Origin of the sequence: Cerasicoccus sp. TK19100 (assembly GCF_027257155.1) — a bacterium.
GTDB lineage: Bacteria > Verrucomicrobiota > Verrucomicrobiia > Opitutales > Cerasicoccaceae > Cerasicoccus > Cerasicoccus fimbriatus.
Genome location: NZ_JAPWDU010000005.1, coordinates 343,987 through 401,657, shown reverse-complemented (window position 1 = coordinate 401,657; position 57,671 = coordinate 343,987). Strand labels below are relative to the sequence as shown.

Genomic DNA, 57,671 nt, shown 5'->3' with positions numbered 1-57,671 from the left:
GCGGTTCGAGAGCAGGCTGTCCATATTTGCCTGCACGCCGATAGCGACGAGCAGCGATTCGGCTTCGAGCTTCTCAGTCTTGTCCCCCTTGACGGCGTCGAGTGTGACCTTGCCGTCGGCGACTTCGATATTCTCGGCCTTGGTGCCGGTGAGGACCTTGAGGCCCTGCTTTACAAATTGCTTCTCGACGAACTTCGAGACGTCGTCGTCTTCGACGGGCAGCACGCGGTCCATCATTTCGACCACGGTCACTTCGCAGCCGAATGCATTGAGGAAGTAGGCGAACTCCATGCCGATTGCGCCAGCACCGAGCACCACGCAGCTCTTTGGAAGATCGCGGCGGTCCAGGATTTCGCGGGCGGTCATCACCTGCTTGCCGTCCTTCTTCAGGCCCGGGAGCATGCGTGCGCGGCAACCAGTGGCAATGAGGATGTTTTTCGCCGAGAGGAACTCACCCTTGCGGTCGCCGGAGATCAGCTCGACCATACCGGGCACGTTGATCTGCGCCTGGCCAACGATGTAGTCGACCTTGTTCTTTTTAAAGAGGAACTCGATGCCCTTGGCCATCTGGTCGGCCACGCCACGGGAGCGCTCAACCACCTTGGGGAAGTCCACATCGATCTTACCCACCGTGAAACCAAATACGTCGGCGTGCAGCATTTTCTGGTAGAGCTCGGCGCTCTTGAGCAATGCCTTCGACGGAATGCAGCCCCAGTTAAGGCACGTGCCACCGGCGCGTTCCATTTCTACGCAGGCAACTTTCTTGCCGAGCTGTCCGGCGCGAATCGCGCCGGCATAGCCGGCCGGGCCGCCGCCAATTACTACTAAATCATAGCTGCTTGTATCTGCCATAGCTGGTGTTCTCCAATAAAGGGATCAGTCGAAAAGGCAGCATTAATGCCCCTGTGTCGCCCTTCGTCAACCCTACGACGCAAGGATCGGAAAGAATCGTTACTTTAACTGAAAATAACCCAACATTTTGAAAACGCGGCAAAAAGTCCTTGAAATGTCAGGACGGTCCCTCAGGTTGTTTCGCGTATGCTCCGACTGACGACTCTTTTTGCATCACTCCTGATTTGCGCATCCGTAAGCGCGGACACCCTTGTCCTGAAGAATGGCGACCGCATTTCCGGCACGCTCACCAGTAAGGAAAACGGTGTCATTACCTTTCAATCCGACCTGCTCGGCCAACTGACCATCCCGGAAAGTGACGCCACGGTAGAGATGCCCGCGCCGCCCGCGCCATCCCCGGCCGAAGCTGCCGCGGTCGCCAACGCCACTACTGCGGCCGCCGTCACCGAAGAAGCCACCGACAAAGAGTCGATCTCCAAGCAAAAGCAGGAGGAAGTGGACGCCGTCACCAAGTCCATCAAGGACACCCAAAATTGGATCCACGAAAACATCATCCCTGAAGGCTGGTCCGGTAAGCTCTCCTTTGGCTTCCGCTACCTGGAATCCAACACCGAAACCACCGGCGTGAACTTCGACCTCAATGGTAAGAAGGACGCGGCACCCCACCACTACGCCTACGACATTTACTACCAATACAGCCGCCAGACGCAGACCAACGGCGGAGTTAACAAGAACCAGGACCAATACGGTGCCGAGTTCGACTACGATTACGACATCAACGACTGGATGTTCTTCAACGCCAGTGCAAGCTACCTGCGCAACCAGGTCAAAGACATCCGCCACCAGGCTGATCTCGACCTTGGCCTCGGTTTCCACGTCATCGAAACCGACGACATGACCCTCGATCTGATTCCGGCCTACACCCTTCAATACAAGGACGCCGAAGGCATTTCGCAAAAATGGTATAACCTCGCCACGCTTAAGGAAGAGTTCGTTTATCACTTCAGCGAAATCGTCCGCTTCGAGCAAACCGCATTCGGTAGCGTCGAGCCGAGCGACACCCAAAACTACCAGTACGGCTTCACCGCCGCGCTGATCAGCAAACTGGCTGAATGGGTGGAAGCCAGCATCGCTTACGAACTGACCTATGACAACACCGTCGGCACTGGCGGCGTTAAACGCGAGCAGCAGATCATCGTCGGCATCGGCGTCCCCTACTAATCTGCAGCGCACGATAGCAAAATCATTTCCAAGAAGGCGTTCCCATTGCGGGAGCGCCTTTTTGCTTTCATCTTTTTCCTGAAATCTGTTTCCTGCGCATATGTCCGAAAACCTCCGTCTGGATGGTCGCCAAGTCGACCAGCTCCGCCCGATTTCCTTTGAACCCGGCATTGCGCCAAACGCCACCGGCTCTGTCCTCGTCAGCTTCGGCAATACACGCGTCATCTGTAGCGCCACGATCGAGAAGCGCGTTCCTGGCTGGATGAACGCCCAGGGCGTCGAGGGAGGCTGGATCACCGCCGAATACTCGATGCTGCCCTACTCCACGCTCGATCGCAAACCGCGCGACTCCTCCAAGGGCCGCGTCGACGGGCGCACCGTGGAAATCCAGCGCCTCATCGGCCGCTCCATGCGCGCCGTGGTCGACCTCAAGAAAATGCCAGGTATGACGCTCTGGATCGACTGCGACGTCCTCCAGGCCGACGGCGGCACCCGCACCGCGTCGATCACTGGAGCCTGCGTCGCCGCCAAGATGGCCTTTAAGCGCCTGATGAATGACGGCGTCCTCGCCGAGAATCCGATGGAAAACTCCGTCGCCGCCGTCAGTGTAGGCGTGTGGCAGGACCTCGAAGTTCTCGATCTGCCCTATGTGGAAGACCGCGACGCCGACGTCGATTTCAACGTCGTCATGACCAGCGCCGGCGAATTCGTCGAGGTCCAAGGCACCGGCGAAGAGGCCACGTTTACCCAGGAGCAGCTCGACCGGCTACTCTCCCTGGCCAAGAAAGGCATCGCTGAAATTAGCGATATGCAGTCCGCTGCATTAGCTTGATTAATCACGTTGGACATTTTTTAGCCACCCCGGCGTTTTATGTTAATTACGACATAAAAAACCGCGCATCATTGACCAATAAAGGCAAAATAATAGATGGGCGGAGCAAATTAAGCGTTGCCAAAACCCTGATGTGGCAAACATCCTGCCAACCCAGCCCACTTCCTGAAACCCATGAATATTCACGAATACCAAGCCAAGGAATTGTTCTCCGAATTCGGCATCGCGGTGCCCGCCGGCAAGGCGGCCCAGAACGCATCCGAATTTGACGCGGCGCTTAGCGCTATCGAAGGCGACACCGTTGTGGTGAAGTCCCAAATCCACGCCGGTGGTCGCGGCAAAGGAACCTTTACCGACGGCTTCAAGGGAGGCGTCAAGGTCCTGCCCCGCTCCGAAGCAGCCGAGGTTGCGGGTAAGATGCTCGGCAACACGCTGGTCACCCACCAAACCGGCCCGGAAGGCCGCGTCGTTAAGACCGTCTATTTCACCGAAGCCAGCGACATCCAAAAGGAATATTATCTGGCCATCCTGCTGGACCGCGCCACGAGCAAGCCCGTCATCATCGCATCGACCGAGGGCGGCGTGGACATCGAAACCGTTGCCGAAGAAACGCCGGAGAAGATCATCCGCGTCATTATCGACACCGCGACCGGCCTCATGCCTTTCCACAAGCGCCAGATCGCCTTCGGCCTTGGCTTCTCCGAAAAGGAGCAGCTCAAGCAGCTCGATAAGCTCCTGACCGGCCTTTACAATATGTTCTGGGACAAGGACTGCTCGATGGTGGAAATTAACCCGCTCATCACCACGCCTGCGGGTGACATCCTGGCCCTCGACGCCAAGGTAAATTTCGACAGCAATGCCCTGTTCCGCCACCCGGAAATCGTCGCCCTGCGCGACCTCGGCGAAGAAGACCCCAAGGAAGTCAAAGCCTCCGATGCCGGTCTTAGCTACATCGCACTCGACGGCAACATTGCATGCCTCGTCAACGGTGCCGGTCTGGCCATGGCAACCATGGACATCATCAAGCACTTCGGCGGCAACCCGGCAAACTTCCTCGACGTGGGCGGTGGTGCCAATGCCGACCAAGTCACCGAGGCCTTTAAGATCATCCTCAGCGACCCGAACGTGAAGGGTATTTTGGTCAACATCTTTGGCGGCATCATGAGCTGCAAGACCATTGCTGACGGCATCATCGAAGCCGCTAAGAACGTCGACATCACCGTGCCGCTCGTCGTGCGCCTCGAAGGTAACTCCGTCGCCGAAGGTAAGCAGGCGCTGGCTGACAGTGGCCTGGCCCTGACTCCTGCCGACTCGCTCTCCGACGCAGCTCAAAAAATCGTCAAGCTCGTCTCCGAAGGCGCGTAAACATCCAATTTAAAACCACGAAACCATACCGATCATGAGTGTCCTCGTTGGCAAAAACACCCGCGTCGTCGGACAAGGAATTACCGGCAAGGCCGGCACCAAGCACGCCTTGAATAACATCGCCTACGGCACCAATTACGTTGCTGCCGTCACGCCCGGCAAGGGCGGCCAAACCTGGGAAGAAAAGACTCCCATCTTCAACTCCGTGCACGAAGCGGTCGAAAAAGAAGGCGCCAATGCGTCCGTCATTTTCGTCCCGCCTCCCTTTGCGGCTGACGGCATCCTTGAAGCCATCGACGCCGGCATCGAGCTGATCATCTGCATCACCGAAGGCATTCCGGTCCGCGACATGACTGCCGTAAAGGATGCGCTGATCAAAACCGGCGGCAAGACCCGTCTAATTGGCCCCAACTGCCCGGGCATTATGACTCCCGGCGAGTGCAACATCGGCATCATGCCTGGCTACATTGCGCAGCCCGGCAAGGTAGGCGTGGTCAGCCGCTCCGGCACCCTCACCTACGAGGCTTGCTATCAGCTGACCGTTCGCGGCCACGGCCAAAGCACCTGCATCGGCATCGGCGGTGACCCCATCAATGGCACCAGCCACCTCGATGCGGTAAAGCTCTTTAATGATGATCCGGAAACTGAAGCCATCATTCTGATTGGCGAGATCGGCGGCAGCGCCGAGGAAGAAGCCGCAGCCTACATCAAGGAGCACGTCAAGAAGCCGGTCGCAGCGTTCATCGCTGGCACGACCGCGCCTCCCGGACGCCGCATGGGCCACGCAGGTGCCATCGTATCCGGCTCCAGTGGCAGCGCGGAAACCAAGATCGCCGCGCTCAAGGATGCCGGTATCGCGGTTGCCCCGACGCCATCCGAGATCGGTGAGACACTGCTCTCAATTTACGGCTAAGCAAATACGCCAGACAGTCGCATTGCATAATGTTCATGCCAGCTTGCATGAAACATTTTCGCAATTATTGTTAAAGACATATACAATAATTCCGTTAAATGTTTATCAGTATGTTGAGTGTTACTCCCAGCCAATCACGTTTAAGTGCCTGATACAAAAATATCGTGCTTAATGTGTTGCCAAAGGGTCTACAGTTAATTACCGATAAAGGATTCTTGATAAGCAAGGAAGATTATGGCTAAAAAACAAACTCATGGGCGTGCGCCCGGAAAAACCCAAATCTCAATCAGCCTGCCGCAGGATCTGGTTGAAAAAATCGATCGTCTGGCGGCTACTGAAAACCGCAACCGATCCAACTTCATCGCCACGCATCTAGAATCGTTGGCCGGTGAACTTGAGGCATCGGAGCCTCCCAAGAAGTTCAAAAAGAAAGCAACAAAGTAACCCTCTGCGTTTGCTTTCATAGATTCACCCCGAAAACTGAATCCCGCTCTGTTCCAGAGCGGGATTCAACTTTTACGGCAATCCTTGCTATTTGCGCACGCCCGCATTTGATTGCACATCGTGAATATCTACGCCGACTGGTTACCTGACAACGCCTACTACGCCTTCCACCTGCTGGCTTGGCTGGGCGGCGTCATCGTGCTGCAATGGCTGGGATTCCACCGACTGCTTTGGCGCAACCGGCGCGCAATATTCTGGCCCACCGCCTTACTAGGCACCTACCTGATTTTAACGGATATCGTCGCCGTGCATTTTGAGGTCTGGCACTTCGACGCCAACTTCATCCTGGCTGGCGCGGTTGCCTCACCGCTTGCGCAGTTCGCGTTAAAGCCATTTGGCGTCCCCATCGAGGAGTGGCTTTTCTTTTACCTCACGGCTATGCTCGTGGCGCAGAGCTTCATTCTGTTTCTGCCGAGAAAGCTGCGGCACGAAGCGCCCAGCCCATAGCCTCGCTTATGCGGCACGAAGCGCCCTACTCTAGTCAGGCTTTTGCGCAGTGATCAAGTGGTAGTAGCCGAAGAGTGGCTGGCTCTCAAAATTGATAAAACCAGCCGTTTCCAGCATCGCTGCAAATTCGCTGATGGCATACTGCTTGCCCTTCTCACGGATCAGCATTGCTACGGTATAACAAGCGGCAAACAACGGGCCATCGCGATTTTCATTGATCGGCACTTCGCTGATCAAAATACGGCCTCCCGGCGGCAAGGCTGCGAATGATTGCTGGGCCAGTTGCAGGCAGGAATCCCAGTCCCAATCGTGGAAAATGTTGCTGAACAGATGCGCGTCAAAGCCGGTTGGCAATTCGCGGAACATATCACCGATCATGAGCTTCACCCGATCCTCCAGGCCAAACTGCGCCAGCGTATCACGGGCCAGCTCGCAAACAACTGGGACATCGAACGCCGTTACCGCTAGCTTCGGCAGCTTGCTGGCAATCGCACAGGTAATCGAGCACGAACCAGCGCCAACATCCAGCAGGCGCTGCGCCTCAGCAAGATATCGATGCTCAGCCAGGGCAGCCCCCGTCGGTAGCGTGTGCGCGTGCAACAGCTTAAACAACGGCTTCAGCTCTGCGGCATCAAGATCGGAGGCAGCAATCACCTTGGCATCAGCGGGTTTCGAGCCGTCAACGATCGCCGTGCGAATCGACTCCAGCGCGTAGCTACCGGTGTTCACAACAGAGCCGTAGCCAAGCACCTCACCATAGCTATAAGGACTGTCCGGCAGCAGGTAAGTACACGCCATTTCCGTTAGCGAGAAACATCCATCAGCCCCGCGTTGCAGGAACCCTGACGCCGCCCCAACGCTGATCATTGCCTCGGCCGCACGCTCTGTGAGCGACAACGCCTTCGCCGTGGATGCAATCGTCATTGGCTGCTTGGACAGCGTCGTAAAAAGCCCCAACTCACTGGCGACCGCCAAGGTCGGCAACGCCAGGCAATGATAGATCAGATCGTAGATTGGCTGGTCTGACACCGCGGGAGCCGCGAGGTGTTCGGCAGAGTATGGCATGATAAAACAGGGAGGATTGCGTTGCTGCTGCGTGGAAATTCATGGCAAGCATCTGCTCCTATTGCCAATCCAAAATTCACCCCGGCAAGAGACGCGCTGACCGATGGTCAGTTTTAAAGACCGACCAGGACCTCAGCGCCCCCACTTCATATTCTTGCCTTTTTTGGCGCGCTTGCGGCGGCGGGTCGTGTGTCCGCCATCGGAACCGCTCTTGCTCGTGGCAGCGCCGTTCTTCAAGGCGTCAATCTGGTCGCGAAGCACGGCGGCGCGCTCAAACTGCAAGTCATTAGCGGCTTCCAGCATTTCGGCCTCCAGCTCAGCAAGCACGGCGGCCACGTCCTCATCGCCACCCGAGGCCTTGAAGTCCACCGGATTCTCGGCCGCCTCCTGCGAATGCAGGCTGGCCTGAACCGCACGCCGAACACTGCGCGGCGTGATGCCGTTTTCCGCGTTGAAAGCGATCTGCTTGGCGCGGCGGTCTTCGGTGACCTGGATCGTGCGCTTGAGCGAGTCGTTCATCACGTCGGCGTACAGGATCACCCGGCCCTTCTCGTGGCGCGCGGCGCGGCCCGCGGTTTGGATAAGACTCGTCTCGCTACGCAAGAAACCCTCCTTGTCGGCATCGAGGATCGCGACCAGCGCCACCTCGGGCAGATCCAACCCTTCTCGCAGCAAGTTGACGCCAACTAACACGTCGAATTCACCACGGCGCAGATTACGCAGAATCTCCACACGCTCGATCGCATCGATGTCGCTGTGCAGGTATTCCACGCGTATCCCCGCATCGCGCATGTAGCTGGTCAGGTCTTCGCTCATGCGCTTGGTGAGCGTAGTCACGAGCACACGTTCCTCCTGTTCGATGGCGTTCTTCACCTCGCCAATCAAGTCCTCCACCTGGCCCTTGATCGGGCGCACCTCCATCAGCGGATCGAGCAAGCCCGTGGGCCGTACGACCTGATGCGCGATGACCGCGGACTTCTCAATCTCCAGCTTTGCGGGCGTAGCCGAAACGAAAACGCACTGCCCCGTCACGTCCCAGAATTCGTCCGGCTTGAGCGGGCGATTGTCCAATGCCGACGGCAGGCGGAACCCGAAGTTAACCAACCGCTCCTTGCGCGAACGGTCGCCATGATACATCGCGCCGATCTGCGGGACTGTCACGTGGCTCTCGTCGATGATGAGCAGGAAGTCCTTCGGAAAAAAGTCGATCAGGCACCAAGGGCGCTCACCGGGCTCACGGCCGGAGAGGTGGCGCGAATAGTTCTCGATGCCGTTGCAAAAGCCCATCTCCTGAAGCAACTCCAAGTCGTAATCCGTGCGCATTTTGATGCGCTGCGCCTCGATCAGGCGGCGGTCTTTTTCAAATGTTTTCACCTGCTGATCGCACTCGGAGCGGATAGCCTGCACCGCCGTTTCCAACTTGCGGCGCGGGGTAATGTATTGGTTGGCCGGATAGAGCTGGAAGTGGTTCAGCCGCTCGCCCATCTCACCAGTCAGCGGATTCAGCTCGGTGATGGCCTCGATTTCGTCGCCCCAGAACTCAATGCGTATCGCGCTCTCCATGTAGGCGGGGAACACGTCGACCACCTCACCGCGCACCCGGAATTTACCGCGCGTCAATTGGATGTCGTTGCGCTCGTAAAGGTTCTCCACGAGCCGTTCTAGAAACTTGTCGCGGCCGTATTCTTCCCCCACGCGCAGGGGAATCATCATTTCGCGAAAATCCTCCGGCGAGCCCAAACCATAAATGCAACTCACGCTCGCCACCACGAGCACATCGCGGCGGCTGATCAGCGAGCTCGTCGCGGCGATGCGCAGGCGCTCGATCTCGTCGTTAATGCTGGAGTCTTTCTCGATGTAGGTGTCCGTCTGCGGCACGTAGGCCTCGGGCTGATAGTAGTCGTAATAGCTCACGAAATACTCCACCGCATTGTTTGGAAAAAAGCTCTTAAACTCCGAGTAAAGCTGCGCCGCCAGCGTCTTGTTGTGCGAGATAACCAGCGTTGGCCGCTGCAGCTCCTGCACGACATTGGCCATGGTGAAGGTTTTACCCGACCCGGTCACCCCGAGCAGCGTCTGAAACTGATTGCCTGCACGAATCGAGCGCGTCAGCGCATCAATCGCACCCGGCTGATCGCCCTGCGGGCCATACTCTGACTGTAGCTTAAAATCCACAGACAGACATTACCAAGCGATCGACGAAAAGCAACCAACAGAATTCTGTTCGTAAGTTCACCCCCTAAAAACCAAAAACTGCCCGCGAGCACCTACGTCCCCAATGGTGTTGGCAACTGGTTCTGCCGATTTATCTGGAGCCAGCCTGAGTAAGGTCAGTCCAGCAACACTGCCGCATTGGCCGCACCATAGAGCGAAATGCTGTATTCGCGGATAATGTAGACCGGGAAGCGCTTCAGGATCTCCTGGATGTTCGGGCGGAAATTCTGCTCGAAGTAATACATGAACTGCCGACCATCGATGAAGAAATCTTCGTTTTTCTCCACAATGCCACCCGCCAGGTAAATCCCATTGGACGGCAGGAGCACGGTCGCGAAGTCTGCCGTAATACGACCATACACCTTGATGAACAAGCGTAGCACGTCGCGGCAGACTGGGTTGTTGGCCGCGTGGGCACCGATCATTGCCGGTTTATCCATGTCCGGAGCCTCGTCGATGTCCTTGAGGATGCCGAGCATCGTGACCTTGCGCACGTCGCGGTAGAAATTGAAAATATTCGTCAGCCCGCGGCCGGAGACCAGCATTTCCACCTCGGAGGCGTAGTTGGTGTTTCGCGTCACGTAGTGCTTCAGCTCGCTGGTTTCGGCGTCGAAATTGGCGAAGCTTGCGTGGCCGCCCTCGGAGGGATAGGCCACCATTTTGCCGCCGTGGTCGATCACAAAGCCCACGCCGAGGCCGGTCCCCGCGCCAATGACCAGCGACACATCACCCGAGCGCTCGGACAGGCTGCCATCGGAGTGCGCGAGCTGGGTGATCTGCTCAGGGTTGTTTACGTCGAGTAGCGGCACGCCATAGCTGATCGCCAAAAAGTCGTTGATGACGATCGTGGGAATGCCGATGGCCTCGGCAATCTCGTCGCCATCGATGTTCCAACGCAGGTTAGAAAGCTTGCAGTAGTTGTTTGCCACCGGCCCGGCACCGCTGATGCAGCAGCGCTCGATCTGGATGTCCCTCAGGCGCTTGGCAGATTCAGCCAAGGTTTGCTTGATCGGCTCCACCAGCCCGTTGATTTCCGCACTGGGGAAGACGCATTCGACGAGCAGCGTGAAGTCGCCGTCGGTCTCGCCAACGACGGCCAAATTACTATTGGTGCCGCCAATATCGCCCGCCAGCAGGTAGCGGTTAAAGGAAGTTTCGGTGGAATGCCAGGTTGTGCGCATAAATGTGGGATTATAATCTAACGAATTTAATGTAATAGTATGGTAGTGCTTGCTTCGACTATACTGGACAAATCAAAGTTAAAACGACAAACACAATCTGCCCCCCTGACATGGAACTGCTACAGCAAATTTACGACGAAGCCCTGCGCTGGTATAACCTGCCGTTCACTGCGCTTTTCGGGCTCGTTTTGCTGTATTGGGCCTTTCAGATCATTGGCGGGCTCTTCGGTGCCGCTTTCGACTTTGATTTCGATTTCGATGCCGATGGCGAGATTGACCCCAGCGAAGTTGGCCTGATGGGCCGCTTTTCCTACGCCCTGAGCGATGGCGAAGCCCCTTTCATGTGGTCCCTCAGCGTCTTCATCGCCCTCATGTGGGGCACGATGATGCTACTGAACCACTTCTTCAACCCGGTCAGCGTCTGGGGTATCGGCATCGCGATTATGGCTGGCTCCATGGCCATCGCACTCTACATTACGCGCATGTTCATGCGATTCTGTGCCCGTGTATTCCGTAAGCTCTTTGGCGTCACCTCACAGAATGAATCCTTCATCGGCGCTGTCGGCATCGTGCTGACCGCCGAAGTTACGGAAAAATACGGGCAACTGGAAATCGACCATAACGGCGTCCCTTGCCGGTTTAATGTCGTGCTCGACGACGGTGCCGAAGTGCTGGTCAAGGGCGACCACGCCAAAATCGTGGGCAAAGACTCCTCCGGCAAGTCATACCGGATCACCAAGACCAGCGAAGCCCCTCACTTAGTAGAAGCGAAGGGTGCCCAATGAAGTATCAAATGGCAGCCTCGGGAAAAGCCCTGCTCCGTGAAGGACTCGGCGGCCAACGTGTGTCCTTCGATGGCATGTTTGCCATGCCGGTCGTTCACCAGACGCACCGCGTCGATATCAGTATTTCCACGCTTTCGTTGAACTTCGCCGGTCCGGATACCCCTCTCATCTCCAAGGATCAGCAACTCTTCGACCTGAGCATCGTCTTCCATTTGCGCGTCAATGACACCCAACAGGACGTGCTCGATGCCGCTGCCCACTTTGGCGTCGAAAACCTGAACAATTTCGATGAGCGCATCCCCGAACTGATCAACGACGCCGAGCAACTCGTCCGCACGGCCGCCGGCGAGCTTTCCTGGGCGGAAATCAATGACTCACCAACATTTATCGAGGCCATTCTCCGCCGCACCCCGAATGGCTACTTTAAGCCAGGCCTGATCGTCGACAACATCGCCATTGATCATGCCGACAAATTCCCACCCGAGTTCAACGAGAGCCAAGGCGCGATAAACTGATTCTTAAACCGCATTACAATAAAACAACCATAGCCACCAACCACAAGTTATCATGATGATATACCGCAAAACCCCGCAAGGTCAGGCACTCGTCCGGACCGGCTTCGGAGGCATCAAAGTCTCCTTCTCAGGCATCTGGCAAATCCTGGTGTTCCACATGCTGGAAGACATGGATATCTCAGTAAAACGAGTCCGTGTCGATCGCCGTGGCAAGCAGGGACTCATCTGTAAAGACAACATCCGTGCGGATATCACCGTCGACTTCTTCGTGCGTATCAACGACACCATCGAAGACGTCAAAAAGGTCGCGACAACAATCGGATGTAAGCGAGCCAGCGACATTGATAAAATCAAGGAGCTTTTCGATGCCAAATTTTCGGAAGCGCTCAAAACGGTCGGTAAGCAATTTGATTTTGAAGAGCTTTACGTTGAACGTGAAAAGTTCCGCGATGAAATCATCAAGGTTATTGGTGTCGACTTAAACGGCTACATTCTCGACGACGTCGCCATTGATGATCTCGAGCAAACGTCCCTAACCGAGCTCAACCCGGACAACATCCTCGACGCCGAGGGTATTAAGAAGATCACCGACCGCACCTCGCGCGAAAAGATCCTCGCCAACCAGATCGACCAGGATCGCATCAAGACGATCACCAAGCAAAACGTCGAAGCCCGCGAAGCCGTCCTTGAACTGGAGAAGCAACAGGCTGAGGCCGAGCAAAAGCAGAAGCGCGAGATCGCCGTCATCACTTCCCGCGAAGAAGCCGAAGCCGCCCGGGTGCACGAGGAACAGCGCCTCCGCGCCGAAACCGCCCGCATCGCGACCGAGGAAGAACTCGCCATCGCCGAGGAGAACAAGCTGCGCCAGATCATCGTTGCTGAAAAGAATAAGCAGCGCACCGACGCCATTGAAACCGAACGCGTCGAGCGCGACCGCCAGTTGGAAGTCGTCGAGCGCAACAAGGTTACCCAGCTCGCCGACATCGAGAAGGACAAGGCCGTTGAAAAGGAAAAGCGCGAGATTCAGGAAGTCATTAAGGAACGCGTAATGGTCGAGAAGACCGTCGTCGTAGAGCAGGAAAAGATCAAGGATACCGAGGCCTTTGCCGGTGCTGATCGTGCGAAGAAAGTCGCCATTACCCAGGCCGAACAACGCGCCGAAGAACAGCTTGTTGAAAAGGTTAAGACCGCTCAGGCCAGCAAAGAAGCCGAGCAGCTCAAGGCCGATGAACTTTATTACCATGAGGTCCGCAAGGCCGAGTCCTCCAAGAAGGCCGTCGAACTAAAGGCCGAGGAAACAGTCATCTCCGCCGAGGCCCACGAGACCGCTGCCGGCCGCGAATCCGCCGCCAAGAAAACCCTCGCCGAAGGTCGCAGCGCCGAAGCTGCCGCCGTCGGATTGGGCGAAGCCAGCGTTATGGAAGCCAAGGCTGCCGCCTTCCAAAAACAAGGCGAAGCCGAGGCCACCGTTGCCGAAAAGAAATACCTGGCCGAAGCCAAGGGCATTGGCGAAAAGGGAGCCGCCTCTGCGAGCGCCGACGAGAAAAAGTATCTCGCCGAAGCCGAGGGCATCCACAAGAAGGCCGAGGCCATGAAGGTCTTCAACGAAGCCGGCAAGGAACACGAGGAATTCAAGCTGCGCCTGCAAAAGGACAAGGAAGTCGAACTCGCCGAAATCGAGGTCAACGAGAAGATCGCCGAGCATCAGGCTAAGGTCCTGGGCGAAGCGCTCAAGAACACCAAGGTCGACATCGTCGGCGGCAGCACGGACTTCTACGACCGCGTCGTGGGTGCCGTGACCCGAGGCAAATCCATCGACCGCCTCATGGACAACTCCCGCGCCCTCACCGACGTAAAGGACACGTTCTTCAACGGCAACAGCGACTACTTCAAGACCAAGCTCAAGGAGTGGACCGAGCAGTTCAACATCAGCTCAGAGGACATTAAAAACCTGTCCATCGCCGCCCTGCTCACCCGCATCGGCGACCAGGCTGAAGGCCAGGATAAAAAGGAAGCCAACGACCTCCTCTCCCTCGCCGACAAATACGGCATCAGCGGCAAAAAAGCCGGTGAGTTCTTGGATCAACTGATTAGAAACTAATCAGTTGATCGTGCCCTGGTGCTTAGTTCTTGGTGCTTGGTTGCTGACACAACGTTAGCAGCGACTCCCATCACTGAAACCAAGAACTAAGCACCAAGAACCAAAACACAAAAGCAGCCTCACCCAATGGCAGACACCGCCACAGAAACTGAAAACAAAGCCGCGCCCTCGCCCAAGCTCGAAGGCGGAGCCTACGAAGTCATCCGGCAGCGGCTGGACACCCAGTCCGCCGCCTTGCTGGAGCGCCTGCAAACGCTCAATAAAAACCGGCAGGACGTTTTCGGTGCCATCGAAAACAAGCTCATCGGCACCGACCGCATCACCACCGAGCACAACTGCACGGCGCGCGACATGATCGCTCTGCCCGGCGGGCGTTTCCTCTTTGGCTACAACGTCAAGCTCGGCCTGAAGTCACAAATGGAGGTCGGCGATGTGTTTTCGGTTTATCGCTTTGAGCCAAGCGACAAGACCTTCCATGCCGAGCCCCTGGACCTGATCAACAACCGCGATTTCCAGGACGACTTTGCCTACCTCTACAAGTATTATAAGGCCACGTCTTTCGTGAAGTTCCTGCGGCGCGGTGCCGAGCTGTTCATGGCGTTTCGCATCAGTGAGGACATCCGCGACATCAAGGTCTTTAAGTGGATCATCACCGACGACGGGCTGGAGTATCTGGGCAATCGCTTTGACCCGGAGTATACGTTTCCCGAACAGCATTCCTTCAAGTGGACCCGCGCCCATCGCGACATGCAGCGCGGCGGATTGCACCCACATATCTCTATCGAGGACAAAATCTTCGTCGAATGCGTCGGCGGTGACCTCACAATTAAGGTCGAGGACAACACCACCTCAGGCGAAGGCATCTACGCCGAGCCCGTTGACCAGGCCGACCAAACCCTCGACGACGCCGACATCTTTTTCGCCGTCGTCGGCGACCTGATTCTGCTGCGCATCCTCCCCTATCAGGAGAAGCAGACGCGCTATTTCATCTACAATCACAAGGTCAAAGAAGTTCGCCGCACCGACGCCATTGGCACGAGCTGCGTCGCGCTGCCCGAAGACCAGGGCGTCATTTTTGCCAACGGTTATTACCTCCACAGCGGCGAGTGCAAACTGTTCGACAGCGAGTTGAGCAACATGTGGTTCGAGCGTCTCGTCAAGTCGCCCAACGGTGAGGATTTCCTCTATTCATTTTACGAGCGTGTCAGCGGTCAATACGTGCTCATGAGCTACAACCTCATTGAGCAAACCGTCGCCACACCGATCATTTGCAATGGCTTCACCTTCTTCGATAATGGCGAGCTGATCTACTTCCGCGGCGACGGCGAAGCGCAAAAGCACCACTCGCTGCAAATCTGGCAGACCCCCTTCACCAGCGACGACTTACCCCCCACGGGCAACGACGACAGCTACCTGTTCAAGGTCGGCAACAAGGAAGTCGTCCGCTGCATGAGCGAGTGCTACGAGGTCTACAACCTCCTGCAAAAAGAGGAAAGCTACACCGGGCTTTACGTCGATCTCGTCAAGCTCAGCAGCGACATCCTCGACACCTATTTCTGGCTCAATAGTGAAGAGGCCGCCAACATCCAAGAGACGCTCCAGACGATCAATAAGACTGCGCAAAGTGCGATCGACGAGTTCGACAAAGTCCAGCGTATCCGCAAGTCCACCAACGAGCAAACAACCAACGTCAGCGTGCGTGTCCGCAAGCTCACGACCGAGGTCAGCTCCACACGACCGGACGACATCATGGGCTTCGTCCGCAGCCTCGCCGACCTGCGCACCATTCGCGGCGAGATCATTGGGTTGCGCGACCTGCGATATGCCGATGTTCCGCTTTCCGAAAAGCTCGAATCGCAGGTCAAGGAGCTCTCCGACCAAGTCGCGCTGCAGGCCGTCGAATTCCTCTTGCTCGATGAAGCGCTCGACCCGTATCGCAACGCCGTTGAAGAGCAAGCAGCCGCGATCGAAGCCATCGAGAAAGTCACCGAGGCCAACGAGATCAACGAGCGCCTCGACGAAGCTGGCGCCGAGCTGGAGCTGTTGATCGAAATCGTAGGTAACCTGAAGATCGACGACGCGACGCAGACCACGCGCATCATCGATTCGATTTCCAATATTTACTCGCGCCTCAACCAGGTGCGCAACGACCTGAAGAGTCGCCGCAAAGAGCTGATGCTCGTCGAGGGTGCCGCTCAGTTCAATGCTCAGCTCAAGCTGCTCAATCAAGCCGTCACGAACTACCTGGACCTTTGCGAGACGCCCAAGCAGTGCGACGACTACCTGACCAAACTCATGGTGCAGCTCGAGGAGCTGGAGGGGCGTTACGCGGACTTCGATGAATACCTCGACCAGCTCGCTACCAAACGCGACGAGCTCTACAACGCGTTTGAGACGAAAAAGATGTCGCTGCAGGAGGCCCGCAACCGGCAGACCACACGCCTGCTTGCCAGCGCCAAGCGAATACTGACCGGTATTGAAAACCGCGCCAAAGGCTTTAAGGAACTCACCGATATCAACGGCTACTTCGCCAGCGACCTCATGGTCGAAAAGGTGCGCGACATCGCAGACGAACTTGGCGAAATCGGCGAAAACCTGAAGGGCGACGACATCCTCGGCCAGCTCAAGACTGTCCAAAGCGACGCCATCCGCCAGCTCAAAGACAAACAAGAGCTCTTTGCCGATGGCGACGATATCATCAAGTTCGGTCGCCACCACTTCAGCGTCAACACGCAAGAGCTTGCGCTGACCACCGTCCAGCGCGAAGGCCAGATTTATTTTCACCTTTCCGGCACGCAGTTTTTCGATCCGATCAAGGACGAACAACTCAACGCCACCAAGCCGGTGTGGGACATGCAAACCGTTAGTGAGAGTGACGCCGTTTACCGCGGTGAGTATCTCGCCTACAAACTGCTGCGCCACTTCGAAACGGTTAAGCCAGACGCCAAGTCCGAGCTGGCGATCACCGCGGCGGACTACCAAGCTTTGGATGACAAAGCTCGCCTGGCTTTCGTCCAAAAATTCATGGCTCCACGTTACGAGGAAGCCTACATCAAGGGCGTTCACGATGAAGACGCGCAAAAGTTAATCGACGCGCTGCTGACGATTCATCAAGCCGCCGGCCTGCTACGCTACTCGCCCGAGGCCCGCGCCTGCGGTTTGGTCTATTGGCAGCATTTTCTTGGCCGCACACCGGACGATGATTTGCTCGAAGCTAAGGTCGACGCCTTCGGCGAAATGCTCCGCCTGTTCCCGCAGCATAAAACGCAGACAGGCTACATCCGCGAGCTCACCAAGCGCATCGCGGTATTCTGCGAGGAGTCGGAGCTGTTCCATCAAGAGATATTTCGCCAGCAGGATGCGGCGATGACGAAGCATCGCCCTCCAATAAAGTCGCGACAACTGGAGGGCGATGCTTCGTCATCGCCGCCATCCGCTCAAGCAAATCGCGTCATCCTTTCGCTGGCCGAAGAAGCCGCCGATTATCTGTTCCATGAACTCGTCGACACCGACTCCTTCGCCGTCTCCTACGAGGCTGCAACGCTCGCGGATGGCTTTCATCACGAGCTCGTCGCCAAGCGCTTCACGGACAAGTTCGAAAAAGCGCGTGCGGGCATGCGCGGCAACGCAGCCGGAGAGTTCCAAGTGCTCCGCGATTGGATACGCGGTTATATGTTGGCGCAGAACTCACCGGAAAATCAGTTTGATTACCTCGACGAAGCCGCCGCGCATTTGTTGCGAGGTCCCATTGAAAAACGCCACGTCGTGGAAGTTCCCATCGAGACCGACATCGACGGCCTGCGCGGCGACCACCAAGTCATCGCAGCCAAGCAGCTACACCTGCACTATAATAAATTCCTCGCCAAGCTCCGCGAGCACGAACGCAACATTGTCCCGATGTACCGCCGCTTCCAGGAGCGCAAGGGTGAGTTGGTGGACTTCTTCCGCGAAGACCTCCGTCTCGACGAGCTTAAGCCGCGCGTCATGTCCGCCTTTGTCCGCAACCAACTGCTCGATAAAGTTTACTTGCCGATGATCGGCGACAACCTGGCTAAACAGATCGGCACGGCCGGCGAAGACGCGCGCACCGACCGCATGGGCATGCTGCTGCTCATCTCGCCGCCGGGCTACGGTAAGACAACGTTGATGGAATACATCGCCAACCGCCTGGGCATCACCTTCGTGAAGATCAACGGCCCGGCGATCGGTCATCACGTCACCAGCATCGATCCTGAAGAAGCGCCGAACAAGGCTGCCGCTGAGGAAATCGATAAGCTAAATCTCGCCTTCGAAATGGGCGACAACGTGATGATCTACCTCGACGACATCCAACACTGCAATCCCGAGCTTTTGCAGAAGTTCATTTCCCTCTGCGACGCCCAGCGCAAAATCGAAGGCGTGTGGAAGGGCAAGGCGCGCACCTACGATCTCAAGGGGCGGAAGGTAGCCGTCGTCATGGCCGGTAATCCCTACACCGAGACCGGCGGCAAATTCCAGATACCGGACATGCTCGCGAACCGCGCCGACACCTACAACCTCGGCGACATCATTGGTGGACACAGCAGCGCATTCGAAGATAGTTACCTCGAAAACTCACTCACGTCCAACGCCGCCCTGCGCCCGCTGTCCAACCGCAGCCGGAAGGATGTTTACGCGGTCATCAAGATCGCCAAGACCGGCATCCGCGAAGGCGTAGATTTCGAAGCCAGCTACTCGGGCGAAGAGGTCGAGGAAATGGTCGGCGTCATGAAGAAGATGATGCGCGTCCGCGACACCATCTTACGCGTCAATATGGAATACATTCGCAGCGCCGCGCAAGCTGACGAATACCGGACCGAGCCGCCCTTTAAGCTGCAAGGCTCCTATCGTAATATGAACCGCATTGCCGAAAAGCTCTTGCCAATCATGTCGGACGACGAAGTGGAGTCCCTGATCGACGACCACTACGAAAACGAAGCCCAAACCCTCACCGACGGCGCGGAGGCCAACTTACTCAAGTTCCGCCAACTCGAAGGCAAGATCACGCCGCCCGAAGAAGAGCGCTGGAACGAGATCAAAAAACGCTTCACAAAAAACAAGATCATGGGCGGTGGCGACCAAGATCCAGTCAACAAAGTCGTGTCCCAACTCGCGGACAACAACATGGCCCTCAGCGACGGCCTTGCGCTCCTCGGCGAACGCCTTACCGCGATGCGTCAGCCAATATCGTTCGACGACGCCACGCTGGATAAACTCCGCGCCCTGCTCCCCGCTCCGCCCGAACCCAAGCCATTGCAAATCGACGAAACCACCTTAGCCCAACTCGGCGCACTGTTGCCCAAGCCACAACCACAGCAGCCCATCCAACTCGACGAAGAAACCATTGCACAATTGGCGTCGATTTTACCCAAACCACCAGCTCCCACGCTTGGCCTTTCCGACGAAGCGTCCGCCCTACTTCAACAGTTAGCAACCAGCTTGGAAAAGTCCACTAAGCCCAAGCCCGCCTCCAAGCCACAAGGCGCTGCCAACGCCGAACTCGCCGCCGCCATTGAGCAGCTCGGCGAAAAGCTGGCCAACCGCCAGAGCGTCGTCTTGCCCAAGCTCTCCCTCGACGAAAAGACCGACCACACGCTCGACCAAATCCTGGAGGCTTTCCACCTTCTCTTCCGCCATACGGGGATTGATACGCCGACTCCGAAGGCTAATCCAGAAAGTGACAAAGAACAACAATAGTTCAGAAATCTATCTCCACAGCTCTCCCCACAACAGCTCTCCGGTTTTCGCCGGATGTCGGCGGACGACGCGCAGCTTGCACTGGCCGCTAACATCATCCGGGATGCGGACCAGTAATTCCTGCTGCGTGATGCGGAGGGCTTCCGTGAGGCGACGCGGCTTCTGCTTACCTTTAATGATAAAGACGCCCTCGTCCTCGGCGGCGGGGTTGAACTTCAAGCGGGCGCCGTAAATGCGGATGAACTGACCCGGCACGTATATATCCGCTGCTGGGTGGAGTTGGCCGTTGGCCTCGACGGCCTTGATTTGCTGGACCAGAGGTTCTTTGACTACGGGGGCGACTCGCTTGCGGACGAGCTTCGCGCCAGCGTTGGCGACCCGCTCTTTTAACTTCCGGGGAAAAATCCATGCAAGCGTCAGCGTGACCTGTTTATCCAGGATGCGTTTGGGCGAGCCGGTAAACGAACCTTTCATGCCAAGGCGCGAACGTCCCAGCGGACCAAGGTCAACCTCCTGCCCTTTGGCGGCGTTGAGGGCTATCCAGTCGTGCATCAGTTGTGTGGCGCTCAGGGCGCTCTTGGCCTCGCGGTAGTCTTGAAATTCCTCGAAGCCTACGGTAGCACCGGTGTGCCATACCACACGTTAAGTCCCTGGCTTAAGGGAGTTTTCCTGAATGCTGACTTTGACGCTTATGCTTGGGCAAAGGAATGGTTAAAGGCCGGAAAAATTGATTCGGAGACCTACCTTAACTTTGGTGGATGACAGTAGGCAAATAAATTTAATGACATCGTCATTTTTTTTGACAATCTGACCAAGTCATTTACTAAATACGACCATGTCAGTTGATCAAGTTACCTATCCCAATCGCGGTACAATAGCATAGTGTACTAAGCACCGCTCGCCACCCTATTGACTTAGAGGGCCTATAGTAAGGTGCACGGGATATCGACTGATCAATTAATAATCATTTTTAGGTGATCGATCACTCAAATAGCATTCATTCATCCGAAACCACTGTCAGAATGGTAGATTGATGAGCAGTTTCTCATCCAATCTGCAGTAGCTAAGACGCCTCAAACGGCTATCTTGTAAAACCTCACAGTCACGACATGAAACAGCCTTATACTGTTACTAACCAAAAATTATAAAAGCCGTCAGCTTAGTTATCTAGCTCAGTGTGTGGCACAACATCAAATACAATGTGTCTTTGGCTACCATCGCAGAGTTTTTTACTTGGCGCCAACTAGAGTAGTGCTGATATTAGTTCATACGATTTTTAAAAAATGTATAATAAGCACTCTTTTACCTTTCTAATACTGCTAGCGACCCTGAGCCTGCTGGGCAGTAATTCAATTATTGAGATACCGCTTCAACGCGATGTTGTGGATATTGGTGGTGAAAATACGAAACAGACCTACGGCATTTATCTGAAGATTGGTGGCGGGGAACCGCGTTTATTTCAATTAGACACCGGCACTGGAGGTCTATTCGCAGGATATTCCAGTTATGCCAATCCGAGCGAGCCATCTCCTGAATACCCAGATGCACCCTATCGGCCAGATCGGCAATACTGGGGTGACTTTCAAAGTATCAGCGGAGCGGTAAATCAAAGTACATCAATTGACAACGGCGTAAACTTTAGCACGATCATACCAGTAACCACTTCTGTCACATTAAGCAATGCATCCGGTAATGATTACCTGACAATTCCCAGTATGACAGTAGGCCAAGTCACTGAGGCGACAGCTAACAACCTGCCAACATCCACAACTTGGAACGAAAAATTCTCAGTAGATCAACCTGGACTCCACGAAACTTATTATGGCCTTTTCGGAACAGGGTTATTCTCAAATTCCAACTCTGGAGTTCCTACATCAAGCCAATTCTTTTCCGCTCTGGGACAGATAAGCAATGCCAAGGGTTTCACCATCCACTTGGATTCGGAAAATCCGGTGCTGCGCATTATTATGGATGATTCAGGTGGCAATGATTTTGCAGATCTATTTCCCTACGCGACAACGCTTGAACCAGGTGATGGTCGGATCTTTCCCACGACAGGATTCAACACCTTCAGCAAATACCCACTTTCAATTAATGGAGCTACCGTTGGTTATCCCAACAACCTAGTGGCGGTTGGAGCCGCAACCGGAGTGCCGGATATCGGTGGTAGTGATTTTAACCTCCCAGCAAACAGCCTCAGTAGTTTGAGCAATGCTGGCTTAGTTGATTCCACTAATATTCTTATTGAGGACGTTAGGTTAACATTAGATATCGATGGCGCGGGAAGCATTGGTGACAAAGTATATGATGCCTTCAACTTAGAATTTCTGAGCGTCAACGATGGTGGCAAAAACCAGGTAACTGTCGACGATAACAAGAGTAGTGATCTAAATTGGGGCCAAGTGCTATATCAAGACCATGAAGTGATGTATGACTTCAAGGATGGCGTGATTCGTTTTCGCCCCTACAAGCAGCTGTCTGATGAGCCAGAAGTTCAAATTATTTCTGCCGCTATGCGGGAAGGCACTACGTATCTGGATGTTATATTCCGTATTTCTGATTTAAACGATGAGACCGTCAGAGCCTATCCACTGGTGTTCGTTGGCCATGGACGCGACTTCGATAACGTCATCCGCCCAATGACTTTTATTGATGGCACAGAAGCTAACATCGGCGAAGATATTCCAACAAATACGGAGCTAATCTTAACGTGGGACGTAGCAGCAGACTTGGACGTTGAATTAATCAATATTAAATTTGAGATTTTATGCCAAGATAGTCGGGAGCTTCTAGGCTTTAGTTGGACCACCATACCTGCTGCTGGAGAGCATGAAGAACTTACCTACGGCAGTATTTCAGCAAATATCCAAGACCTCTTATTTTGGCAAATCGCCCGCTTGGACCCGGGATTGGACTTAATTGATGGAGCTATCATTGCGAATGAGAATAGTGGAGTGTTTGAGGGTTTCGAACTCACTAGCTCTTATTCGATTAGCGCCTATGCGGTGCCGTACTTCATGAGGTTAGCAAATAAGGCTCTGGCAACATCTGAAGAAATTAATTTTGCAGAAATTGCCCGGACGGGTATACGCGGCGCACCGCTCCCTTGGGGTGGTTATATTAACTCGCATCGATACGGATGGTATGCAATCGATCAGCCTTATGATGGCGTAGCCTTTATTTATGCTTGGGGAGATAATGAATACCGCCAAACCGCATCCATTCCGAAGAATACACAGGATCTAAGAAAAATTTCCGCTGGCGAAACACACGTGACCGCGCTCAGGGATAGTGGAACTTATAGCTCATGGGGAGGTTATAGCGATTTTCGCGGTATTGATTACATTTATGACGATGCAGAGTTTGATCCGAAAATAACGTTATTTGATTGTGGTGGCTCCTATATAATCTATCAACAGGAAGGTGGCTACGTCAATGTAATTAACTATGATGGAGGGTCCTACGTAACCACTCCCGACGAAGTTGATAACAGCATTGCCCTTGCCACAAGCGGAAGACATATGTTGGCTCTAAAATCTGATGGCACGATCATCGGATGGGGAAATGATTCCTCAGGCGAAACGACGCCACCGGAAGGCTTGAATGACGCAATTGCTATTTCTGCTGGCTACCGTTTCTCTCTGGCATTGCGCGAAGACAAAACAGTCGTTGCCTGGGGTTATAACAGTTCCGGCCAATGCGATGTACCGGAAGGCTTAGACAACGTCAAAGCCATTGACGCGGGCTATAACTTCGCCATGGCGCTTCAAGAGGATGGCTCCGTTGTCACTTGGGGCAATAATAGCGATGGGCAATGCGATGTGCCCGCTGGCCTAACTAACGTCATAGCCATATCCGCAGGCCGAGAACATGCATTGGCTCTTAAAGCGGACGGCTCAGTAGTCGCGTGGGGCAATAATGACTATGGGCAGACCAATGTACCGGCAAATCTCACTAATGTGCGATTAATTGCTGCTGGGGACAAGAATTCTTACGCGGTCACAGAAAAGCTCCAGTAAATTGACGTCCAGTCCCATGCTTCTTGGAAATTTCCAAACACTGAGTTCAATAAAGGCCTCTTATTCACTTAGAGCAGCCCTTACTTTGGTGATCGTAACATTGGCATTGAACACCAGCCAAGCTGCCATCGTTGCATTAACAAAGGAGTCAGTGAATGATGCTGATGCTTCAGTCATCAATGCTATCTACCCGTCAATGTCGTATCGGGAAACTGGTAAAATTTACAAAACTGACACGGCTCCAAATAGCTATGAAGGCTATCGCTTTACCCATTGGTCCATTGATTCACATCCTCTTGAATCATACAGGGATGCGTGGGGGCGCTCGATCAATCCAGTTTCCTTCGTATTACTCGAAGAAACGACCACCACTGCACATTATTTACCAAATGACTTTGACTCAGACAATGACTTGGTGCCCGACTGGTTCGAGATTGAATACTTTGGCGATCTGAGTAAATCTGCGATTAGTGACGACGACGGCGATGGAACGATATTGAGAGAAGAGTTTCTTACCGGAGCTCACCCATTGTTTGCCCAGACGAAAACCAAAGGTGGCCTTTTCTGGGCAGACTCTAATTCCATCACCATCGATTTTAAGGATGGTATAACCTTTTTACTTCGCTCCGAACCAGAAGGCCTTTATGAGTATACCAAAGAAGTAGATTCCGGCTATACCGTCACCTCGAAAGACTTCGCATTCGAAGAAGGATTTGGCTATTGGACACTCGATGGCGTGAGACAGGAAGACGCTTGGGGCGTTGCGATTACCAGACTGGTTTTTCAAATGGTAAATGCTGACCGGGAAGGCATTGCCTTTGTATTTGCTGGAGACAGCGATAGTGACGGTTTACCAGATTACTACGAATATTATTATTTTGGCGACCTCGCCTATTCACGATCATCTGATCCCAATAGCGACGGCGTAACCATCGGCGAAGATTATGATTCAGGCGCTCCCCCGGTTTTCTCAAGCTATAAGACCAAAGGTGGTATTTTTTGGGCTGATTCAAATTCGATAAGTATTAACTTCGGTAACTTCCACGAGTATAAAATAGCTAGCAATCCTGAAGGAATCATTCCGACAGTAGTCCGCACTGTCGTTAATGGACATATGCAAACAACTGCGAATATTGATGACCCCGATTTCGCATACTGGAGTATTAATGGAGCGCGTATCACTGATAATTGGGGAGTCTCCGAAAAACAGGTCAGTTTTGAAGTAGATGGCGAAGATATTGAAGCAATAGCTCATTATGCTGAAGGCGACTCAGATAATGACTTTATCCGGGATGCCTATGAATTATACTATTATGGGACCTTGGACCATAGCTCCGATTCGGATACCGATGGAGATGGCTACACCTTGTTGGAAGAATTTGAAGATACCAGCAGTCCAATTTTCTACACTCGCACCACGCCAGGGGGGGTATTTTGGGGCGATTCCGAATCAGTAATTGTCGATCTCCAATTCTATGAAAACGTTTCTTTAGCATTAGTCGACGGCGTCCTCACTCCATTTTTTTCAACCAATTCAGAAAGTCAGGATGGTGTAATAACTGACGGTCAATCATCGGTTGCGGTCGCGGATTGGGACGGAGATGAGGACTTCGATCTATTTGTCGCTCACGCGGGAGGCTTGTGGATATATGAAAACATTGGCAACACGAGGTTTTTAAATTTCCGCAAGGTGGAAGCCACACAGACATTAAATGATCTGATCTCTAATCTGCAAAATCCGGTCATAGCCGGTGGGGATTGGAATGGCGACGGTCTGGATGACCTCGTGGTTGGTGGCGATACAAACATTCTCTATCTAATACCTTCCATGGATAACATCAACGATAGCGGAACCATTCTCGAGCTAACAATGGATACAAGCATGCTGATCCCGTCTTTGGCAGATTTCAACAATGATGGTTACGCGGATCTATTTGCGATGTTATCCGATGGCACTGTGCGCTACTTCGAAAACACCCAAAGCACCCCCTACTTCGGCGCTTACAATCATGACTTTCTCAGTCAACCCGTCACCAATGGTGTCAGTCTAAGCGTGAGTGACATTAATCAGGATAACTCGCTAGATGTGCTGGCGTCCGACCAACAAGGTCGAATCTGGGAGTTCTATAATGATGGTTCTAATAACTTCACATTAAGGAGCAAGGTTTGGGGCGGCACGCATTCTGGCTTTGCCCAAGGCCTAAAAATAGCAGCCGTCGACTTGGAAAACGACGGGGATGTCGACTTGATTGCCGGACTAGAGAACGGAAGTTTAATTAGCTTATCTGATCCTCATGTTGGACGGCCATCCGGCTTGAAAGCCACCACTGGCGCTGATAGCATTCTATTAAGTTGGGATCCAAGCTGGCAATCGCGCATAGCCGGATACTTTATCTATAGGGCAGAAGAACTTGTCGATCCGTTCGAGAGTCTGCTGGATGAAGCTCAGCCCCTCCCTGAATACCTTGACCAGACGGCCGGCATTGGAGAGCTCTTGCATTATCAGGTAACTTCTATCACTAGCTACCTGCAACCTGGCAATACGGAACCAATCATCTTGGAAAGTACGCCTTCTCAATTGGTATCAGCTGGTGCCGGCGAAGTCAGTCTATCTCTACGATCAATTCGTGGCCAACCCGCAAAAAAAGTGAAGGTGCAATTGTCGATCGATAATTCGTTAGGATTAACAGGCGAGGGATTAAAAATCGACATAAACTATGATCCCGCCGTAATTACACCTCGAACACAAATTGATGGCCAACCAAGTGTGCTTAAGACTTCGCTCAGCCAAGAACTGAATTTCAATGATGATGGAGCGACTGCGAATGGGCTGTTATCTATCAACGGCTTGAGCGGTTCTATCCAAGGCGGATCAGGAAAGCTATTTGTCTTGGAATTCTACGTGGATGATTCCTCAACACTTGGCCTACAAACCACCATTTATGTCCAGTCCGCCGAACTTCATGCTGAATCAGGATACTCGGTTAACGTCAATATCGGTGAACCTGCAAGCATGGAAGTTGCAAATACCTTCCTTCCTGGAGACTTAAATGGCGATGGTCAGGTAACTTCAACTGATGAGGACATTCTCAAAGCATTGTCTAAATCCAATTCGCCAGACCCAACTGATACAGAAATCATTGCTGGAGACTTAAATGGCGATGGTGAATTATCCGCTGGGGACGTTGTCCTTATTAAAAGAATGTTAAGGGGGCTTTCCATCGAATGATCAGAAATAATATAATTCGGCTTATTGGTTTTTCATTAGCGCTAGCGGCTTTTAACCTGCCTTATGCTCATGCGTATCAAGTTTCCATACCAGATTATGAGGTGAGTCCTGGTTCAATTGTCCATACGCCAGTAATCATTGACGATACTGCAGGCATTGCCTCCATCGAGATTCAGGTTAACTTCGATTCATCGGTGCTTAAGTTGAGCAAAGTAACTCCTGGCCAATTAGGCATAAATTTCGACCTAGAGCACGAACTAAGCAATGGCGTGCTAAACCTCTCATTCATTCGATCAGAGAACATGTCCGGCGGTGGAGGACAGTTAGCGATATTGGAATTCACCGCAAATTCAGGAGCGACAACTGATCTGTATTCGGATCTGGCGATCGCTTCATTTAAGGTCGGCGATGACCGCGCTTTGAAAAACTTGGCGTTGACCAACGCCGTTACAGTAAACAGTGGCTCCATTCGTATTACCAATAACCACAACTTTGATAATGCTCGTAACGGATTACCCGATTGGTGGGAGGCTCAATATGGATTAAATCCGTTAAATAATGATCCAAAATCTGACCCGGATGGCGACTCGATCAACCAAATTTTCGAACTAGCGTTTGGAGGAAATCCTAATAAGCGGGATGATCTGTCTATCATGCCTCAGTATAAGCAAGTCGAAGTCGATGACTCTAAATATATTTCGCTTGAATTTCGTCGGCGGATCGACGAAACCGACGGGCTCATCTTTAGAGTTTATGAATCATATGATCTAAACGCCTGGACACCTATTCCCATTGCAAGTGTCACTGTTGCTGAAGACATAATCGACGAAGAGATGAAACTCATCACTGTTCGGAGTAGCCAATCCTTAGAAGACCGTGAAAGTGAACGTTCGATCTTTCTAATGCTGTCGGTTCAGTAGCAATTACTGGAACCATCTACTAGGTGAACACTTGCCACCTAATTTCAGCTTCGATTTCTGAGATGCCAACGAAAGCATTCAGTCTGGCCATTAAAGCCAATATTCTACGTTATCAGGATCAAGGTTACTCCAGTGACATTTTGCTTTAGTCAGCAATTTTTAGCGCGTAACCAATGACTCCCCTTCGATCCACTCACCTTTAATTAAGGTGGTATTACTGGACTGGGGGACGCCGACGACGCCTTGGTGGATTTGGTTCACCACCATTTCAACGATCGTCCGCCCGAGCTGATAGCCAGACTGCCGAACTCCGGAATACCTCTCCGGGATGTCACGCGTGAGGTCGATCAAGCCGACCTCCTTAGGAATAGAAAACTCCTGACTGATGATGGCTTCAACCTCAGTGGGTTGCACGACGAGCAATACATCAGGCCGGTATTGGCGAAACCACGGGAGCACTTCAGCCGCATCGACTTCATAGTTTTCAGTCAGGCATGCTGGTATCGCTTCCACCTCTTGATTCAGTAATTGTATGGATAGATAGCAGCCGAGAATGGCCGAGCCAGTATGCGAATTAAATGGTTTGGGGACCACAAGTCCCGGCCGACGGTAGCCGTATTGGAGGAGTTTTTCGAAGGCGAGCTCCATACTGTAGGCGTAGTCCGTCGTCACTCGGTGGAGCTCTGGTTTACGCAAAGAAACGCCGGTGCTAGCACAAGCGAAATTCTCAAAGGGAAAGTCCAGCTTGGCCGCGCCTTGTAAATACGGCGCGACGAGGATGCCGCGAATGCCCCGGGTAACCAGCGAAGTGACCATGCTCTTGGCCGGCAGCGTATCCGGCTCCCAAATAAAGCGGTCAATTTTATAGCCCAATTCATTGGCCCGGTCATGCATGCCCTGATGCCAGTCCCGATGATACGGAACGATGTCCAGCAAATCAATGATGCCTTGCTCAACCAATAGGCCCAAGACTGCTTGTTCCGATTTTAGGCGCTTGTTGTGCAGCCGCGCCATCAAGGTGGACACATAGGCGTCCGGCTTGTAGCCAATTTGCTTTGCAACCGTTTGTATTCGCTCACGGGTAGCGGCCGGTATCTTTGGATTGTTCTTCAGCGCATAGCTGACCGTGCTGACAGCGACGCCCGCCGCTTTGGCAACGTCCTTCATGGTCACCGGAGGTGTGTGGTCATTCATGTCCGCAAATGCAGTTCGGTTTCATCGGCCAAAGCCGGGAATGGGTAACGACAGTGTAGATAAAACAATTATTCATTCCGGCTCTTTAAATCCAGCCAATAATCGATCTGCGGGCCTCATACCGGTCTGTGAACGATATCACTTGGGCCTGAATTGCTTGTTCTCATTGGCAGTCTAATATAATACGTTTTTACCCAATTTAGCCCCTATGATAAGACTGCATTACCGCCGCATGCGGCAAGTTTTTCAAACCATTGCACTTCAACTTGGACTCGTTCTTTTTGCTTTGCCGGCAAGCGCCCAGGAGACTGTCACCGAAGAGTCGGATTGGGCCACGATTGAGTATCCGTCAAGCGTACACGTGGGGGAACCCTTTGATGTCCGTTTAACCATTCTCAAGCCCGTGCCAGTGGGCACAAAGCTGGCGGCGGATTTGTATTGGATGAAGGCTGATGGCGGCTTTGGCGGCATGCTTTCCTACGGGAGCCGCAAAGACGCCGTCGTGGGCGAAGCACAAACCGTTCGCCTGAACGTTAGCCCAAAACCCGATATGGCTGCGGTGCAAGTAACGGCATTCCTGAGCCCGGATGGCGATTGGGAATCACGACAGGAAGTGTTGCGCGGGCCGGTCGTGCCGGTTGTCAGCGGAGGTTCGGGGAAGAACGATTCCCTGCGCCCGGAGGGAGTTGATTTCAAGAAAAGCTGGCTATCCATTCAATCGCCGGCGGGCTCGTATACCGAAGGCGACGATTTCACGGTTACGGTTGATTACTATTTGGACCCTTCGGAAAGCTGGGGCGGTGGCACGGAGCTCTATCTAAGCGCGCTGGGCCCATGGATCGATAATCCGGACGGCCAATACACCACGAGCCGGACGCATATCGACATCCCCGGTTTAACTGGCTCGAAAAGCGTACGTATTGAGCCTGGCCTGGGCAGTAAACAGTTTCACTACACCGTGCCCAAGCTACATGCTTTTAACGACCTGCTCTTTATCGGTGGCTTTAAGATGGATGGCGGCAAGCAGAACTGGCCATGGTACCTACGCGCCTCCGGGCCGACGCTCATGAAGACTCATGACTTCTACGACCTGACCACCAGCAAGGCAGGGAATCTTTTCACCTACGATGAGCCGGTCATCATTGAAGTCCAATCTCGAAAGGGCACCACGACAGAGAAAGACCGCCGCTTAAGCTATACCATCACCAATGTGGATGGGCGCACCCAGTCTGGCGTCGTAGAGTTCCGTCCGGCGCCGATCGGGCAATCGACTTCAATCACTTTGCCGATTGAAGAACGCGGCACGTTTGTCTTGAAGACCATGATCGAAGATTGGGGTGAGCGTGAGATGGTTTTTGCGCGCATTCCAGATTTGGTAAAAGAAATTGCGGATACCCAGACAAAGTTCGGCGTAACCAATGTGCGGACCGATGCGGAAAACGAAATCGCGCGTCGCTTGGGCTTTAGCTGGGTGCGGCATTTCTTTTCCTGGAGCGAGGTGCGCCCGGGTCGCGATCGCTGGAACACTGATGGTTGGGATGCAATCCTCCGAACGAATGTCGAGCATGACATCACGCCATGGCTTTGCCTGGTGTATCCGCCTGCCTGGGTGCAGACTGGCGACGCGCGTAACGTGCCCTATGTCCCCTATGGCTTCGACCATGAAGGTTTGACTACAACCGTGCAAACGCTCAGCCAACGCTGGGGCGGACAAATTTGGGGCTGGGAATGGCAGAACGAAATTGTTCCGGGTGACTTGGTCGAAGACCCTGTCGGCAACTATATTGACTTCGTTCGGACGGGCTCCAATGCCGTGCACGCCGTGGATCCTAAATTGAAGATACAGCTCGCGGGTGGGCTCTGGCCGCGCAATTTTCGCAATGACCTACTCAACCAAGGCGTGGCGGAATACATTGATGTGTTGCCCGTGCACTATGGGAATTACGATGCCGTTCGCGATGCGCAGAGCGATCTATCCGCAGTCGGTGAAAAGGACCGCGTCGCAGTCTGGGATAATGAAACCAGCTTCGGCTACTCCGTTTGGCAAATGCCATTAACTGAGATGATTCAACACGACGGCCAGTCGCAGTGGATCATGGACCGCTGGACTGCCGAACTGAGCGCCGGGGCCGAACAAATTACTTTGTTTGGCGGACATGCGGATCCCGCAGGCAATTGGAGCTATCTGTTGGACTCGGCAACGGTGCGCCCCTATGCCACGACTGCAGCTGTCTTTATTTCCAAGATGGCTCAGTCGAAACCACTGGGTCAGTTCTTTTTCGGTCAAGGCGCGGTTGCCCACCTGTTTGATCAGGATGGAGAGGCGGTTCTGGTGCTGTCTGCGCCCGGAATTCCGGGGCAATACCAATTACCGGTCGGCGCGCCGGTCGTCACAGTGACCGACGATCAAGGCAGGGATCGGAAAATAAACACAACGAAAGGCGTCTTGTCCCTGGCGCTGGGTGACATGCCGGTATTCGTCGAAGGCGGAAATTTAAATACTCTTAAAGCAAACATCGTGCTGGAAGTGGGCAGCGGTGATCGTCCCCAGCCTTTGCCTCAGCTAACGGCTGTAACGCAAAGCGATTTATTAGTCCCCTTGCGGATCTACAATCCCTATGACCGATCAATCACGATTGAGCTCGTCCTTCAAGCACACGATGCACCAAAGGAGACTGTGGCAAAGAAGCTAAACCTGACAGCGGGCGAGCAACAAATATTGGAACTGAAAGTGGCGGCTTCCAATAAGCGTCCAAAGAGCGGCTCGGAAGCGTGGAAAGCAATGATCCGTTTTCCAGGCGCCCAGCTACCGACAGTTGAGAAGCCCTTTATCGTATCGTGGATTGAACCGGAATCGCTCGACAACCTGCTATCGGATTCAGGCTTCGAATCTGCTGAAGTCGGCCGCGCGGGGTGGTCGGTATTGGGCGAAGGCGGCAAGGCGCCATCCAACGATTCATTGGGGACTGGTAAGCAGTGGTTAAATTTACAATCAGCTAACGAAGGCTGGCTTACGGCAAGCCAAAGCATCGATCTGCCGTCGGGGCGTCCATTCCTCTATACGATGTGGGCGCACCCGAAAAATGTTCAACAAGGCGGGTCGAATATCACCTACCACCTGGCAGACGGAAAACAGAAGACGCTATACATACCGCATGTTTTCCAGACGCCATCCGACTCAGATTCCTGGCTGTTGCTAAGCTATCAGGGCGAGGCGCCTGCGGATACGCTCAAGGTTGATTTTAGCCCTGTCGTGAATCCGAGCAAAGAAGGAGGCTCCATGCTCGTTGATAATGTTCGGGTAACGCTGTATGAAGGCTCGGACTACGCAACCGAAGCTCATGAAGCCAGCAGCGCGCCACAGGTGGATGGAAAATTGAATGACTGGCCGCAGGGTAACCCTATCCCTTTGCTCGCAGTGAACCAACTCAAGGTCGATGCGGACGATTATCAATGGACCCCGGAAAACTTGAGCGGGGTGGCGTATTTCCAGTGGGATAATGAGGCGCTGTATTTTGCGGCTGATATTGTGGATGATCAGTCTGTGGTTCCGAACACTGGCAATGAAACCATCAATAGCGATTCCCTGACTTTAGCGTTTCAGCCTTCTCGTCTGGGCGTCAAAAGCAACGACCGCGCCTTTGCTTATTATTTGAGCGCGGCATCGCCCGGCGGCGGCAGCGGTAAGTTCACTCTTTATCGGCCAGAGCAATTTTCCGGTGGGCTTATGAGCGGTCATCTGGCAAAAGATTCTTCGGCCTACGAAGTCGCCATCAAGCGGGAAGGAAATCGCACCACATACGAGGCTAAATTCCCGTGGACCGAATTAGGCGGACTGACGCCACAGCTTGGCGCGCGCATGGGATTAAGCATATCCTTAGCCGATAATGACGGCGACGGCCGCACTGCGCGAATACTCTGGGGCCGAGGCCTTGATCCCGTCTGGGAGCCTTCTCAGTTCGGGGTTCTAACGCTGGTTGGGCCAATCGCGCAATAAGAAGTTACGACTTCTCCGCTCATACGTCACGCAGCGATAGCTGCCACTTGTTGGTGAACGATTACACCACTGGCATGCTTGTTGAATGAGGCCCTAAAATATAGGTTTCAATTCATACATATGATGCTCAGCTCTAATTTGAAGCGCCATATTCACCTCATACTCAACAGACCCCCTAACATGAAAACGATGCTACAAAAGATACCATCCCTCGCGATCCTTGGCGTAGTGGCAAGCAGCTTCCCTTCCGCCAATGCCGTTGATTACTTTCTGCAGCAAAACCAGTTTAGTCCTAATAATTGGGAGACAGTAAACAGCACCAACAGCTGGTATGACAGCCCTGCAGGCGGCAGCCAGCTTACCAGCTTTGATGTTAACGGTGATTACTTTAACAACGGCTTCACTCTGCGCACGCCTTCGACGCAAGATACCTTTGGCGGCAATTCCCTGAATCTATCCGGCGGCTCCCTCCTCCTTGCATTTCACGACGCCTCCATCGATTCAACCGTAGGCACGCTCAATGTCGAGGCCGGCGGTTCTTCGCTGAGCACCAATAATTTCGATAACACCCTGGGTGGTGGTCTGAATGTAACGGCCTTGACGCTCAACGGAGCGCTCGATTTGGGCACTAATGATTTCCGTCGTGTGCGCCTGAATGTGGACACACTTTTGGGCTCCTCCGACATTATCGTGGGCGCTGGCAGCGCCGGCAGCGGCAGTCGGGCAAACTTAAGCGCACTGGATGCAAGCTCGTATACTGGAAACGTGAATCTAAATCTGGGCCGCTTGAACTTCGATAATGATTTCACCTCCGCGGGTGGACTGAATATCGCCTCTGGCACGACTTTTGTTCTGGATCAAAGCCTGACCTTCTCAGCCTTAACGATTGCGGGTGATACGTTGAGCGAAGGCACGTATTCTTATGCAACGCTCAACTCGACCTACGATTCGATCTTCCAGGATGGCGGATCGGGCTCCATTACGGTAGCTGCTGTTCCAGAGCCGTCCACGACTGCGATGGCGCTCGGAGCCGTATCCCTTGGCTTAATGATGCTGCGCCGTCGCAAACGCCAAGCGTAATAGAAACTTTGCCTGAACAATGAAGGTCGGTCCTGCTTAGGGCCGACCTTTTTATGTTATCTTCTATGGCGTAAGTGAAGTTCGCTTATCCCACACTTTACGCTCAAAGATCGACGGTTTTTAGCTCAACGGAATGATGCTCTAGCTCAACCAAACCTAAAGCGGATTCCAGTATTTTATATAATTTTGTCGCAATAAAAAGAGTCCCAGTCGAATTCGGATGGACCGCGTCTTCCGCCAAGTAACAAGGCTTATAGTATTTCGAAAGCGTGAGGAAGGCCGCATTCAAATTTAAGTACTCTGTGTGAAATTTTTTCGCCGCAACTTCATTGGCTTCAATGTACGCGTCTAACGTTTTTCGAATTCTCGCCCGGTATGATCCCGGTAAATCCATGTCCTGACTGATGTAGAATGGAGAAACGATCAGCACCTTGGCATCGGGTAGCGCCTGGCGCGTATACCCCATCAAATGATCCAGGATTTCGGCGTATTGCTCCGGGCTTTGCAGTGGATTAGCCGCTGAGTCCGTCACATGGCGGTTGCAGTCATTGATGCCAACCTTCAACACAATCCAATCCGGCTCTTCGCACAACACATGGTCAGTCCAGCGTGATCGCAAGTCGTCCATGGTGTTGCCGCCCAAGCCACGATTGATGATCTTAACCTGGCATTCCGGGTGATGGACTTTGAACATGTCATCGATTAATTTCACATATCCATTGCCCAATGGCTGGTGCTGCGTCCGCCGATCGCAATCAGTGATGCTGTCGCCAATGAATAGAATGCTTATTGGGTGCTGGCTTTGCTTGGTCATAAAGTATTCGGGCATATGTCCACTGCCGTGAAAGCGACATTGAAGTATGGCCATGATTAGACCTGAGCATAGGCCACCCGCATACCTGTTCAACGGATAGTGGAGACGATGTTAGTGAAATCGTTCGACAAGAATCGCCCGAACCAAGCCTGCTTTTGTCGGTCAAGAAATGGGAATCGATTCCTTATCCGAACAGCGAACCAACGCTCATGCCGCGTTCAATCAGCGATCGAAGCCATGAGGTTGCCCCGCGGGTAAAGTGGCACCCCTGGTCTAAATCAGCGCCTCGACCGAATGGTATTCCAGGAAGCTGCGGAGGCCTTCGGGGGTGAGATAGTTCTTGAGGAGGCGCTGGTCGGACTTGGTGAAGTCGACCAGGATCAGACCGTCCAGGCAGTTGCCGAAGTCGGGGTCGACGTTAAAGGATAGCAGCGTGCCGTTGAGCTTCAGATAGTGCTTGAGCAGAACGGGGACGCCCTTCTGGTCAATTTCGATTTCGGAGATTAGCGCGGAGACGTCGTCGATGCTGCGCACTGAGGAAAGCATGGCCTGATTCTCGCTGGCACCGAGTTTTTTACCCCGCGGCGGATGCTTGGCGGATACGTAGTTGGCCAGCTCGTGGTGGAGTTTGTTCTTCTTGAGAAACTTCACCATCAGGTCCTTGGAAACAGCGTTGTATTCCTGGCTGATACTCACCGGGCCAAAGAGTGTCCGATATTGCGGGTGGCGAACCACAAACAGGCCCAGACCGCGCCAAATCATGGAGAGCGAGGCGTGCTTTTTCTGGTAGTCCACCGCAATGAACGAGCGGCCCACCTCCAGCGCCGGGCCCAGCTTTTCGAAGAACTCCTGCTTGAAGTTAAACAGCGATGCTGTGTAAAGCCCCTGTCGGCCACGGGTGAGCAATATCTCGTCGACCAAACCGATGCGGTAAGAACCAACGATGGCCTGCGCCTTGGCGTCCCACATAAAAAGGTGACGGTAATGCAGATCGTAGCGGTCGAGGTCAGTAGACTCACCAGTCCCCTCGCCCACCACACGGAAGGTGCGTTCGCGCAGACGGCCGAGCTCTTCGAGCACTTCAGGGATTTCCTCGGCGTGCGCCCAATAAACTTTGAAATCGCCGTGCTCGGTGAGCAAGCGATCTTCGGGCAGGCCGTCAATCTCCGCCGCCAGCACTTCGGGTGCAGTGGATGGGTCGACCTCCTTCATTGGCGTCTCGCGCTTGGGCAAACGCGGGAAGGAGAAGCGGCGCGGCTTTTCTTCACCCTCGCGCTTGGCCAGTAAATAGGTTTTTAAGCGCAGGAAATCCATCAGCGCTTGATGCGAGGGGAAGTCCTTGAGCTGCCGGTAGGTCAGCGGCTGGCCAATACGCAGGCGCACGACGCTGTTGGCCTGGCGGGACAACTCACGCGTGAGTGAAGCGGTGCGCAGCAGCGGGTGGACCATGCCGGCGATTTGAAATGCGAGGCTGTTTCGCCCCTCAAAGTAAAGCGGCACCACGGTCGGCTGCGACTTGTGGATGATGCGCGCGGTATTGTCCAGCCAGAGCGGGTCGGTGATCTGCCGTGTTTTCCACTGCCAGTGCGACACCGTGCCCGAGGGGAACGTGCCAATGCAGCCGCCGTCCTTGATGTGACGCATCGTCTCCTTAAGCGCGGCAAAATTACTACGCGCCGCCTCCGGACCACCAAAGGGGTCCACGGCGATCATCCACGGCTGGATCTCGCTCATCTTGGTGAGCAGGTAATTCGCGAGCAGCTTGGCGTCGTCACGCAGGCTCGTCAGCAGCGCGCCAAAAACGACGCCATCAACCATGCCGAAGGGATGGTTACTCACGACGAGCGTGGGGCCCTCGCGGGGGATTTTGGCCAAGTCTTCCTCGCTGACTTCATAGGCGACATTCAGCGACCGCAGGGCGCGCTCGTAGAAGTTGATCGTCGAGTGGTCATCCACCACCCGCTGGTAATACATATTGAGCGCGGAAATGCCCAGAAAGTCGTTCAGCGGTTTGCCACCCAGCTCATACAGCTTGAGCTGCCAGCCCGAAAGAGACTCCCGGACATCAATCAGCGGTTTAGGCGATTCGGACGGCATAAACCATTAAACACTACTAATCCCCCATGCTGCCACAAGCAAGAAAAGCACGGTGGGAAGTCTCACTCAGACGTGGAGAACCACCCCGTCTCGGCTAGCGCCGAAAGTGTTTTAAAGCGGGTAGATTAAAAACCCGATGAGTTCCACTATGGCTTAAATCGCTCATCCTGAGGCGGCTCCTGATCCACGATGACTTCAGCTGGCGTGACCTCGCCGAGGTCTTCCGGCTGATGGGTCGCCATGAAGGCCGCCACGGCGTCACTGCGGCCAGCGACCAGCAGGATATCCCCCAGTTGGATCAGCTCGTCGGCTGGCGGTGAGACAATTCGCTTTTTGCCACGCTGAATGCCGAGCACCGTGATGCTGTATTCTTTGCGTAATTGAGCGGTGGCGAGTGTCCGGCCGACCAGGTCGGAATGCCCGCCGATGTAGGTCTTTTCAATACGGAATTCGTGCGGGTCGGTGCTGGCGGGATCGACCTTGCGCTTTGCTTCAAGCATGCGGATGGCCGCGCTTACCTGTTCACTCTCGCCGTAGAGAATCACATGGTCGCCGGGAAAGAGCGGGATGTGTGGTGACGGGTCAAAGCGGGTCATCCCGCCGCGCGAAATGGCAATTACCTGAGCACCGGTTTCGGATCGCAGTTTGAGCTGCTTGAGCTCTTTGCCGCAGGCGACGGAGTCGATGGACAACTCGTGCTCGGTGATCTGCGCCTCCCATGGGTTGCGCCCGGCGATTTCTTTGAGCGCGGTCTCGCGGGCCTGCTCATCACTCTCGCGCGAGTGCTGCTGGAAGCTTTGGTAGAAGAGGAACTCGATGCGGCTGTTTACCTGGTTGATTGATCGCCAGAACAGGACCAGAGCCACTCCGCACAACAACAGGAAGATAATCAGCGTAATGCCGGAGGGGAAAAAGTAAGACGCCGCCGATAAATAGAGCCCCCCGAAGAGCACCAGCACCACGCAAAGCAGCAGCGTGTGGAACAGGTTTTTCATGCCGCCGAGCAAGGTCTGGCGGTCGCGGGATTCGCCAATCACCGCATCGGTCACGAGCAGGATCAGCACGTCTAAATTGCGTAGAATCGCGGTCAAAAACGGCAAACAAAGCCCCGCAGCCACAATCCACACGCCGAGCTGCGTGATGTCCTCGAAGCCGCGAATCTCGGCCCAATTTTCCAGCAAATGCGAGCCAATGTAGGCGCTGGCGATGATGGAATTGAGCACCAAAAAGTAGAAGACCACCTGCAGCAATGGGCGCCGGGCCAGGCGGGCAAATGCGCTGCGTCCAATGTAGCGCCCCACCGCGTCGAGCATGCTCGCATAGATGCGCGTCGCGCGCTTGAGCACGTCGGGACAGCGGTTGGCGAGCGCATGGAAAAGCTTGTCGGGCTTGGCATTGACCACTGGCATGATCAGGTAAGTCGTGATCGCCAGCCCAACAGTCATGCTAGTCAGGCCGTCACCCGTGATGCCCTGGCTAAAGCCCATTGCCGCGAGGATGAAGCCGAATTCCCCGACGCTAGCCTTGGGCAGCGAGGCGCGGAAACCGACCTCGGGCTGAGCGCCTCCCAGGAAAAAGCCCAGCCAGCACGCCAGTAATTTTCCCACCACGACCAGCAGCGCAATGCCGATCACGGCAAAAAGGTTGTTCCAGATCCACGTGGGGTTGATCAGCATACCGATCGCCACGAAGAAGACGGCGCAGAAGAGATCACGCAGCGGCTCGGTGACACGCTCGATCTCCTTGGAGAGATTACTCTGCGCGAGGATTGCCCCCGCCAAAAACGCCCCCAGCGCCACGGAGAGCTTGAGCTCGCTTGCCAGCCAGCCGACGGCCAACACCAGCGCTACGGAGACCAGCGTGATTAACTCCACGCTGCCCGCCCGCTTGAGCACCGTGGTCAGCTTGGCCGCCGCCATACGCCCAAAGAAATACACCGCGACCACGAAGATCGCCACGCCAATGATCACAAACGGTGCCTGCCCGAAATCGATGTGCCCGGATACGGAGACCCCGCCCAGAATCACCAGCAGCAGCACGGCCACGATGTCTTCAAAGACGAGCAAGCCGATCGCGAGCTGCGCCTCCACGCTGTTAAGGCGGTTTTGGTCACGCAGCAGCCGCAGGCAGACCATGGAAGCGGAATTGGTCAACACTGCGCCCAGGAAAATGCCTTCAATCTGCGTATAGCCGACCAGCGGCGCACAAAGCATTCCGATGAAGAACGCGAGCGCCGTTTGCAGGGACACCGCCAGCAAAGCCGGCCAAAAGACCCGTTGCACACGCCCCAAATCGAAGCCGAGGCCGATGGTAAACATCAGGAAGACTACGCCCAGCTCACTGAGCTGGTTGATGACTGAGGCGTCCTTGAGATTTGGCAGCTCAGGCAAGCTCGGCCCGATGATCAAGCCCGCCAGCAGGTAGCCCAGGATGACCGGTAGCCGCAGTAAATGAAATACAACGGTTACGACTGCAGCAACGCCGACGACCAGAGTCAAATCGCGCAATATGGTAGCTTCTTCCACTGCCCGATACGATGTAGGCTCAGCTTTCGCCGATCAATGACGAATTATGCAATCGTAAGGGACGGCTTCGCACAACTTAACGGGCAAAGAGGGCCTCACTTGCCCACGCCGACTTCTTCGCGCTTTTCGGCCTTCTTCTGGGACCTTTTCTTGGCGTAGAATTTCTTCTCCCACTCCTTCTGATTCTTATTCGCTTCCTTGAGGTAAGGCGTGTGCTTGGCGAGGTTGATCACCATGCTGTTGAGCCAGTTGCCAAAGCCGCGCATCGGGCGCTGGAAATCCACGAAAAGCACCACACGAACGCCATCGGTGTCGTTCCAAACCTCATGGTCGAAAGAGTCGTCGAAGATCACGCCCTCGCCCTCGGACCAGGAATAAAACTGATCGTGCACACGGATGCGGCACTGCTCGCGGGGCTCCGGCACGCGAAGACCGAGATGGTAGCGTAGGACGCCGTTATAAGGTCCGCGGTGCGCTGGGATGTGCTTTCCCTCAGACAAAATGGAGAACATGGCCGTCTTCATGCCGGGGATTTTCTCCAGCGCTTTGACGGTGTTCGGGCAGCGGCGGCGGTTTTCCTCACACTCAATCCCGTAGCCGGCGAGAAAGAACGTTTTCCAGTTGTTATCGGTGGTGATGGTCTCCACCTCCTTGGTGATCTCGTGAAAGCTCGGCAGGCTTTCGCGGTCTTCCAGCACGTCCTCCAGCTCCTCACGAATCAGCTCCCAGTCTTTTTCGATCTCGGCCGCCCACGGAAAAACGTTGTTGTTGTAAATTGGTGGATTGCCGACGGTGGAGTACTGGATATTCTTAGCCTCGACCCAATTAATCAGAGCGTCGAATGCCTTATCAAACGTGCTGCGGTTCTGCTTGAGGGGAGCTTTCTTTGGTTCCATAGTTCTATCGTTGCCGCCAAATCAGAGTCGAAAGTAGGAAACTAAGGCGAGTCATGACGCATTTTCCACATCTTTTTTGAAAACGGGTCACAATTAAGTAACACTCAAGACGGAAATCAATCATCTTAACCCATGGACGCCCCCTCAAAACCGAAGCTGACTGGCTGGATCAACCTGGCCGCACCGCTGCTATTGTGGCTGCTGCTTTGGTCCGAGCTCTCGGCGGAGTGGCTGCTCAATGACCAGTATGGCTACGGGCTCTTCGTCCCGCTGCTGGGTGCTTATCTGCTATTCCGGCGCTGGGGTGACCGCCCGGAGCCCGAGCCCCAGGGCAAGGCCATCGGGCTGTGGGCAATGCTTATCTCGCTGACGATCCTGCTGACGCCGTTTCGCATTATCTACGACGCCAACGCCGACTGGCGCGTGCTGACGTGGGTCCAGGCGCTGCTGACCTTCGTCGTGAGCATGGGCTTCCTGCTCTACTGGGGAGGTCGGCCATGGATAAAGCACTTTGCACCGGCTGTCTTTTTCTGGCTCTTCGCCAACCCCTGGCCGATGACGATCGAGAAATCCATCGTGGTCGGGCTCATGAGCATGGTCGCCAGTTGGGTGGTCGAGTCGGCAAATTTGCTGGGGGTCTTTGCGGAGCGTAGTGGCAACATCATCCAGCTCTCACGGGGGCTGGTCAGCGTGGAAGAGGCCTGTAGCGGCGTGCGCTCTCTCCAGTCCACACTCATGGCGTCTTATTTTCTGGGCGAGCTGCTGCGCTTTCAGTGGCGCGTGCGCTTTGGGCTGATTCTCTCGGGCTGCCTGCTGGCGGTATCCTTCAACTACGTGCGCACGTTGGTGCTGACAATTGTTACCGCGCGCCAGGGCGGCGAAGTCATGGAACGCTGGCACGACCCGGCAGGCTACATGGTCTTCGTGATGAGCCTGTTTGGCCTGCTGATGCTAACCGCGCTCGCGCAGAAGCTCCGATCCGACCACTACGGAGCGATCGACGGAGCCCCCCTCCCCGAGGACTACGAGCCGCGACTGCTCCCGGCCAAGCCCCTCATCCCGCTAATGGTGCTCATGCTAGCCTCCGTGCCGGCCGTATGGGCATGGTATGCTTGGCGCGTTGAGCCGGTAAAGTTTGCCGGCTGGGATTTCCAATGGGAAAAGATGGCCAAGCCTGTCGAATTTCAGCCGATCAACCCGCGCATTGAGGAGGTGCTCCACTACAGCGAGGGCGAGCTGGCCACTTGGGATGGCCCGGGCAACATGCACTGGATGGCGTATTTTTTACGTTGGGACAGCGCCCGCGCCGCGCAGTTGGGGGGTATTCACCGCCCCGAGGCCTGCCTTCCCGCCAGTGGTTTTCAAATGGTCAAGCGAGAGGATGACTTCCATTGGCAAGGGCCCGACGGACTGGAACTGGTTTTTAATACCTACATTTTCCAGAACGGCGACGCCGAGATGTATGTCTTTTACTGCCAGTGGGATAAGACAAACTTCCCTTATCACCAAAAGACCGGACGCTTCAAGCTGGACCGCTTCACGGATACCTGGAACGGCGAGCGCAAGGACGGCAAGATCAAGCTGGAGATATTCGTCTCCAACGCCCGCAACCGTACGGAGGCCCTTAGCGCGCTCCAGGAAATACTCTCTCAAACGATTAAACCTGAATTGCAGCAGGGTTAGGGAATGGCATGCTTTTAGCTAGGGTGTTCCCGTGTCTGCGATTGACAAAGTAGAGCGTCGCGTGCGCTCCCTGTTTGACCTATCCCATGTGATCGGCGTCTTTGTGATGGATGTCGAGGGCGATACCTTCGCCAGCATGACCTACCCAGGGCTCAACGAGGCTGAAAACGCCGGTAAATACGTCCTGAAATATTACCAGGACAACCGCGATAGCATTGGCTCCGACCAGCTAAAGTCCCATAACCGGGGCAGCCTCACGATTCATTTGATCCGGGGCCGGGATGGTGCCGTCGCCGTGGCCGCTCAGAAGCAAGCCAACCTGCCCGGCATCCGCATCCTGGCAAAAAAATTAGCCGGCGATTTGACGCTAGCAGTTATGTCCGCGCTAACGGAAGCCGCAGAGATCGACGAAGAACGCGCCCCCAAACCGGAGAAGCCCAAGAGCAAACCGCCAATGCCGGTTGGACCGAAAATGAAAACCGAACCCGAAGCCGCCGAGGCCGGGAAAAAGTAGTTTCCCTCAATGCCCGGAAGGCGTTGGCGCGCTGCGGTCAGGATTTTTCCGCATAAAGGCGACCAGTGGCAGGGCCGCCAATAACGCCAGACCAAAGATGGTGAAGATGCGCTGAAACGCGGTACTCGTCGCTTGCTGCGTGGTGTAGTCATCAAGCATGGTAAGCGAGATGTAGTGCGCTGTCGGGTCCAGAATGCCCTGCCCCGCCAGTAGCGCAGTCACGCGCTGCCCAATGTAAGTCAGCTGCGGCGAATCACTGCTCGCGGCATCGACCAACACCGACTCAAATTGCCCCTGCATCGCGCCCAGCACCGCCGCCGCTACGGCAACCCCCACACTGGCACCGAATTGGCGGGTCAGGTTGAGCAAGCCGGTCGCCGCCGCGTGCTTCTCCGGCGGCAGATCCGCCACCGCCAAGGCGTTGAGCGGCACGAAAATCATCCCCAGCCCAATACCTCGCAATAACAGCGGCCAGGTGAAATCTTCGCGTGGCGTTTGCGCGTCAAAATAGCTGTAGCGCCACATCGCGTAGAGAAAAATGCTCACGCCAATGAAGATCAGTGCATAGGGATTGCAGCGGTGAGAAATCCGCCCCACCACAAACATCACCAGACTCGTCCCCACCGCCACTGGCAGCATAATCATACCGGTTTCCAATGCGGTGTAGCCCATCAGGTCCAGCAAAAGCAGCGGCGTGACAAACACGATGGCCAGCGTGCAAAGCGCCTGAACGAAAGTGAACAGGCAACAAGCCGTAAATTGCAAATTGCCAACGATACGCAGGTCGACCACCGGGCTGTCGAAGGTCAACTCCCGCCAGACAAATAACCCGAGGCAAAAAACCACCAGCGCGCCGAGTTCCAGGCCCGTCATCGAGCTGAACCAGCCAATCTTATTGCCGTCTTCGAGCAGCAGTTGGCAGGCACCGATGCCCACCGCCAGTAAGACCAGCCCAAGGAAATCGACCTTGCGCACCTTCTCCCGGTATTTCGAATCGGGCACGAGAAAGACGACCATCACCAGCGCGAGGATGCAAATGGGGATGTTTATATAGAAGATCCAAGGCCAGGAAAGTTTCTCCGTGAGCCAGCCACCAAGCACCGGCCCCATCGCCGGGCCGACCATGATGCCCATCCCCCATACCGCCATTGCGCGCGAGTGTTCTTTGGGCGGAAATACCTCGTAGAGAATTGCCTGAGAAGTCGCCACCAAAGCCCCGCCACCAATGCCCTGCACGATACGCCAAAACACCAGCGACTCCAGCGTCGTCGCGTGCCCGCACATGAAACTCGCCACTGTAAACAGCACCAGCGATCCGGTAAAATACCGCTTTCGGCCAAACAACGAGGCGAGCCATCCCGTTAATGGGATGATGATCACATTGGACAAAATATAGCCCGTGGACACCCACGCGATCGCATCGAGAGACACACCGAGACTGCCCATCATCTGCGGGATCGAGACATTGACCACCGACGTGTCCAGCCCCTCCACAAGGGACGACAGCGTGACCGCGAGCGCGATCAGGTAGCGCTGCGGATGGCCGGTCTGTTCCGTGCTAGCCATTGGCTTGGTCGTCCGGCTTTTCCTTTTTTTCCTTCTCCGGGTCGTCTTGTGGCGAGGTGGTCTCGCCCTCGGTATTTGGAACTACGTCGTGCTTTTTCGGATCATCCGTCTGCTTCAGTTTATGAATAGGCTCCACGGAAATGGTCACTTCCGCGCTCATGCCAGGCACCAGTTTATCCACCTGATTCACTGGCTCGGTGAATCGGACCTGCACCGGGATCAAGGCCTCGACCTTAATGAAGTTACCACTGGCGGCGTTGCGCGGAATAATGCTGAACTGATTTCCCGCCGCAGGGGCCACACTCTCGACCACGCCCTTAAAAGGCGTCCCCGGAAAGGCATCGATGGTGATGTCCACGAGATCGCCGATAAAGATGCGCTCAAACAGCGTTTCCTTGATATTGGCCACGAGCCATTTGTCGTCATCGGAGACCACCGTCATCAAATACTGGCCCTGCTCGACCGTCGTGCCTTCGTTGACCTTGAGTTGGGCCACGTGCCCGCTGATGGGTGACTTAATAATCGTCGAGGCGAGATTAACCTGCGCCTGCGCGAGCTCGGCCTTGGCCTCCTCAATATTGTAATCGAGCAGTTGGGCGTTGGCCATTGCCTCCTGCACCTGCTGCTCGGCGGCGTAGGCTTCTTTTTGTAATGTAAGCAGCCGGGCGTTAGCCTGATCTGCGCTGGCCTGCGCCATGGTCAACTGCGACTGGACAAACGATGGGCTGTTTTTGCTGCTTTTGATGCGCTGCAATTGGCTGTTGGCATCGTCAGCGGTGGACTGCGCTTCGGCGAGTTCGGCCTGAATCACGCCCAGGTTTGCGCGCGCGGTGGCGAGCTTGGCCTGAGACAGACCGCTACCGCCAGTGGTTTCACTTGCGCTGCCCTGACTGCTAGCCTCGGTCCCCTTCTGAGCAATGAGCGCATTGACCTTTGCCTGCGCCCGCTGCACCTCCAGTTGATAATAGCGATTCTCCAAGGTCGCCAGCGTATCGCCGACTGCGACGGGCTGGTTTTCGATAACCGTCACCGTCGTCAGCCAACCACGCTCGGGCGCGAGTATTTTGATCATCTTCCCTTCGACTTGCGCGTTGTCGGTGACGATATGCGCCTGGTCAAACTGGTAGCGTTGGTAGGCATAAATACCAGCGCCGATCAGGCCCAGTATCGCCACTGGCCAAATTAACCAATTAAACTTGCTGCGAGCAGGTGTAGCCGCGGTTTTCTCTTCCGAATTTTCCGCCATGCCACCACGCTGCCAGAATCCCACACGCGGGCAAGGTTTCAATTACCTCGTCGGACAATTCCTCGCGTGCACTTAGCTGATCCGGCCCCAGAAAACGCGTGTATCGTATTCCAGGGTAACGCGGTTGCCCAGTTGGTGCTTGAGGAAAATTTGCTCCAGGCGACGCAGCATCGGCAAGCAGTCTGGGTCACCCGGTGCTGGCACATAAGAGCAAGACAACAGGCGTCCGCGCAATTGCTCCCAGTTGCACTCTTGGCGATTCGGGAAAATCCGTGACTCGACCGGGCTATCGCCCAAAAACTCCGAGAAATCCGACCGAGAAGGCCCGTGATGGTCGACCGCGTGGTAATCGGTGCCAAACTCTTCCAGCAGGCATTCGTAAGCACGCTGAAAGGCAGAGCCCTCCATACGGCGATGATTCCAAATAATGTAAACCCAGGCTCCCGGCTTCAGGATGCGGCGAAACTCGCGGCGAGTGGCGCTGTGGTCAAACCAGTGAAAGGCCTGAGCTACGCTGATCGCCTCCAGTGTGCGGTCCGGCAAACCTGTTTCCTCGGCGCGCCCATCCCAGCTTTGATAAAGCGGGTAGCAACGGAGTTGGCGCGCGCCGGCTTCCCGCATTTCGCGGTTGGGCTCCACACCGATAACACGAAAACCCTGGCGCAGCAAAAGCCGCGAAAATATGCCCGTGCCCGATCCGATGTCAGCGATTGGCGCACCCGGCTGGAGCCCACATTCATCGCGTAAAATCGCCGCGGCGGCACTTGGGTAGCTGGGTCGATATTTGTTATAATCTTCGACCCGCTGACTGAATCGCTGGGTAGGCTCACTCATGGGAAATTAAGTTTAGGCTATCATGCTTTCAGACGGGCGCAAGCCAATCGTCATCAATGGGAATAAAATTTTCGGCAGATGGGAAAGCACTTGAGGTTCATGAGCATATGAGACGCCAGTGGCCTGATTGATTCCCAACATTCACATGAAATGGAACCCCGAAAAACGCCCAATTGTTCCAACCTAAATCTTTAGGCTTGCAAACGTTTGATATCAATTCATAAACACTGTTCATCAATGGCGAACACCGTGCAATCAGTTGAAAGAGCCCTAACATTATTGGAGTTAGTCGTCGGACGACCGCAAGGCGTTGGCGTGCGCGAGCTGGCCCGCGAAGCCGACTTGAAAGCACCTACCGCGCAGCAGCTATTGAAGACTCTCCAAGCGCGAGGCTATCTGCATTTTAATCCCGATTCGCGCCAGTATCATGCAGGCCAATCATTGGCAAAGCTCTGCCAGCAAATTGACCCGCTTGCGACCTTGCGCGAGTCACTTCGCGCCCCGCTGCAAGCGTTTCATGCCGCGCTCGGCGAAACGTTGATTGCACAGACGATGGTCAACGGCGAGGCCCGCATTTTGCTCGAGTTCGCCGGCAACCAGCCCCTCACCGTTCGCCATGGCGAAGTCGTCATTGATGATCCGCACTTGTGGGCCTCGGGCAGCGTGGTGCTGGCGTGGCAAAGCCCAGCTTACCTCGATCAATACATCGCCGCGCGAAACTGGAATACCGAAGAATCCCAAGCCTACCGTGAGCTGCTTATGGGCATTCGTGAGCGCGGCTTGGCCGAGATGGTCAACGTCGCCAACAGCGGCGTGGCGGCCGTAGGGGCACCGGTGTTCGACCGCCAGGGTGACTTCGTTTGCGCCGTGGGCGGCAGCGTCCCGGTCACCCGATGGGACGACGCCCAGCGCAAGCAACTCACTGAAGGCCTCGCCAATCTGGCCAACGAAATTCGCGACCAACTTTAATACCCAATCCAATATGAGCATCCAACGCATCAAACCCCTCACCGCAAAAGTCGGCGTCATCGGCGTCGGCCACCACACCTACTGGCCTCAGTTCGATGGCCTGCTTGACGAAATGCGCCGCAAGCAGGACGTGCTTGTCCAGCGTCTGCAACGCAACGGCGTCGAAGTGGAAGACTTCGGTCTTGTCGATAACGCCAAGACTTCCTACGCCGCCGTGCCAAAGCTCAAGGCCGCTGACCTCGACGTGCTCTTTGTCGACATGGTTACCTACGCGACCTCATCGACCTTCGGCTGCATAGTGCGCGAAATCGACTGCCCGATCGTCCTTGTGGCCATACAACCGATGTCCGCCATGGACTACCCCAACGGCACCACCTACATGCAGCTTTGCAATGACGACTATTGCTCGGTGCCGGAGTTTACCGGCGTCGCCGTTCGCTTCGGCAAACCCGTCCCTTATGTCATTCTCGGCCACGAAAATGATGACCCAATCGTCGATGCGGAACTGGCCCGCTGGTGCGGCATCGCCAAAGCGCGCCACGACTTGCGCAAGGGCCGCGTCGGCCTGATGGGCCACGTGTTGGAGTCCATGCTCGACATGCATGCCGACCCCACCGCCATCACCTCCGCATTCGGCTGCCACGTGCCGCTGATCGAGCCACACGACCTTTACAAACACTACAAGGCCGCCGATGACGCCAAAATCGCAGCGAAGAAGAAAGTGATCCTTGGCTTCTTCGACACGCCCGATCCCAAGAGTGACCCATTGACCGAAAAGCTCACCGATGCCGACCTCCACGAAGCCGCCAAATGCGCCGTCGCGCTCGATGGGCTCATTGAGGAGTATGACCTCACCGGCCTGGCTTATTATTACGAAGGCGAAGCCGGTTCCGACCTCCGCCGCATGGTCACGAATCTCATTGTCGGCAACTCTTTGCTTCAAGGCGCAGGCTTCCCGATGTGCGGCGAGTTCGATATCAAGAACTGCATCGCCATGCTGATCTTTGACCGCCTGGACATAGGCGGCAGCTTTGCCGAGTTCCACCCTGTCGACTTCGAGCAGGACACCGTACTCGTCGGCCACGATGGCCCGCACCACATTAACATCGCCGAGGGCAAACCCGTGCTGCGCAGCTTGAAGAAATACCATGGCAAGCCTGGCAGCGGTGCCGGCGTGGAATTCCAGATCAAGGAAGGCCCGATCACCATGATGAGCATTGGTCAGAAAGCCGACGGCACTTTTAAATTCGTCATCGCCGAAGGTGAGTCCGAAAACCGTCCAATTCCCCCCACCGGCAACACGAACACCCATGGCCGTTTTGGCGAAAACGTCCGCCAGTTCCTGATCGACTGGGTGATGGAAGGCCCCACGCACCACTTCGCGCTCGGTATTGGCCACCATGCCAACACCCTCGTCCTGCTGGCCAAAACACTCGGCATCGAAGCCGTCGTCGTCCGCAAGGCTTAGGACTTTTCAGCGCGCAGTCGACATCGGCTGCGCGCTTCTTTTTGAATACGACTTTTAAAAAAAGGTAGCGCGGATCGCCTCGATCCGCAGTTTCAATCAATTAGCCATCCAACGTAATGCGGATCGAGACGATCCGCGCTACCGAATCCACCAGCTCGCTACCGCAAAGTAACTTTCTAAGGCAAAGCATATGTCCCACCAACCATTCCCCTATCCCGACGGCTACCACTGGCGCGACATCCAGTTGGAGATGTCTCTCAAGCCATTCGTCGACAATTCGACTGAAACGCGTGAAGGCGTCATCCGAGAAATTTTCATCCAATGGGCAGCGCTCACCCGCCACGCCGAGAGCATCTCCATCATGCTATGGATTGCCGAAGGCTCGGAGATCCTCGAATACAGTGGCAAGCTAGAAGACGAGTTCGAATGGGCCAAATATCATGGCGCGCCCAACCGGCACCGGGGCTTCGAAATGGTCGAGGCAGACAACGCCAAAAAAGACCCGGATCACGCTGGCATTGGCGGCAATGTTTTTGCCGGAGATCCAGACCGCATCGGCATTCATGCGCGTTCGTATCTTTACCGCGAAGATCCCGCCACTTTCACCTTTGAGTGGCTACGCGGACTGGTCGCGGACCTAAAGCGCATCGGCCGCGAAATGACCGGCAAACCCATCTATGTCGGTGAGACCTTCGACATTGGACCGGAGTTTGCCAAGTCCCGTTTCAAGTTTGAATGGCACCGCGAGATCCTGGGGGATGGCCCCGTTTTCAAGGACGAGTTTATTTCCTGCGAAGCCGTGCTCGACGCCGACGACCGCGCTTACGCCGCCTTCCCTAAGGGCATTCCACAAGGCACGCGGATTGGCACATTTCTAGGTAAGCAGGCCAACCAATTTTTCGAGGATATGGGCTTCGACTTCCTGTGGTTCTCCAATGGCTTCGGCTTTTCCCTAGAGCCCTGGGCCCTCGTTGGCGAAGTCTTTGACGGTGCCGAATACCACGCTGATCGGCACGATGGTATACAACAGCGCGTGCTCCAATTCTGGAAAGACCTGCGCGAAGTTTTCCCCAAGAAGTACCACATCCGCACGCGCGGCACAAACCTCGCCACGGGGATCGATTTGGGCTCCGACGCCTCCCCACTAAAGCACATTTTTGAAGGCGACTTCGGGCTTGATGCGCCGGTCAATTCCCCTTGGGCCGCGCTCGATGGTGACTTCGGCTTGGAGCTTTCCGGGTGGATGAGCCATGTCGCGCGCCACCCGGGTGATACCTTTCGCTTCCGCTTTTATATCCACGACCCGTGGTGGCTCAACAGCCCATGGCTCGACCGCTATTCACGCCAGCCACATGACATCTTTTTGCCAGTTTCGGTGAGCCGACTCACAGCAGACGGCAAGGTGGAAATTCCGCGTGATCTGGCGCTGCTCACCATTGATGACTCACACGGCCATATGCCACTCTCGGTACCCAATGAAGTAACCGCATTCATCCTGAAAGCGCGCGAAAAAGCACCCGATGCACCAGCACCGTTCTTGTGGGTATACCCCTTTGACGATTTCCACGAAATCGCAAAAACCCGTCCGGACATCACACTCCATGCGGATGCCTACATCGGCGTAGCCATCAATGAAGGCCTTCCGCTCAACACCGTGGTCGACGCCAAAGAATTAACCGCCGCCCTGACCGCCAGCGGACAACAAGACGCAATTCTGGTAACACCGGTTCCACAGCCCGGATCAAAGCTGGAAGATGATTTGATCAAGCTGCTGAGCGACGGCATAGACATGCAGCTCTATGGTCCGGTGCTGCCCGGCAGCGCATTTCTGGAACTGCTCGACCTGGAACTAAGCGAACCGCTGGAAGGTGACTTTGTATTGCAAAGTTCGCCCATGGAACCCGCCGAGGGTGGCAACATCATCCGGCACACAACGTTCCTTTCCGGTGGCCCTTGGACGGAAACTTTGCGCGGCAAAGCAGATGTCGACGCCGCCGAAGCTACCCAAGGCAAAGCCAGCCGTGCTGCCATGGTCATTGCAGAGACCGACGGCGGGGTTATCGCGTGGACCCGCGCCTCACTTAGCACAGGTGAATATAATCCTGATAAGCCACGCCCAATCAAGGGGCCTATCCTCAAGCCCATGGATCGAGCGATGTTTTACCCTACCGGACGCTTGCTGCGCAATTGCCTCGGCGCATTCGGTTGGCTGATCGACAGCGACGAAACGCTCAACGAAACACGCCCTCCTTACCTGACCGTTCACCGTTGGAAGAATGCGTTTATCCTCTCCGGCCATAGCCGCGATGAAAACGCCATGCTTTCCGTGCGCCATCCGCTTGGTGCACCACTGCGTATGAACCAAACGACGGTCATCGCTGAAGGTCTGGCCGAGATAACCGGTGAGATTGCCTGGACCAGCGAAGTTCGCGTGTTCGCCGATGTGGAATTCGGTGTCATCAAGTGCCTAGAGGTACCGCAGCTAATGCATGGCGTGCATCGGCGCATGGTGATTTCCGGCTGTGAGGAGGCGACGCTCAGCTTCCTGGTTGAGCCTGGCCACACGGATAAAATCCGTATCCTGCTCGATCCGGTCTTCCCCTACTTCGTTGGCGAGTTCATCGAGCCAGAGATTGTATCCACACCCTACGGAGATGCCATCACCGTGTCCGGCGTAAGTGGCTCCATTCTTTTCGAGTGGTAATTTCCACCATGGCGGCTTCGGCAACGAAGCCGTCATTTTTTTGCGTTGACATGTGGCTAGGCCACTAGCCACTTTACCAAACATGATTGAAACGCGAAACGTTTACGTTCAGTTGATTGAACTCTGCCAGCAGCAGTTGGCCGAAGGACAATGGTCGGTTGGCGATCGCTTTCCCTCGGAGCGCGAATTATCAGTTGAACATGGCGTTAGCAGAGCAACGGCGAACAAGGTTTTATCCAAGCTCGTTAGCGAGGGCTGGTTGGAAATCCGGCGCGGTGCTGGCTGCTTCGTCGCCGAGCGCCCGACCCTTTTTTCCAAGCTGCGCCAAATGGACAGTTTTACGGATTTTGCGCGCGCCAACGGGCTTAGCCCATCGACCGAAGTCGTTGCATTTGACTCCCCCGCTGATGTATCCGGAGCAGTCCGCGATTCTCTTCAGGTAAAGGCCAACGAACGCGTCATTTTTCTGGAACGACAGCGCTTGCTCAATGGCGTAGTCGTCATCCACGAGGAGCGCTGGCTCCCGGGCAAGCTTTACCCGAGGCTCAAAGCCAAGGATCTCGCGGCGTCATTTTATGCAGTCTGTCGCGAGCGTTACAGCCTACATGCCGCTCGGGAGGACGCCACCTTGCGCGCCGCGATGGCCCCGAAGAAGTCCGGCATACTCGGCCCTACACTTTGCCTCAATGGTGCTGCTTATGACGCGGATGACGTCCCCCTTTGGATTCAGCATCTGCATTACCATGGTGCATGTTTCGAGGTATATCACGCGTCTGATAATGTCGCGACATTTCCCCGTCTGACACTGCGCCTGCGGGATGATTTCCAGGATCAGCTATCCCGCTAATTTTAACCCACACCACCCCTCCAAACATACCATGTCCCAACCGACACTAAACGAACTGGCCAAGATGATTGACCACTCCCTGTTGCATCCGACCATGACCGATGCCGACGTACAGGCAGGCTGCGAACTCTCCCGCGATTACAATGTGGCGACCGCTTGCGTGAAGCCCTACTCGATCCGACAGGCACTGGATATTTTTGCAGGCACCGACGTGATGGCCTGCGCCGTCATCGGCTTCCCTCACGGCAACAGTACGACCGGCATCAAGGTGATCGAAGCGGAATCTGCCGCGCTCGCCGGTGCCAAGGAAATCGACATGGTCGTCAACAACGGCAAAGTGAAGGGCGGTGACTGGGCCTACGTTCAACGCGAGATCGACTTGATCAACCAAGCCGTAGTCGCTGCGGGCTCGATCTTGAAAGTGATTTTTGAAAACGACTTTCTGACCAACGATGAAATCATCCGCCTCTGCGAAATTTGCAATGAGGTCGATGTGGCCTTTGTGAAGACTTCCTCAGGCTATGGTTTCGTGAAGGGCGACGATGGTAAATACAGCTACCAAGGAGCGACGATGGAACACCTGAAGCTGATGCGTAAGCACACCGCCGACCATATTCAGATCAAGGCCGCTGGCGGCGTGCGCACGCTGGACGACCTCCTCGCCGTACGCGAGATTGGCGTAACGCGCATCGGTGCCACCGCGACCAAGACCATGCTCGATGAGGCCGCGGAGCGCGGGTTCCCCGGCTCGTTACCGATTATGCAAAGGGCTTCCTAGTTCACTATTAGCACAAAGTAGGCTTTGAATAAGGGCCCCGCTCTGCAATGCAAAGCGAGGCCCTTACCCCATAATACTTGATTTACAAATCTAGCGGACGAGGACCGTCTTCAGCTCAGCTGGGTCCAAATCCACTCGGATTGAATTCGCCCCTGAGACGATAAGATTGCCCGAAACTGCGGCATAAACATCGCCGGACTTTGGCATCTCGATGCGGACGTCTTTCAAAGACTCCAAGCCGGTATTGACGATGGCCACATAGGTGCCTTGTCCCGACGTGCGAATCGTCCGCACCACGACGCCTTCTTCCTTGGTCGCATCATCAAAGACTTCGCTCGGCAGCGCTGGCAGTGCCAGGTAATTGGCGTTAAAGCGGCGCACGTATTCCGGGAATCCACGATTAAAGATGTAGCCACTGGTATAGCCAATATACCACGGATCGCCGTTCGCTACGGCCAGCGCCTCTGGTAGCATTACATACGGGCCAACGCGTTCAAAATCGGTAACAAAGTAACCGGTGATGCCCTCCATTGTGTCTTCATTCAGCGGGAAATGGCGCACCATCGCCAAACCGGCTTTGGTCCGATAAGCCTCCATCGCTTTGGGATCAGTTACCGTGTATTTGCGGTTGAAAGGATAGGCGAGCATGATGCCGTCAGAGTCCTTGTAGCGCTGCGGATCGGCCTGCGGAGTCGCGTGGTGCCACTCCCATGCACTCCATGTTGGCAACGGCGAAGTAATACCGGTGAGATACATTTGCTTATCCAGCACTTCATCTTCCGAAAGCACAAGTAAGTGTGAATAATCCTCGCGCGACTTTACGATATCTTCCCACTGCTCCTTTTTATCAGTAACGATGGATTTCTTCGCACCAGGAATGGGTAGCTTGGGCACGGGCTCCTGATGAACCGGCATAAAGATAACCACCGGGTCGCCGTCTTCGCCCACGCCATTTTCCTTCAAGTATTCATAGATTGCATTGAGGAAGTCTTTGCGCTTACCGAACCACCACTCGTAGTAGTCCTCGAGCAAGGCTTTGTCAGCCTCGACATCCTCACGCACCATTGGCTTGCAGCCAGTCTCTTCCGCGAACCGAGCCAAGGTGTATTCCGAAAAACTCATCGGCATTTGCGAAGTGCGGGAGCGAATCCACGCGCCCAGAATCTCGCCCTTATCCTTGTATTTTATAATGGTTAGATCGAGCACGCGCTTGAACTCCGTAAGCGTGTCTGGATCGGTGATGTCCACTTGGTTTTTCTCTGCCCAGCGCACGTGCGTGTAGTATTCGTCGCTCAACGGCATGACGCGCTTTTCCAGCTTGCCGAGCTGGCCACGGCCTTGGCGACCCGTGCTACCCGCATACTCATAGTACGGCAGCAGACTCAGCCCGTGCTTGGTGGCCTCGTCAACAATTTCGCCCCACACATTGGGGAACTTGTGGCTGTTATACCAAGACGGGTTCTCGACATCCCAATGCTGCGGGTGGCCGAACTCGAGCAAGTCCTTGGCAAAAGTATTCATACCGAGAAACTGCATCAGCCGCATGTGGTATACATACCAATCGGTCGGGTTGCTGACCATACGTTCGTTTTCTTTAACCGAGTTAATGACCAGGTCTGCCATTTCTTCACGGTAGAATAGATGGCGGTGAGGCAGGCCCTCGGGCAGTCGCAGCTCGGCATTAAATTTTTGCGGATCCGGCACCTCAAACAAACGAATCCGCGAAACGGCCGCACCATGTGAGAGCGGGGCCTGCTTCTCACCAGCCTGACCAATTATCACAAAAAAGCCACCGATGGGCGAAAATTTACGCTCTTCCGGCGTGCGGTTTTGCTTCAATTCGTCGAAGCGGTCGTTCAGCCAAAAGAGCTGCTGAAACGTCATGTATTCCTGCGTCTGTGGAATGTCCAACGACTCAAGGTTCGTGTTCGTGTAGGTGAAAATAACGTCGCCGAGAGCTTGGCCAGTTTGGATGCCGCGCGTCATCTCAGCGCCACGATTAGTCACGTAAAACGTACGCGGCTTGTCGTCAGGGAAATCCACGGTCAGCAGGTATGCTTTGCCAGGCTCGATGTAGTGGCCTTCACCCATTCGATAGGCAAAATATTTCGCTTCCTCGCCCTCATTAGGCAGTACACGCGCCTTCTGGCCCAGAATGTTTTCCACCCTCGAGACACCCTTCGGCATTTCCTTAAAAGTCTCTGGCGGCGTTTCGCCGGTCAGGATTTCATCTACCAACGGCAGCTTGCCAAACAACGTGCCCGACTCCACCAGCGGACGCTTGCCGATCTCTTCTTTGGCCCGAGCAACGCGCTGTGCCAGCAGCTCGGCTTGGCGACGCTCCTCCATTACCTGCGCCGAGCCCTCCGGTGTGTATTCAAAGACCAGCATTTCGCCATAGGAACCCGCCGGGCTTGGTGCCATCACCTGCAGGTAGCGCGCCTTAACATCCAGGCCGTCATGCACCTTCCAAATCTTCATGCCCACGCCGTCTTCCTGGACGATCTCCTGCCAGTTACCGGGTGTACCGGCCGAGACAAATACATCGGCGTGGCCATTCAAATCCCAGAACATGATCTTACCAATATGGCGTTCCTTTCCGAGATCGATAACGAACTCCGATGGGCCTTTCCACATGGTGTTCGCGGAGCTCATCAACGGGTTTTTGCCGACCGACTGTTCGTCGAACAAATTCGTCGGCTGGATTTCGGCCTGAATCATTCCAGGCTTGATCACAACTTGCACCGTGGGCGGCTCCTTAAGTGAATTCCCCAAAGCGACTGAGGATGAGGCAATGACTAAAGCAGCCATACAAAATTGATTAAACCCTTGGGGTAGGATTTTGGATAATATGCTCATAAGACAGACAAAAAGTTAACGTTATAGTAAAAAATCGCAACCATTAAGTTGAATAATTAAGAAAGGGTAAAAAGCGCACAGTCTAACATCATGCGCCGGTCGAACTGCCTATTGTTCGAAACAAGCCATAGTAAACGAAGTGCCCGCAATCAGTCGTCCTGCACTACTCGTCGAAGCATCCGCACACACCAAGCCCTATGTTGAGAAATGCACTGATACTAGCTACTCACTCAAAGACCACATAAACGATGCGTGTAAGTGGAATTTTCACATCAAAAAAATGTGGACCAGCGTGATCCTGCAAGAGTTCAGCACCCTGCCAACCACTGCCGACAGCGGCGACCATAGCAACCGCGAAACTTTCCTTGAATGCATTAGCAAAGATCCAAGGCATCATCATAGACAACAATTCAAAGGCCGAATACCTTCAAGACATTACCCGGTAGACCGTCAGCAAGCACCGCGCGGACTCCGCAAGCTAGCTAAGAGGCGAACTTTCATTCGTCAAGATCAGCCACCACTCACGCACTTCGCCGGGCTGCAACCATCCATCCGGGTCCTCAGCAGGAGCAAGGGGCGAGATACCTTCATTTGGTCGATTCGTGGGCTCGATAGCGAGGTGATGCGCACCACCCCAAACGCCGCGCGCTAACCAAAAAGCTAAATATGGAAGCGACTCTACTTTGTATCGCAAAGCAATTGTGGCTCCGCTATCTACATTGCGAAGTCGCAACTTTCCGTCTACCGGCGAATCCATAAACCACTTCATTCCCGCCTTCGGCACTTCGCCAAAATACAAGGCATTCAGATCCATTCCCACCTCATCACCAGGCCAAGAAATCGTATCCCCCGCATCGACATCCACTACGCCGGGCGCAACCATGACCTCTAGAGAACTGACAGGATCAAGCTCAAGCTGATCTCCCGACAGCACCGTAAAAAGCGGATGCCATGCCCACAAGTAGGGAAGAGGTTCATCGCCTATGTTTTCCAACTGATACCGCAAAGCAACATCACGTCCCTCGAGTGAAACGCTACGCGTATAACGCAATGGCAGGCTAACCAGATCAATCTGTGTCTCCAAAGAGTCGCTCGTGCGCGCAACGACCCGCACCGGCGAACGCCAAAGCTCACCATGTGGCGGCAGCTGTCGCCCGTTCCACTGACCACTCGCCAAAGTTGGAAGCAACTCATCGGCACCAATCAGGTTACCGTACCCAAAGCCTTCTCCATCCTTCGGGGCGAGCAGCTCCCTGCCCTCACTCCGAGACCACATCCATTCACGACCAGAAATTTTGTCTTGGAGCGAATAAATTTTCCCACCGAGCTCTGGTGCAATTCCCACGCTCCAAGTGTCATTTTCCAAAACTTGAACGCCAAACTGGGCATCATCCTTCGAGGCCGACTGACAGCCGCCCAGTAGCCAAGCAAACAAAGAAAATACAAAACAAATTTCAAACTTCGTCATACGCGTACAGCATCAAATAAGAATAACTTTATAGCAACCCTCTGTTATTCTAAATCGTGCGAATCGATGCTCTCACAAGCGCACTGCACAATCGCCTGCTTAACACTTCCAAAGTGCGACTTCGCTTCGAAAGAACCAGGCATGCGAAACAAAAAGTTAACGTTCTCGCAAGATCTCCAGGAATAAACACAAGGCCAAATGGCAAGCAGCTGGCTTACCGCTTGCCCGCTCCCATGGCCTAGCAATCACATGTT

General features: G+C 54.7%; 38 protein-coding genes (1 of these 38 running past the window's edge). 22 read left to right on the top strand and 16 right to left on the bottom strand.

The window, feature by feature from the left end:
- Positions 1 to 852: the 5' portion of a dihydrolipoyl dehydrogenase gene (lpdA, locus tag O3S85_RS14185; protein WP_269541168.1), read on the bottom strand. 546 nt of this gene lie to the left of the window's left edge; the window shows 852 of its 1,398 coding nt (coding positions 1-852); its start codon is at positions 850 to 852; its stop codon lies off the left edge, out of view.
- Between the two features lie 186 nt (positions 853 to 1,038).
- Between lpdA and O3S85_RS14180 the strand changes: the two genes are divergently transcribed.
- The 6 genes from O3S85_RS14180 to O3S85_RS14155 all read left to right on the top strand — a co-directional run bounded on the left by O3S85_RS14180 (position 1,039) and on the right by O3S85_RS14155 (position 6,134).
- Positions 1,039 to 2,073: a DUF481 domain-containing protein gene (locus tag O3S85_RS14180; RefSeq protein ID WP_269541166.1), complete on the top strand. Its 1,035-nt coding sequence runs from the start codon at positions 1,039 to 1,041 to the stop codon at positions 2,071 to 2,073.
- A gap of 100 nt (positions 2,074 to 2,173) precedes the next feature.
- A complete protein-coding gene (rph, locus tag O3S85_RS14175) occupies positions 2,174 to 2,905 on the top strand; it encodes a ribonuclease PH (RefSeq protein WP_269541164.1) in 732 nt (243 codons plus the stop codon).
- Positions 2,906 to 3,079: 174 nt separating this feature from the next.
- Positions 3,080 to 4,270: an ADP-forming succinate--CoA ligase subunit beta gene (sucC, locus tag O3S85_RS14170; protein ID WP_269541163.1), complete on the top strand. Its 1,191-nt coding sequence runs from the start codon at positions 3,080 to 3,082 to the stop codon at positions 4,268 to 4,270.
- Between the two features lie 34 nt (positions 4,271 to 4,304).
- Positions 4,305 to 5,183, top strand: coding sequence for a succinate--CoA ligase subunit alpha (gene sucD / locus O3S85_RS14165; protein WP_269541162.1), 879 nt, complete (start codon positions 4,305 to 4,307; stop codon positions 5,181 to 5,183).
- A 234-nt stretch (positions 5,184 to 5,417) separates the two neighbouring features.
- Positions 5,418 to 5,627: a ribbon-helix-helix domain-containing protein gene (locus O3S85_RS14160; RefSeq protein WP_269541161.1), complete on the top strand. Its 210-nt coding sequence runs from the start codon at positions 5,418 to 5,420 to the stop codon at positions 5,625 to 5,627.
- A 120-nt stretch (positions 5,628 to 5,747) separates the two neighbouring features.
- Entirely contained in the window at positions 5,748 to 6,134 is a 387-nt protein-coding gene (locus tag O3S85_RS14155; protein ID WP_269541160.1) for a hypothetical protein, read from the top strand.
- A gap of 30 nt (positions 6,135 to 6,164) precedes the next feature.
- Here O3S85_RS14155 and O3S85_RS14150 read toward each other — a convergent pair whose 3' ends face one another.
- The 3 genes from O3S85_RS14150 to O3S85_RS14140 all read right to left on the bottom strand — a co-directional run bounded on the left by O3S85_RS14150 (position 6,165) and on the right by O3S85_RS14140 (position 10,594).
- The gene (locus tag O3S85_RS14150) at positions 6,165 to 7,199 is read right to left on the bottom strand and encodes a methyltransferase (protein WP_269541159.1); all 1,035 of its coding nucleotides are present in this window, start codon (positions 7,197 to 7,199) and stop codon (positions 6,165 to 6,167) included.
- A 132-nt stretch (positions 7,200 to 7,331) separates the two neighbouring features.
- Entirely contained in the window at positions 7,332 to 9,374 is a 2,043-nt protein-coding gene (uvrB, locus tag O3S85_RS14145; RefSeq protein ID WP_269541158.1) for an excinuclease ABC subunit UvrB, read from the bottom strand.
- 155 nt (positions 9,375 to 9,529) lie between these two features.
- Positions 9,530 to 10,594 (bottom strand): glucokinase, encoded by a 1,065-nt coding sequence (locus O3S85_RS14140; RefSeq protein WP_269541157.1) that lies wholly within the window; start codon positions 10,592 to 10,594, stop codon positions 9,530 to 9,532.
- A gap of 110 nt (positions 10,595 to 10,704) precedes the next feature.
- Here O3S85_RS14140 and O3S85_RS14135 point away from each other — a divergent pair, with 110 nt between their 5' ends.
- From O3S85_RS14135 to O3S85_RS14120, 4 genes are all read left to right on the top strand, one after another.
- On the top strand, positions 10,705 to 11,379 hold the full coding sequence (locus O3S85_RS14135; RefSeq protein ID WP_269541156.1) for an OB-fold-containig protein: 675 nt from the start codon (positions 10,705 to 10,707) through the stop codon (positions 11,377 to 11,379).
- The gene (locus tag O3S85_RS14130) at positions 11,376 to 11,894 is read left to right on the top strand and encodes an SPFH domain-containing protein (RefSeq protein WP_269541155.1); all 519 of its coding nucleotides are present in this window, start codon (positions 11,376 to 11,378) and stop codon (positions 11,892 to 11,894) included. The genes O3S85_RS14135 and O3S85_RS14130 overlap by 4 nt, the downstream gene beginning before the upstream one ends.
- 52 nt (positions 11,895 to 11,946) lie before the next feature.
- Complete coding sequence (locus O3S85_RS14125) at positions 11,947 to 13,995, top strand: flotillin family protein (protein WP_269541154.1); 2,049 nt, start codon at positions 11,947 to 11,949, stop codon at positions 13,993 to 13,995.
- A gap of 126 nt (positions 13,996 to 14,121) precedes the next feature.
- The gene (locus tag O3S85_RS14120; RefSeq protein WP_269541153.1) at positions 14,122 to 19,710 is read left to right on the top strand and encodes a DNA repair ATPase; all 5,589 of its coding nucleotides are present in this window, start codon (positions 14,122 to 14,124) and stop codon (positions 19,708 to 19,710) included.
- Between the two features lie 9 nt (positions 19,711 to 19,719).
- Here O3S85_RS14120 and O3S85_RS14115 read toward each other — a convergent pair whose 3' ends face one another.
- Complete coding sequence (locus tag O3S85_RS14115) at positions 19,720 to 20,349, bottom strand: hypothetical protein (RefSeq protein ID WP_269541152.1); 630 nt, start codon at positions 20,347 to 20,349, stop codon at positions 19,720 to 19,722.
- A gap of 644 nt (positions 20,350 to 20,993) precedes the next feature.
- On the opposite strand from O3S85_RS14115, the gene O3S85_RS14110 reads away from it, so the two are divergent.
- Genes O3S85_RS14110 through O3S85_RS14100 form a run of 3 tightly spaced genes read left to right on the top strand, consistent with a single transcriptional unit; the run spans position 20,994 to position 27,878 of the window.
- The gene (locus tag O3S85_RS14110; RefSeq protein ID WP_269541151.1) at positions 20,994 to 23,729 is read left to right on the top strand and encodes an RCC1 domain-containing protein; all 2,736 of its coding nucleotides are present in this window, start codon (positions 20,994 to 20,996) and stop codon (positions 23,727 to 23,729) included.
- A gap of 16 nt (positions 23,730 to 23,745) precedes the next feature.
- Entirely contained in the window at positions 23,746 to 26,958 is a 3,213-nt protein-coding gene (locus O3S85_RS14105) for an FG-GAP-like repeat-containing protein (protein ID WP_269541150.1), read from the top strand.
- Positions 26,955 to 27,878 carry a cohesin domain-containing protein gene (locus O3S85_RS14100; protein ID WP_269541149.1) on the top strand — a complete coding sequence of 308 codons (924 nt, stop codon included), beginning with the start codon at positions 26,955 to 26,957 and terminating at the stop codon, positions 27,876 to 27,878. The genes O3S85_RS14105 and O3S85_RS14100 overlap by 4 nt, the downstream gene beginning before the upstream one ends.
- Before the next feature lie 159 nt (positions 27,879 to 28,037).
- Here the strand turns inward: O3S85_RS14100 and O3S85_RS14095 are convergent, their stop codons facing one another.
- Positions 28,038 to 29,072, bottom strand: coding sequence for a LacI family DNA-binding transcriptional regulator (locus O3S85_RS14095; protein ID WP_269541148.1), 1,035 nt, complete (start codon positions 29,070 to 29,072; stop codon positions 28,038 to 28,040).
- Positions 29,073 to 29,280: 208 nt separating this feature from the next.
- On the opposite strand from O3S85_RS14095, the gene O3S85_RS14090 reads away from it, so the two are divergent.
- Positions 29,281 to 33,069 (top strand): sugar-binding protein, encoded by a 3,789-nt coding sequence (locus tag O3S85_RS14090; RefSeq protein ID WP_269541146.1) that lies wholly within the window; start codon positions 29,281 to 29,283, stop codon positions 33,067 to 33,069.
- Between the two features lie 180 nt (positions 33,070 to 33,249).
- Positions 33,250 to 34,149 carry a PEP-CTERM sorting domain-containing protein gene (locus O3S85_RS14085; protein ID WP_269541144.1) on the top strand — a complete coding sequence of 300 codons (900 nt, stop codon included), beginning with the start codon at positions 33,250 to 33,252 and terminating at the stop codon, positions 34,147 to 34,149.
- Positions 34,150 to 34,252: 103 nt separating this feature from the next.
- On the opposite strand, the gene O3S85_RS14080 is transcribed toward O3S85_RS14085, so the two are convergent.
- The 4 genes from O3S85_RS14080 to O3S85_RS14065 form a co-directional block, all read right to left on the bottom strand.
- Positions 34,253 to 35,017: an SGNH/GDSL hydrolase family protein gene (locus O3S85_RS14080; RefSeq protein WP_269541143.1), complete on the bottom strand. Its 765-nt coding sequence runs from the start codon at positions 35,015 to 35,017 to the stop codon at positions 34,253 to 34,255.
- A gap of 219 nt (positions 35,018 to 35,236) precedes the next feature.
- Positions 35,237 to 37,060 (bottom strand): bifunctional lysophospholipid acyltransferase family protein/GNAT family N-acetyltransferase, encoded by a 1,824-nt coding sequence (locus tag O3S85_RS14075; protein ID WP_269541142.1) that lies wholly within the window; start codon positions 37,058 to 37,060, stop codon positions 35,237 to 35,239.
- Between the two features lie 146 nt (positions 37,061 to 37,206).
- Entirely contained in the window at positions 37,207 to 39,585 is a 2,379-nt protein-coding gene (locus O3S85_RS14070) for a monovalent cation:proton antiporter family protein (protein ID WP_269541141.1), read from the bottom strand.
- 95 nt (positions 39,586 to 39,680) lie between these two features.
- Positions 39,681 to 40,481 carry an aspartyl/asparaginyl beta-hydroxylase domain-containing protein gene (locus O3S85_RS14065; RefSeq protein ID WP_269541140.1) on the bottom strand — a complete coding sequence of 267 codons (801 nt, stop codon included), beginning with the start codon at positions 40,479 to 40,481 and terminating at the stop codon, positions 39,681 to 39,683.
- Positions 40,482 to 40,613: 132 nt separating this feature from the next.
- On the opposite strand from O3S85_RS14065, the gene O3S85_RS14060 reads away from it, so the two are divergent.
- Positions 40,614 to 42,164, top strand: coding sequence for an exosortase/archaeosortase family protein (locus O3S85_RS14060; protein ID WP_269541139.1), 1,551 nt, complete (start codon positions 40,614 to 40,616; stop codon positions 42,162 to 42,164).
- 31 nt (positions 42,165 to 42,195) lie between these two features.
- A complete protein-coding gene (locus O3S85_RS14055) occupies positions 42,196 to 42,678 on the top strand; it encodes a hypothetical protein (RefSeq protein WP_269541138.1) in 483 nt (160 codons plus the stop codon).
- 6 nt (positions 42,679 to 42,684) lie between these two features.
- On the opposite strand, the gene O3S85_RS14050 is transcribed toward O3S85_RS14055, so the two are convergent.
- From O3S85_RS14050 to O3S85_RS14040, 3 genes are all read right to left on the bottom strand, one after another.
- The gene (locus tag O3S85_RS14050; protein WP_269541137.1) at positions 42,685 to 44,244 is read right to left on the bottom strand and encodes a DHA2 family efflux MFS transporter permease subunit; all 1,560 of its coding nucleotides are present in this window, start codon (positions 44,242 to 44,244) and stop codon (positions 42,685 to 42,687) included.
- Positions 44,237 to 45,418: an HlyD family secretion protein gene (locus O3S85_RS14045; RefSeq protein ID WP_269541136.1), complete on the bottom strand. Its 1,182-nt coding sequence runs from the start codon at positions 45,416 to 45,418 to the stop codon at positions 44,237 to 44,239. The genes O3S85_RS14050 and O3S85_RS14045 overlap by 8 nt, the downstream gene beginning before the upstream one ends.
- 144 nt (positions 45,419 to 45,562) lie before the next feature.
- Positions 45,563 to 46,324: a class I SAM-dependent methyltransferase gene (locus O3S85_RS14040; protein WP_269541134.1), complete on the bottom strand. Its 762-nt coding sequence runs from the start codon at positions 46,322 to 46,324 to the stop codon at positions 45,563 to 45,565.
- 237 nt (positions 46,325 to 46,561) lie between these two features.
- Between O3S85_RS14040 and O3S85_RS14035 the strand changes: the two genes are divergently transcribed.
- The 5 genes from O3S85_RS14035 (at position 46,562) to deoC (ending at position 53,090) form a co-directional block, all read left to right on the top strand.
- Entirely contained in the window at positions 46,562 to 47,293 is a 732-nt protein-coding gene (locus tag O3S85_RS14035; RefSeq protein ID WP_269541132.1) for an IclR family transcriptional regulator, read from the top strand.
- A gap of 13 nt (positions 47,294 to 47,306) precedes the next feature.
- Positions 47,307 to 48,761: a hypothetical protein gene (locus tag O3S85_RS14030; RefSeq protein ID WP_269541131.1), complete on the top strand. Its 1,455-nt coding sequence runs from the start codon at positions 47,307 to 47,309 to the stop codon at positions 48,759 to 48,761.
- 190 nt (positions 48,762 to 48,951) lie between these two features.
- Positions 48,952 to 51,465 carry a hypothetical protein gene (locus O3S85_RS14025; RefSeq protein WP_269541130.1) on the top strand — a complete coding sequence of 838 codons (2,514 nt, stop codon included), beginning with the start codon at positions 48,952 to 48,954 and terminating at the stop codon, positions 51,463 to 51,465.
- Between the two features lie 82 nt (positions 51,466 to 51,547).
- Complete coding sequence (locus O3S85_RS14020; protein ID WP_269541129.1) at positions 51,548 to 52,312, top strand: GntR family transcriptional regulator; 765 nt, start codon at positions 51,548 to 51,550, stop codon at positions 52,310 to 52,312.
- Between the two features lie 31 nt (positions 52,313 to 52,343).
- Complete coding sequence (gene deoC / locus O3S85_RS14015; RefSeq protein WP_269541127.1) at positions 52,344 to 53,090, top strand: deoxyribose-phosphate aldolase; 747 nt, start codon at positions 52,344 to 52,346, stop codon at positions 53,088 to 53,090.
- A 90-nt stretch (positions 53,091 to 53,180) separates the two neighbouring features.
- Here the strand turns inward: deoC and O3S85_RS14010 are convergent, their stop codons facing one another.
- The 3 genes from O3S85_RS14010 to O3S85_RS14000 form a co-directional block, all read right to left on the bottom strand.
- On the bottom strand, positions 53,181 to 55,901 hold the full coding sequence (locus O3S85_RS14010) for a hypothetical protein (protein WP_269541126.1): 2,721 nt from the start codon (positions 55,899 to 55,901) through the stop codon (positions 53,181 to 53,183).
- Between the two features lie 274 nt (positions 55,902 to 56,175).
- Positions 56,176 to 56,349 carry a hypothetical protein gene (locus O3S85_RS14005; protein WP_269541124.1) on the bottom strand — a complete coding sequence of 58 codons (174 nt, stop codon included), beginning with the start codon at positions 56,347 to 56,349 and terminating at the stop codon, positions 56,176 to 56,178.
- 78 nt (positions 56,350 to 56,427) lie between these two features.
- Entirely contained in the window at positions 56,428 to 57,417 is a 990-nt protein-coding gene (locus O3S85_RS14000; RefSeq protein WP_269541123.1) for an aldose epimerase family protein, read from the bottom strand.
- Positions 57,418 to 57,671: the final 254 nt, after the last annotated feature.

Excerpts from the sequence above, each read along its gene's own strand:
- sucC (WP_269541163.1), top strand. The coding sequence starts at position 3,080 with ATGAATATTCACGAATACCAAGCCAAGGAATTGTTCTCCGAATTCGGC.
- O3S85_RS14125 (WP_269541154.1), top strand. The coding sequence starts at position 11,947 with ATGATGATATACCGCAAAACCCCGCAAGGTCAGGCACTCGTCCGGACC.
- O3S85_RS14000 (WP_269541123.1), bottom strand. The coding sequence starts at position 57,417 with ATGACGAAGTTTGAAATTTGTTTTGTATTTTCTTTGTTTGCTTGGCTA.
- O3S85_RS14135 (WP_269541156.1), top strand. The coding sequence starts at position 10,705 with ATGGAACTGCTACAGCAAATTTACGACGAAGCCCTGCGCTGGTATAAC.
- O3S85_RS14110 (WP_269541151.1), top strand. The coding sequence starts at position 20,994 with ATGTATAATAAGCACTCTTTTACCTTTCTAATACTGCTAGCGACCCTG.
- O3S85_RS14050 (WP_269541137.1), bottom strand. The coding sequence starts at position 44,244 with ATGGCTAGCACGGAACAGACCGGCCATCCGCAGCGCTACCTGATCGCG.
- O3S85_RS14120 (WP_269541153.1), top strand. The coding sequence starts at position 14,122 with ATGGCAGACACCGCCACAGAAACTGAAAACAAAGCCGCGCCCTCGCCC.
- O3S85_RS14085 (WP_269541144.1), top strand. The coding sequence starts at position 33,250 with ATGAAAACGATGCTACAAAAGATACCATCCCTCGCGATCCTTGGCGTA.
- O3S85_RS14035 (WP_269541132.1), top strand. The coding sequence starts at position 46,562 with ATGGCGAACACCGTGCAATCAGTTGAAAGAGCCCTAACATTATTGGAG.
- O3S85_RS14005 (WP_269541124.1), bottom strand. The coding sequence starts at position 56,349 with ATGATGATGCCTTGGATCTTTGCTAATGCATTCAAGGAAAGTTTCGCG.
- O3S85_RS14100 (WP_269541149.1), top strand. The coding sequence starts at position 26,955 with ATGATCAGAAATAATATAATTCGGCTTATTGGTTTTTCATTAGCGCTA.
- O3S85_RS14080 (WP_269541143.1), bottom strand. The coding sequence starts at position 35,017 with ATGGCCATACTTCAATGTCGCTTTCACGGCAGTGGACATATGCCCGAA.
- O3S85_RS14025 (WP_269541130.1), top strand. The coding sequence starts at position 48,952 with ATGTCCCACCAACCATTCCCCTATCCCGACGGCTACCACTGGCGCGAC.
- O3S85_RS14040 (WP_269541134.1), bottom strand. The coding sequence starts at position 46,324 with ATGAGTGAGCCTACCCAGCGATTCAGTCAGCGGGTCGAAGATTATAAC.
- O3S85_RS14105 (WP_269541150.1), top strand. The coding sequence starts at position 23,746 with ATGCTTCTTGGAAATTTCCAAACACTGAGTTCAATAAAGGCCTCTTAT.
- deoC (WP_269541127.1), top strand. The coding sequence starts at position 52,344 with ATGTCCCAACCGACACTAAACGAACTGGCCAAGATGATTGACCACTCC.
- O3S85_RS14020 (WP_269541129.1), top strand. The coding sequence starts at position 51,548 with ATGATTGAAACGCGAAACGTTTACGTTCAGTTGATTGAACTCTGCCAG.
- O3S85_RS14075 (WP_269541142.1), bottom strand. The coding sequence starts at position 37,060 with ATGCCGTCCGAATCGCCTAAACCGCTGATTGATGTCCGGGAGTCTCTT.
- O3S85_RS14065 (WP_269541140.1), bottom strand. The coding sequence starts at position 40,481 with ATGGAACCAAAGAAAGCTCCCCTCAAGCAGAACCGCAGCACGTTTGAT.
- O3S85_RS14130 (WP_269541155.1), top strand. The coding sequence starts at position 11,376 with ATGAAGTATCAAATGGCAGCCTCGGGAAAAGCCCTGCTCCGTGAAGGA.
- O3S85_RS14095 (WP_269541148.1), bottom strand. The coding sequence starts at position 29,072 with ATGAATGACCACACACCTCCGGTGACCATGAAGGACGTTGCCAAAGCG.
- O3S85_RS14010 (WP_269541126.1), bottom strand. The coding sequence starts at position 55,901 with ATGGCTGCTTTAGTCATTGCCTCATCCTCAGTCGCTTTGGGGAATTCA.
- O3S85_RS14090 (WP_269541146.1), top strand. The coding sequence starts at position 29,281 with ATGATAAGACTGCATTACCGCCGCATGCGGCAAGTTTTTCAAACCATT.
- rph (WP_269541164.1), top strand. The coding sequence starts at position 2,174 with ATGTCCGAAAACCTCCGTCTGGATGGTCGCCAAGTCGACCAGCTCCGC.
- O3S85_RS14180 (WP_269541166.1), top strand. The coding sequence starts at position 1,039 with ATGCTCCGACTGACGACTCTTTTTGCATCACTCCTGATTTGCGCATCC.
- O3S85_RS14060 (WP_269541139.1), top strand. The coding sequence starts at position 40,614 with ATGGACGCCCCCTCAAAACCGAAGCTGACTGGCTGGATCAACCTGGCC.
- O3S85_RS14030 (WP_269541131.1), top strand. The coding sequence starts at position 47,307 with ATGAGCATCCAACGCATCAAACCCCTCACCGCAAAAGTCGGCGTCATC.
- O3S85_RS14160 (WP_269541161.1), top strand. The coding sequence starts at position 5,418 with ATGGCTAAAAAACAAACTCATGGGCGTGCGCCCGGAAAAACCCAAATC.
- O3S85_RS14140 (WP_269541157.1), bottom strand. The coding sequence starts at position 10,594 with ATGCGCACAACCTGGCATTCCACCGAAACTTCCTTTAACCGCTACCTG.
- sucD (WP_269541162.1), top strand. The coding sequence starts at position 4,305 with ATGAGTGTCCTCGTTGGCAAAAACACCCGCGTCGTCGGACAAGGAATT.
- O3S85_RS14150 (WP_269541159.1), bottom strand. The coding sequence starts at position 7,199 with ATGCCATACTCTGCCGAACACCTCGCGGCTCCCGCGGTGTCAGACCAG.